Source organism: Pseudomonas gingeri (genome assembly GCF_013385635.1).
Classification (GTDB): Bacteria; Pseudomonadota; Gammaproteobacteria; order Pseudomonadales; family Pseudomonadaceae; genus Aquipseudomonas; species Aquipseudomonas gingeri_A.
The window spans coordinates 150,401-206,553 of sequence record NZ_JACAPR010000007.1; the positions used below are offsets into that span (position 1 = coordinate 150,401).

A 56,153-nucleotide genomic window follows, 5' to 3' on the forward strand; every position below is an offset into this window, starting at 1 on the left:
GAATGCCCTGGTTATCTGGGAAGCCCAGTTCGGCGACTTCGCCAACGGTGCCCAGGTGGTTGTCGACCAGTTCATCACCAGTGGCGAGCACAAGTGGGGTCGTCTGTGCGGCCTGACCATGCTGCTGCCGCACGGTTATGAAGGTCAGGGTCCGGAGCACTCCTCGGCCCGTCTGGAGCGCTACCTGCAGCTGTGCGCCGAGCACAACGTCCAGGTCTGCGTGCCGACCACCCCGGCTCAGATCTACCACCTGCTGCGTCGTCAGGTCATCCGTCCGCTGCGCAAGCCGCTGATCGTGCTGACACCGAAGTCGCTGCTGCGTCACAAGCTGGCAATCTCCACGCTGGAAGATCTGGCCGAAGGTTCGTTCCAGACCGTTATCCCGGAAATCGACGCCCAGGATCCGAAAAAGGTCCAGCGCCTGGTTCTGTGCAGCGGCAAAGTCTACTACGACCTGCTGGAAAAACGCCGTGCCGAAGAGCGTGACGATATCGCCGTCGTGCGTATCGAGCAGTTGTACCCATTCCCTGAGGACGACCTGATCGAAGTCCTGGCTCCGTACAAGAACCTCAAACATATCGTTTGGTGTCAGGAAGAGCCGATGAACCAGGGTGCCTGGTACAGCAGCCAGCATCACATGCGTCGCATCATCAGTGGCCACGACAAGTCGCTCGTACTCGAGTACGCCGGTCGTGACGCTTCTGCTGCTCCAGCTTGTGGTTATGCATCGATGCACGCCGAGCAACAGGAAAAACTGTTGCAAGATGCCTTTACTGTTTAACGCCTCGCGCACCTGAAACCGAATTTAAGGAACCACAGATAATGGCTATCGAGATCAAAGCCCCCCAATTTCCGGAATCGGTTGCCGATGGCACCGTTGCCACCTGGCACAAGCAGCCGGGCGATGCGGTCAAGCGCGACGACCTGATCGTCGACATCGAAACCGACAAGGTTGTACTGGAAGTCCTGGCTGAAGCCGACGGCGTTCTGGGCGCTATCGTTGCGAAGGAAGGCGACACCGTTCTTTCCGCACAAGTGCTGGGCTCCATCGAAGAAGGCGGTGCCGCCGCTCCTGCTCCGGCTGCCGCTCCTGCCGCCGCCGCACAAGCTGCTGCCCCGGCTGCCGCTGGTGGTGAAGACGATCCGGTTGCTGCTCCGGCCGCGCGCAAGCTTGCTGAAGAAAACGGCATCAACATCGCTTCCGTTGCCGGTACCGGCAAAGGCGGTCGTGTGACCAAGGAAGACGTGGTGGCTGCCGTTGCCGCGAAGAAAGCCGCTCCGGCTGCTGCTCCGGCCAAGGCTGCCGCCCCGGCCGCCGCTGCTCCTGTGTTCGCTGCCGGCGATCGCACCGAGAAGCGTGTACCGATGACCCGCGTACGTGCCACCGTGGCCAAGCGTCTGGTTGAAGCCCAGTCGAACATGGCGATGCTGACCACGTTCAACGAAGTCGACATGACCGAAGTCATGGCCCTGCGTTCGAAGTACAAGGATCTGTTCGAGAAGTCCCACAACGGCGTGCGCCTGGGCTTCATGTCGTTCTTCGTGAAAGCGGCCACCGAGGCGCTGAAGCGCTTCCCGGCTGTCAACGCTTCGATCGACGGCGCGGACATCGTCTACCACGGTTTCGCCGACGTGGGTGTTGCCGTTTCCAGCGATCGTGGCCTGGTAGTACCGGTACTGCGTAACGCCGAGCTGATGAGCCTGGCCGAAATCGAAGGCGGCATCGCCACCTTCGGCAAGAAAGCCCGTGACGGCAAGCTGTCCATCGATGAAATGACCGGCGGTACGTTCACCATCACCAACGGTGGTACATTCGGTTCGATGATGTCGACCCCGATCGTCAACCCGCCACAAGCGGCGATCCTGGGTATGCACAACATCATCCAGCGTCCGATGGCAATCAACGGTCAGGTCGTGATCCGCCCGATGATGTACCTGGCTCTGTCCTACGATCACCGTTTGATCGACGGTAAAGAAGCTGTGACCTTCCTGGTTACCATCAAGAACCTGCTGGAAGACCCGGCTCGTTTGCTGCTGGATATCTGATTTTGCCCAAAGGGCAGGGCGCCTGGCGCCTTGCCCGCCGTGTAAATGACCAGCTTCGTCCCACGACGGTCGCCAAAAGCGGTCGTCCGGTTTGATTCGATAAGGAATGACACATGACTCAGAAATTCGACGTGGTAGTGATTGGCGCGGGTCCTGGCGGCTATGTAGCCGCCATCAAGGCCGCGCAACTTGGCCTCAAGACTGCCTGCATCGAGAAGTACCAGGACAAAGAGGGCAAGCTGGCCCTCGGCGGTACTTGCCTGAACGTGGGCTGCATTCCCTCCAAGGCGCTGCTGGACAGCTCCTGGAAGTACCACGAAGCCAAGGATGCTTTCGCCATCCACGGTATCACCACCGGTGACGTGAAGATGGACGTCCCGGCGATGGTCGGTCGCAAGGCCAACATCGTCAAGGGTCTGACCAGCGGTGTTGCCACCCTGTTCAAGGCCAACGGCGTGACTTCGATCCAGGGCCACGGCAAGCTGCTGGCCGGCAAGAAAGTCGAAGTGACCGGTCCCGATGGCGTTGTCCAGATCATCGAAGCCGAGAACGTGATCCTGGCTCCAGGTTCCCGTCCGATCGACATCCCGCCTGCTCCGGTAGACCAGAAGGTGATCGTCGATTCGACCGGCGCCCTGGAATTCCAAGCCGTACCGAAGCGCCTGGGCGTCATCGGTGCCGGTGTGATCGGCCTGGAACTGGGTTCCGTCTGGTCCCGCCTGGGCGCTCAGGTGACCGTCCTGGAAGCCCTGGACACGTTCCTGCTGGCGGCTGACACCGCGGTGTCCAAGGAAGCGCTGAAGACCCTGACCAAACAAGGTCTGGACATCAAGCTGGGCGCTCGCGTGACCGGCTCGAAGGTCAACGGCGAAGAAGTGGTCGTGACCTATACCGACAAGGATGGCGAACAGACCATCACTTTCGACAAGCTGATCGTAGCCGTTGGTCGCCGTCCGGTGACCACCGACCTGCTGGCAGCCGACAGCGGCGTGACCCTCGACGAGCGTGGTTTCATCCACGTTGACGATCACTGCGCAACCACCGTTCCAGGCGTCTACGCCATTGGTGACGTGGTTCGCGGCATGATGCTGGCACACAAGGCTTCGGAAGAAGGCATCATGGTCGTCGAGCGCATCAAGGGCCACAAGGCCCAGATGAACTATGACCTGATCCCATCGGTTATCTACACCCACCCGGAAATCGCATGGGTCGGTAAAACCGAACAGGCCTTGAAAGCTGAAGGCGTTGAAGTTAACGTCGGCACCTTCCCGTTTGCCGCCAGCGGCCGTGCCATGGCAGCCAACGATACCGGTGGTTTCGTCAAGGTCATCGCTGATGCCAAGACCGACCGCGTCCTGGGTGTCCACGTGATTGGCCCAAGCGCTGCCGAGCTGGTACAGCAAGGCGCAATCGGTATGGAATTCGGCACCAGCGCCGAAGACCTGGGCATGATGGTCTTCTCCCATCCGACCCTGTCCGAAGCGTTGCACGAAGCGGCATTGGCAGTGAATGGCGGCGCCATCCACATTGCCAACAAGAAAAAACGCTAAGCGAATAATAAGAAACCACGGCGGATCGCCCGTCGTGAGCCTTGTGCGCAAGACTCACCGCGGAACATCCGCTGGACGCAGTCTTGCGTTGTTTCGCCGGGCGACCGGATAGCGACGCAAGCAGCAGTCACAGGTGGTGCGGCACTGCAATCAGTGCAGCACCGAACGCGCAGTACCTAACGAAGACGGTAAAAAGCATGAATCTTCACGAGTATCAGGGTAAGCAGCTGTTCGCTGAATACGGCCTGCCAGTATCCACCGGTTACGCGGTAGACACCCCGGAAGCAGCAGCAGAAGCTTGCGACAAAATCGGCGGCAGCGAGTGGGTTGTCAAAGCCCAGGTTCACGCCGGTGGTCGCGGTAAAGCGGGCGGCGTCAAGCTGGTTCGCAGCAAAGAAGACGCTAAAGCCTTCGCACAGCAGTGGCTGGGCAAGCGTCTGGTGACCTATCAGACTGATGCCAATGGCCAGCCTGTCACCAAGATCCTGGTTGAATCGTGCACTGATATCGCTAAAGAGCTGTACCTGGGCGCTGTCGTTGACCGTTCGAGCCGTCGCATCGTGTTCATGGCTTCCACCGAAGGTGGCGTGGACATCGAGAAAATCGCACATGACACCCCTGAGAAAATCCTCAAGGCCACTATCGATCCACTGGTTGGCGCCCAGCCATTCCAGGGTCGCGAGCTGGCATTCCAGCTGGGTCTGGAAGGCAAGCAGGTTGCCCAGTTCGCCAAGATCTTCGTAGGTCTGGCCAAGCTGTTCAAGGATCACGACCTGGCCCTGCTGGAAGTGAACCCGCTGGTGATCAAGGCTGACGGCGATCTGCATTGCCTCGATGCCAAGATCAACATCGACGCCAACGCCATGTACCGTCAGCCCAAGCTGAAAACCTTCCACGATCCGTCCCAGGACGATCCGCGCGAAGCGCACGCTGCCAAGTTCGAACTGAACTACGTAGCCCTGGAAGGCAACATCGGCTGCATGGTCAACGGTGCCGGCCTGGCCATGGGTACCATGGACATCGTCAACCTGCATGGCGGCAAGCCAGCCAACTTCCTCGACGTGGGCGGTGGTGCTACCAAGGAACGCGTAACCGAAGCGTTCAAGATCATCCTGTCCGACACCAACGTCGCTGCAGTACTGGTCAACATCTTCGGCGGCATCGTTCGTTGCGACATGATTGCCGAAGGCATCATCGGTGCAGTGAAAGAAGTCGGCGTGAAAATCCCGGTTGTTGTGCGCCTTGAAGGCAACAACGCTGAACTGGGCGCTAAAGTACTGGCAGAAAGCGGCTTGAACATCATCGCTGCTACCAGCCTGACCGACGCTGCTCAACAAGTTGTCAAAGCTGCGGAGGGCAAGTAATGAGCGTCCTGATCAATAAAGACACCAAAGTTATCTGCCAGGGTATTACCGGTTCGCAAGGTAGTTTCCACACCCAGCAAGCCATCGAATACGGCACCAAGATGGTCGGTGGCGTAACTCCGGGCAAAGGCGGCACCGAGCACCTGGGCCTGCCAGTGTTCAACACCGTGAAAGACGCTGTAGCAGCCACTGGCGCCACCGCCAGCGTGATCTACGTTCCAGCTCCTTTCTGCAAGGACTCGATCCTGGAAGCGGCATTCGGCGGCATCAAGCTGATCGTCTGCATCACCGAAGGCATTCCTACCCTGGACATGCTGGACGCCAAAGTTAAGTGCGACGAACTGGGTATCACCCTGATCGGCCCTAACTGCCCAGGCGTGATCACTCCAGGCGAATGCAAGATCGGCATCATGCCAGGTCACATTCACTTGCCAGGCAAGGTCGGTATCGTTTCCCGTTCCGGCACCCTGACCTACGAAGCTGTGAAGCAGACCACTGACGCCGGTTTCGGTCAGTCGACCTGCGTCGGCATCGGCGGTGACCCGATCCCGGGTTCGAACTTCATCGACATCCTGAAGCTGTTCCAGGAAGACCCGAAGACCGAAGCGATCGTCATGATCGGTGAGATCGGCGGTTCGGCTGAAGAAGAAGCGGCTGCCTACATCAAGGCTCACGTGACCAAGCCGGTTGTTTCCTACATCGCTGGTGTGACTGCTCCTCCGGGCAAGCGCATGGGCCATGCTGGCGCAATCATCTCTGGCGGCAAAGGCACTGCAGACGAGAAGTTCGCTGCTCTGCAAGACGCAGGCGTGAAAACCGTGCGTTCGCTGGCAGACATCGGCAAGGCCCTGGCCGAGCTGACCGGTTGGGCTGTCAAGTAAGCCTCGCGCTTAGCTGACGCTCCACCAGCAAAGGCCACCTTCGGGTGGCCTTTGTGCTTTGTGGGTAGGGGAAAGGCCTGTGTCGTTTGTGCTGGCCTCTTCGCGGGCAAGCCCGCTCCCACAGATTTTATGTGTACGACGCGGACACTGTGTGTGCGGGCTTGCCCGCGAAGGTATCACTACAGGCTGCACCAATTTCATACGAAAACGCGACAGGGAAGTGTCGCTTATCGGACAACGCGCCCTCTAACAGTGCGTTTTCCGCGCAAATTCGTTAGTCTGGCAGCCATTTTGCGCTTGCTCCCCAAAAGGGATCGGCGCGCTAAACGGGTCAACCTCAAACGGGTCGACAGCATTTCCCTCACCCCACGGGAAATCCCTCTCTAAATTCCGATTCAGCAGTGTGGTATTTCCTTAAATGAAAGTGTTGAAAGGCCAGGACATCCTGGCACTTGGTTTTATGACGTTTGCCCTGTTCGTCGGGGCCGGCAATATCATCTTCCCCCCTATCGTCGGCCTGCAGTCCGGGCCCCATGTCTGGCTGGCGGCGCTGGGTTTCCTGATTACCGCGGTCGGCCTGCCGGTCATCACCGTGGTTGCCCTGGCCAAGGTCGGCGGCGCCATGGACGCCTTGAGCAGCCCGATCGGCAAGCTCGCTGGCGGTGTGCTGGCGGCGGTCTGCTACCTGGCGGTCGGCCCGTTGTTCGCCACGCCACGGACCGCGACCGTGTCCTTTGAAGTCGGCCTGGCGCCGTTGACCGGCGAAAGTCCGCTGGCGCTGTTCCTCTACAGTTCGGTGTATTTCCTGCTGGTGTTCTTCATCTCCCTGTACCCGGGGCGCCTGCTGGATACCGTCGGGCGCTTTCTCGCCCCGCTGAAGATCATTGCCCTGGCGGTACTGGGTATCGCCGCGTTTGCCTTGCCGGCGGGGGATATCGGTGTCGCCACGCCTGAATACGTGGCGGCGCCGTTTTCCCAGGGCTTTATCAATGGCTACCTGACCATGGATACCCTCGGTGCCCTGGTGTTCGGTATCGTCATCGTCAATGCCATCCGCTCCCGTGGGGTCGAGTCGCCGCGCCTGATCACCCGCTACGCGATCATCGCCGGACTGATCGCCGGTATCGGCCTGGCGCTGGTGTATATCAGCCTGTTCCGCCTGGGCTCGGGCAGCCATGAAGTGGCGGTCGGTGCCACCAACGGTGCGGCGGTACTGCATGCGTATGTGCAACATACCTTCGGTTCACTGGGCAGCGGTTTCCTCGCGGTGCTGATTTCCCTGGCTTGCCTGGTGACGGCGGTCGGCCTGACCTGTGCCTGCGCCGAGTACTTCAGCCGTGTGTTGCCGCTGTCGTACAAGAGCCTGGTGATCATCCTGGCGGCGTTTTCGCTGCTGGTGTCGAACCTGGGGCTGACCAAGCTGATCGCGTTCTCGATTCCGGTGCTGACGGCGATCTATCCGCCCTGCATCGCCCTGGTGGCGTTGAGCTTCTGCCAGTCGTTCTGGCACTCCCAGGGGCGTATCGTCGGGCCGGTGATGCTGGTGGCGTTCCTGTTCGGGATGGTCGATGCGCTCAAGGGCGCCGGTCTGGCGGACTGGATGCCTGCGCAGCTGTCCCATTTGCCGCTGAGCGAGCAGGGACTGGCCTGGCTGGTGCCTTCGGTGATCATGCTGGCGGTGGTCGTGGTGATCGACCGTATGCTCGGCAAACGCAGCGAAGCGCTCGCCTGACATGGACGCTCTGCGTCCGCTTCTGTGACGCAGAGCGTCACGGGCTGCATTCCCACGCTGGAGCGTGGGAACGATCAATACAGGCACCAGGCAAAATAAAACCCGCACAAAGCGGGTTTTATTTTGCGTGAAGGTTTTTGCCGGTGAGTCCTTGCAAGAACCTCCGGGGCAATCAGGAGCCGGTGGCTTCCTTGGATTGCTCTTCGGCAGCCGCTTTGCTGGATTCAGCCTGAGCTTTGGCGGCTTCGGCGTTTTCCTTCGCAGCATCGTTCACCTTATCCTGAGCTTCGTTCATTTTTTGCTGAGCTTGCTCGGCGTGTTGATTTGCGTCTTGAGCTTTGTCCTCTGATTTTTTATCGCAGGCAGCGAGACCCAGAGAAGCGGTCAGCATCAAGGCAATAGCTAAAGTCTTACGCATGGGGTATTGCTCCTTTGTGGAAATAGTTACTACTGGCCGTTCGAACTCGCCCGTAAGGGTTAAGTTCCTTGATTTGCAAAGATATATAACTATTTCGGGTGCGGAACTTTTGCCAATTGTGCCGATTCTATCGTCGCCGCTATTCATATGAGATGTGTCATTACATGAGCCAAAACCCCGTTTTTGAGCGCGCCACGCGCTTTCTCGGTGCACTCAGGCATTGCCAGGTTCTCGGGCTTTCCCTGCACAGCGCCGATGCTCGGGGATTGACCCTGATCCTGCCCTACAGCCCGCATATCGTCGGCGACCCGCAGACCGGCGTGATCCATGGCGGCGCCCTTGCATCGCTGATGGACACCGCCTGCGGCATGGCCACCTTGTGCGTCCTGCCCGAGTTCGAAGTCTGTCCGACCCTCGACCTGCGGATCGACTACATGCACCCCGCGCAACCCCAGCAGGACGTCTACGGCTTCGCCGAATGCTATCGGGTCACCCGCGACATCATCTTTGCCCGTGGTTTTGCCTATCAGGACGATCCCGCCAACCCCATCGCCCATGTGGTCGGCACCTTCATGCGCATGGGCAAGGGCATCAAGGGCACCCAGCGCTTCGCTGGCTCGATCGGCGTAGGGGCGGCATGAGCAGCGACTTCAAGGACCTGCTCCAGCAGGCGCACCAGCAAGGCGACTACGGCCAGCTCCTGCAACGGATTCCCTATGCCAAGCTGATCGGCATCGAATGCTCCCGGCTGGGGGACGAGTTGCTGTTCCGCCTGCCGGCGAGCAAGGACAATATTGGTAACCCTTTGTTGCCGGCGATCCATGGCGGTGTCATCGCCGGCTTCATGGAACTGGCAGCGGCGCTGCACCTGCTGGTCTTCACCGGCTCGCCCGGAGTGCCCAAGGTCATCGACTTCTCCCTCGACTACCTGCGCGCCGGGCAGTTTCGCGATACCTATGCCAAATGCCAGGTCTGTCGCCAGGGCCGACGGGTGGCGAATGTCGCCATTACCGCCTGGCAGAGCACCGAGGCGGAGCCGATTGCCACCGCGCGAGCCCACTTCAAGATCGAGGAAACGTTGCCGGGCACTTGAAATCCCCACCATAGCCCCCAACTTTGATGACAACCCGCCGCCAACCCTCCGGGAGCGGCCACTGCCATCCAATTGGAGTTTGATGACCATGAGTGTGGAAACTCAAAAGGAAACCCTGGGCTTCCAGACCGAGGTGAAGCAATTGCTGCACCTCATGATCCATTCGCTGTATTCCAACAAGGAAATCTTCCTTCGCGAATTGATCTCCAACGCCTCCGACGCTGTCGACAAATTACGTTTCGAAGCCCTGTCCAAGCCTGAGTTGCTGGAAGGTGGCGCCGAACTGAAAATCCGTGTGAGCTTCGACAAGGACGCCAAGACCGTCACCCTCGAAGACAACGGTATCGGCATGAGCCGCGACGATGTGATCACCCACCTGGGGACCATCGCCAAGTCGGGCACCGCCGATTTCATGAAGAACCTCTCGGGCGACCAGAAAAAGGATTCGCACCTGATCGGCCAGTTCGGCGTGGGCTTCTACTCGGCCTTTATCGTCGCCGACCAGGTTGAAGTGTTCAGCCGCCGTGCCGGCCTGTCGGCCAGCGAAGGCGTGCACTGGTCTTCCAGGGGCGAGGGCGAGTTCGAAGTCGCCACCGTCGAGAAGGCTGATCGTGGTACCCGCATCGTCCTGCACCTGAAGTCCGCTGAAGACGAGTTCGCCGATGGCTGGCGCCTGCGCAACATCATCAAGAAGTACTCTGACCATATCGCCCTGCCGATCGAGCTGCCGAAAGAAGCCGCGGCCGCCGAAGGGGAAGAGAAGCTGGCGCTGGAGTGGGAGACCGTCAACCGCGCCAGTGCCCTGTGGACCCGTCCGCGCACCGAGGTTGCGGATGCGGAATACCAGGAGTTCTACAAGCACATCGCCCATGACTACGAGAACCCGCTGAGCTGGAGCCACAACAAGGTCGAAGGCAAGCTGGAATACAGCTCGCTGCTCTACGTGCCGGCCCGTGCACCGTTCGACCTGTACCAGCGCGAAGCGCCGAAAGGCCTCAAGCTGTATGTCCAGCGTGTCTTCGTCATGGACCAGGCCGAGTCCTTCCTGCCGCTGTACCTGCGTTTCATCAAGGGTGTGGTCGACTCCAACGACCTGTCCCTGAACGTTTCGCGGGAAATCCTGCAGAAAGACCCGATCATCGACTCGATGAAGTCGGCGTTGACCAAGCGTGTCCTCGACATGCTGGAAAAACTGGCGAAGAACGAGCCCGAGCAATACAAGGGCTTCTGGAAGAACTTCGGCCAGGTCATGAAAGAAGGCCCGGCCGAGGATTTCGCCAACAAGGAAAAAATCGCCGGTCTGCTGCGTTTCGCCTCCACCCAGGGCGAAGAAGGCGAGCAGGTGGTGTCCCTGGCCGAGTACCTGGCACGCGCCAAGGAAGGCCAGGACAAGATCTACTTCCTGACTGGCGAAACCTACGCCCAGGTCAAGAACAGCCCGCACCTGGAAGTCTTCCGCAAGAAAGGCATCGAAGTGCTGCTGCTGACCGATCGCATCGACGAGTGGCTGATGAGCTACCTCAACGAATTCGACGGCAAGAGCTTTGTCGACGTGGCACGGGGTGACCTGGACCTGGGCAACCTGGACTCGGAAGAGGACAAGAAGGCTGCCGAGGAGGTCGCCAAGACCAAGGAAGGCCTGGTGGAGCGCCTCAAGACCGCCCTGGGCGATGCCGTCAGCGAAGTGCGGGTTTCCCACCGCCTGACCGACTCGCCGGCGATCCTGGCCATCGGTGAGCAGGACCTGGGCCTGCAGATGCGCCAGATCCTCGAAGCCAGCGGGCAGAAGGTTCCGGATTCCAAGCCGATCTTCGAATTCAACCCGACCCACCCATTGATCGAGAAGCTCGATGCCGAGCCGGACGAGGACCGCTTCGGCGACCTGTCCCATATCCTGCTCGACCAGGCGGCCCTGGCGGCCGGTGACAGCTTGAAGGACCCGGCGGCCTATGTGCGTCGACTGAACAAGCTGCTGGTTGAACTGTCGGTTTGATCACGCTGTAGAAAAACCCGCTTCGGCGGGTTTTTTAATTTCCAGATGTCCTTGCGGAGTGTGCAATGAGCCAAATCACTGTGAGTTCTGTGGTCTATCAGATTGATGGCCAGTCCTATGAGGGCCGCCTGGCTTTCGACGCCAGTCACCAGGGCACGCGCCCGGGGCTGTTGATGGCACCCAACTGGATGGGTGTCAGCGCTGGTGCGGAAAAGATTGCCGAGGCCGTGGCTGGCAAAGGCTATGTGGTGCTGATCGCCGACCTCTATGGCCAGTCGGTTCGCCCACAGAACGGCGACGAGGCGGGTGCGGCGATGATGCCGTTGAAGAACGACCGGGCCGAGCTGCGCAAGCGCATGCAGGCCGCGTTCGAAGCGCTGCAGGGGCAGGGCCTGGCGGCGGTGGATACCTCGAAGCTGGCGACCTTCGGTTTCTGCTTCGGCGGTTGCTGCTCGCTGGAGCTGGCCCGTACCGGCGCGCCGCTGAAAGCGGCGGTTTCGTTCCATGGCACACTGGATACGCCGAACCCGGCGGATGCGCGCAACATCAAGGGCTCGGTCCTGGTGCTGCACGGCGCTTCCGACCCGTTGGTGGCGAAGGAACAACTGCCGGCATTCGAAGACGAGATGAACGCCGCCGGTGTCGATTGGCAATTGTTGAGCTACGGCGGCGCGGTGCACTCGTTCACTGATCCGCATGCCAACGTGCCGGGCAAGATGATGTACGACGCGAAGACCGCCAGCCGCGCCTTCGTATCGATGCATAACCTGCTGGAAGAAGTGTTCAAGGGCTGAGCCTTGTTGCGGCCATGAGGGCCTCTTCGCGGGCAAGCCGACTCCTACAGGTTGTTGATCGTTCCCACGCTCCGCGTGGGAACGCCTCTCTGGACGCTCTGCGTCCGCTGTTGTGACGCGGAGCGTCACGGGCTGCATGCCCACGCGGAGCGTGGGAACGATCTATAAATTCACCGCCGCCATCGCCGGCAAGCCGGCTCCCACAGGTTTTGCGGCGCCCGCTAGAGGCGGGTCGGCAATTCGATCCGCTCGCTTTCCCCCGGCACCGTCGGCCAGTCCCCGGCCGCCCAGCGTGTCCGGGCCTGATCGATCAATGTCGGATCGCTGGCGACGAAGTTCCAGTTCATCCGCCGTGGCCCATCCAGCGGCGCCCCGCCAATCACCACCAGGTGACACTCACCCGCGGCGAACAACGTGGGGCTTTCCCCGCCTGCCAGCACCACCAGGCTGCGCGCTTCCAAGGGCTCACCGTCCAGCTCGGCTTCACCTTCCAGCACATACAGCGCCCGTTCCTCATGTTCATCGGGGATCAACAGGGTGGTCGCCGTGTCCATCCACACCTCGGCATATACCGTGGGCGACAACACCGGCACCGGTGACGTCAGGCAAAAGCCGCTGCCGGCGATCAGGCGGATCCTGACCCCCAGGTTGTCGCTGGTGGGCAGGCTGGCCGCGGGGTGATGGCTGTAGTGCCCCAGCCCCTGTTCATGCGTCCTCGGCGATGCCAGCCAGACCTGCAGGCCATGCAGGGTGGAACCACTGGCCGTCAGTTCGGCCGGTGTACGTTCGACATGGGCAATGGCGCTGCCGGCGGTCATCCAGCTCACTGCGCCGGGGCCTACCCGCTGGTCGGAACCGAGGCTGTCCTTGTGCAGCAGTTCGCCTTCGAAGAGGTAGGTCAGGGTCGACAGGCCGATATGCGGATGCTGCCGGATATTCATGCCGCTGCCCGGTGGGTAGCGGGTTTCCAGCATATGGTCGAAAAACACGAAGGGTCCGACGCTGCGGCACTGGGCCGAGGGCAGGGGGCGCAGGATCGGTTGGCCTTCGACATCCTCGGCGCGAGGGCGGATCACCAGCGGTGTGTTCATGGGGGCTTCCAGGCTCGGCGGGCAATGCGCAGAGCATAACCCGCTTTTTCGCCGTTGCCCTTACTGGCTGAAGGCGCCTTCGGAGAGCAGGGTTTCGATGCTGACTTCGCTGGTAGTCATCAATTTGTGGATCGGGCAGCGATCGGCGACCTTATGCAACTCGTCGCGCTGGGCGTCGCTCAGCACGCCCTTGAGGGTGAGCTTGACCAGCAGGCCATATTTGCCCTTCTGTTCCTGGCTGTTGTCGCGCTTGACCTCCACCGTGACGCCGGTCAGCGGGATGCCTTTCTTCTGGGCGTAGAGCTTCAGGGTCAGGGCCTTGCACGCCCCCAGCGCGGCATCGAAGTAGTCGTGGGGTTCCGGTGCGGAGCCTTCGCCTCCGGCGGTCCTGGGCACATCGGCGAACAACTGATGATCATCGATCTGCACGCTGTGACGAAAACCTTCGCTCGATTCGGTGTTGATGGTGATGGTCATGACAAGCCTCATGGAGAGTGTGACGGGAAAAGACCCTGAACCTTATAGAACACTCCCTCGGGACGGTGTTCAGCTTTTTTAGCGTGCGCGCCCCATTGCGCAACGCACATCGGACTTCCTGGGCGTTTTGATATCACGCTTTCGTCTAACGCAAATACGGCAAATGCCTCTACCGTTGAAGGGCGGCGTGCTGCATGACCAATGCAGCGTTTTTTGGATGAAGTGCTGGGAAGGGAAGCGAATCGATGAGCAGTATCCGGAGTCTGAACATAGCGCCAAGGGCGGGATTGGGATTTGGCCTGCTGGCGTTGATGGTGTGCCTGTTGGGTGGTTTTGCCCTGTTGCAGATGGGCAATATGCGCCAGCAATCCGAAGCGGTGGAAGTCAATTGGTTGCCCAGTGTGATGACGGTCGGCGAGATCAGCCAGGATCTGCTGCGGATCCGCGCGCTGACCCTGCGTCTGTTGATCAACCGCGATCCCCAGGCCCTGACGGAGAACGAAGCCAAGCTCAATGACCTGAAAAATGGCCTGGGCAAGGCGCAGGGGCGCTACGAGGCGTTGATGTCGTTGCCCCGGGAACATGAACTGTTCGAGCGTTTCAAGAGCGTCGAACAGCAATACCTCCAGCGCCAGCAGCAGGTCGTGGCCCTGTCCGGAGAAGGTCGGCTCGAAGACGCGGTGCGTATCGTCAACGGCGAGATGAACCAGTTGGCCGATGAAATGGCCGCGACCCTGCATGATCTGGTGGAACTCAACAAGCACAGCGCCACCCAGGCCACGAACCTGGCCGAGGCGGTATTCAGTCGTTCGCGGATCTGGGTTGCCGGGATGATTGCCCTGACCGCGCTGATCACTGTCGGCCTGGCGCTGCTGCTGACCCGCAGTATCGTCCTGCCGCTGGCGCAGTCGCTGGGGGTGGCCGAAGTGGTGGCCTCCGGCGACCTGACCGCGGTGATCGACGTCGACGGCCACGACGAGCCGGCACGTCTGCAGGCGGCGCTCAGGGACATGCAGCAGCACCTGCGGGAGACGATCCGACAGATTTCCGATTCTTCCAGCCAGTTGGCCTCCGCCTCCGAGGAACTCAGTTGTGTCACCGAGGATGCCACCCGTGGCTTGCACCAGCAGAGCCTGGAGATCGAACAGGCGGCCACCGCGGTCAACCAGATGACGGCGGCGGTGGAAGAGGTGGCGAGCAATGCGGTGGCGACGTCCGAGGCCTCGCGCGAGTCCGACCGGATCGCCCAGCATGGCCGCGAGCAGGTGCGCCAGGCGGTGGCATCCATCGAGTCCCTGGCCGATGACGTCAGCGGTAATGTGCTGCAGGTCGAGGACCTGGCGCAGAAGATCCATGGCATCAGCAAGGTGCTGGAGGTGATCCGTTCGGTGGCCGAGCAGACCAACCTGCTGGCGCTGAACGCAGCCATCGAGGCGGCCCGGGCGGGGGAGGCGGGGCGTGGCTTCGCCGTGGTGGCCGATGAGGTGCGCGGGCTGGCCCACCGGACCCAGCAGTCGACCCAGGAAATCGAGCAGATGATCGGAGCGATCCAGCATGGCACCGAGCAGGCGGTCGGCGCCATGCAGAAAAGCAATGGCCGGGCCCGTTCGACTCTGGAAGTGGCCAAGGCCGCGGGCGATGCCCTGGACGAGATCGCCGCGGCGATCACCCTGATCAACGAACGCAACCTGGTGATTGCCAGCGCCTCGGAGGAACAGGCGGCTGTGGCGCGGGAAGTGGACCGCAACCTGATGAATATCCGTGACCTGGCCTTGCAGACCTCGGCCGGGGCCAACCAGACCAGCGCGGCGAGCCAGGAGCTGTCACGGCTGGCAGTGGACCTCAATGCCCTGGTGGCGCGCTTTTCGGTCTAAGGAACACTCTGCTCTGTGGCGGAGCCATTGTGGGAGGGGGCTTGCCCCCGAAGTTTTCAGTACTCCACTGACCTCTTCGTGGGCAAGCCCACTCCCACACAAGCCCGCTCGCCACTGGGAGTTGTTGTTCCGATGCACAAAAAAACGCCCCGAACCAGTCGGGGCGTTTTTCATCGTGCGATCAGGCTGGGCCTACTTGCCCTGCCAGCGCTTCAGGACCAGGGTGGCGTTGGTGCCACCGAAGCCGAAGCTGTTGCTCATCACGTTGTTCAACTCGACGTTTTCGCGCGTCTTGGTCAGCACCGGCAGGTCGGCGACTTCCGGGTCCAGCTCGTCGATATTGGCGGAACCGGCAATGAACTTGCCTTCCATCATCAGCAGGCAGTAGATGGCTTCGTGAACGCCGGCGGCGCCCAGGGAGTGACCCGACAGGCTCTTGGTCGAACTGATGGCCGGGGCCTTGTCGCCGAAGACTTCACGCACACCCTTCATTTCCGCGACGTCGCCGACCGGCGTCGAGGTACCGTGGGTGTTCAGGTAGTCGATCGGGCCGTCAACGGTGGCCATGGCCATCTGCATGCAGCGCACGGCGCCTTCGCCGCTTGGCGCAACCATGTCGTAGCCGTCGGACGTCGCACCGTAGCCGACGATTTCGGCGTAGATCTTCGCGCCGCGGGCCAGGGCGTGTTCCAGCTCCTCGACCACGACCATGCCGCCGCCGCCGGCGATGACAAAACCGTCACGCTTGGCGTCGTAGGCGCGGGAGGCCTTTTCCGGGGTTTCGTTGTACTGGGTGGACAGGGCGCCCATGGCGTCGAACAGGAACGACTGGCTCCAGTGCTCTTCTTCACCGCCACCGGCGAAGACGATGTCCTGCTTGCCCATCTGGATCTGCTCCAGCGCGGTACCGATGCAGTGGGCACTGGTGGCGCAGGCGGAGGAGATCGAGTAGTTCAGGCCCTTGATCTTGAACGGCGTGGCCAGGCACGCGGAAACGGTGCTGCCCATGGTGCGGGTCACGCGGTAGGGACCGACGCGCTTCACGCCTTTTTCGCGCAGGATATCCAGCGCTTCCATCTGGTTCAGGGTCGATGCGCCGCCGGAGCCGGCTACCAGGCCGGTACGCGGGTTGGAAACCTGCTCGTCGGTCAGGCCGGAGTCGGCGATCGCGTCCTTCATGGCCAGGTAGGCGTAAGCCGCCGCGTGGCCGACGAAGCGATAGATCTTGCGATCGATCAGTTCTTCGAGGTTGAGGTCGATGGAGCCGGAAACCTGGCTACGCAGACCCATTTCGGCATATTCCGGGTTGAAGCGGATGCCAGGGCGGCTTGCACGCAGGTTAGCGGAGACGGTCTCTTTGTCATTGCCCAGGCACGAAACGATGCCCAGACCAGTGATAACGACGCGGCGCATGCGGATAACCCTTAGAAGTTGTCAGTGGAGGTGAAAACGCCGACCCGGAGGCCTTCGGCGGTGTAGATCTCGCGACCGTCGACCGTCACCGAACCGTCGGCGATGGCCAGGTTCAGCTTGCCCTTGAGGACGCGCTTGATCTGAATGTTATAGGTGACTTTCTTGGCGGTCGGCAGGACCTGGCCGAAGAATTTCACTTCGCCCGAACCCAGCGCACGGCCGCGGCCCGGCAGGCCTTGCCAGCCGAGGAAGAAACCGACCAGTTGCCACATGGCATCGAGGCCCAGGCAGCCCGGCATCACCGGATCGCCTTCGAAATGGCAGGCGAAGAACCACAGGTCCGGGGTGATATCCAGCTCGGCGACCAATTCACCTTTGCCGTACTTGCCACCCTCTTCGCTGATATGGGTGATGCGATCCACCATCAGCATGTTCGGGGCGGGCAGTTGCGCGTTACCTGGGCCGAACAGCTCACCGCGACTGCAGCGAAGCAGATCTTCCCGGGTAAAGGCGTTTTGTTTGGTCATGCGAGCTCCTCAATAATCCCATGCGGCAGGGTGGGGCAAATCTTCCCGGCCGATCGAAGCCTTCATGCCTCGAATCGACAGCCTACTCATAGACTATTGCGTTGTAGTGAAAGTCACAGCACAAGGGACATGAATGTACACTTGTGCACTGAAATTATTATTCAAGCCGGTTTCATGGCTCGTTTGGGTGCCTAAGACTGCCGCACTTTCGTCTTTCACGCCAGTCACACGTGGTATTCAGGGTACCCAACGCCGGAGAATCTGCTGTAGATCCGTGCGTTTGAAGGGCTTGGCCAGGTAATCGTCCATGCCGGCCTGCAAGCACTGCTGGCGGTCGCCTTGCAAGGCATTGGCGGTCAGGGCGATGATCGGCAGTTGTGCGCCGTCGGGCAGTTGACGGATCTGCCGGGTGGCTTCGTAGCCATCGACGAGCGGCAGCCGGCAGTCCATCAGGATCGCCGCGAAGTCGCCGCCTTTCGCCTGCTCGACGGCCTCGATGCCGTCATGGGCCAGGCTGACCTCGAAGCCCAGGCTGCGCAACATGGCTTCGATCACGGTCTGGTTCACCGGGTTGTCTTCCACCAGCAGGACCTTGCGCCCTTCACCGTGGCCGGCGAGCAGCTGCGGCAAGGCCTCCGGCTCGACCTGGCGGTACAGCGCCAGGGGGATTTCCAGGGTGAACACCGAGCCCTGGCCCTCTTCGCTGCGGGCGTGCAGGGTGCCGCCCATGCGCTCGGCCAGGGTCCGGGCAATCGGCAGGCCTAGGCCGGTGCCGCCATAACGCCGGGAGATCGAGCTGTCGGCCTGCTGGAAGGCATCGAACATCAGTTCCAGCCGTTCGGCGGAAATCCCGATGCCGCTGTCGCGCACCGTGCAACTGAACCAGATCACCTCGTCATCCAGGCCCTGCCAGGCCGGCTCGATACTGACGCTGCCGTGCTCGGTGAATTTCAGCGCATTGCCGATCAGGTTGACGAGGATCTGCCGGATCCGTGTCGGGTCGCCCTTGACCTGCAGGTGGTGCAGGTCCGCCGGGAGCTGCAGGTTCAGTTGCAGCCCGCGTTGCACGGCGCTGTGCTGGAAGGCCTGGGCACAGCTGCTGATCAGCTCGCCGAGGCCGAACGGGATATGTTCCAGTTCCAGGGCCGAACGCTCTATCCGCGAGAAATCGAGGATGTCATTGATGACCTTGAGCAAGTGCTCGGTGGACTCCGAGGCGAGGGTCGCGTACTCGGCCTGTTCCTCAGTCATTTCCGTGGTTTCGAGCAGTTGCAGCATGCCCAGCACGCCGTTCATCGGGGTGCGCAGTTCATGGCTCATCATGGCCAGGAAGTCGGACTTGGCATTGTTCGCCCGTTCCGCCTCCTCGCGGGTCTGGATCAACTGCGCGATGGCCTGGTGCTGTTCGCGGCTGGCTTGTTCGAGGCCGGTGGCGAGGTTGTTGATATGCCGCGCCAGATCGCCGAGCTCGGTGTCATCCGGCACCGGCAGCGGGGTCTTGTAGTCGCCCTGCTGGATGGCCTTGACCGCGTGGCCCATGGCACTGATCGGCTGCGACAGGTTCCCCGCCAGGCGGCGGGCGAGGAGGAAGGTGAAGAGCAGGGCGAACAGCGCCAGGATCCCGGCCTTGAGCAGGATCTCCTGCTGGCGCTGGTTGAAGGCGTCGTTGGACATGCCGACGATCACCCGCCCCAGGTAATCCTCGCCCGCCGGCATGGCGGTGCCGCTGGTCCCTTGCAGGAAATCGCTGTCGAGCTGGATGCGTTGCAGGCGCACCGGGGCCTGGAATACTTCGACCTGCTGGGCCCGGCTATGGCTTTCCGTGGGTTGCTCGACATACACCAGGATGTTGTTGCTGCGGTCCTGGACTTCGAGGAAACGCACGTGCGGCGTGGTCAGGCTGGCCTTCATCAGGCTTTCGAGCACTTCATTGTTACCGGATATGACGCCGTACTCGGTAGCGGGCGCCAACTGGTTGGCGATCAACTGGCCGGTGTGATTGAGTTCCTGGCGCAGGTCCTGGATCCGCACAAAGGTGAAGAAGCTGATCAGCAACAGGGTCAGCAGCAGGGCCGGGCCGAGGCTGATCATCTGGGTACGGGCGTTGATGCCCCAATGCCGGCGCAGGGTCATGGACGGGATTCTCCTTCGGCCAGCCGGGTGGCGATCGAGACTTCGTCGATCGGCTCAAGGCTCAGCGAGCGGGCAACCTGCGGATTGCTCAGTATTTTGAAACGCGACGGGTAGAGCGTACGTGGCCAACTGGCGGGGGGCTGGTCGAGCAGCTTGTCGAGGATCGCCAGCCAGTCGTTCTGGTCGCTGTAGCTGCTGGCCAGGCTGCCGGCCTTGACGAAACCGGCGTTCGGCCCGATCAGCGCCAGTTGTCGGGCATAGCTGCTGAGCAACAGGTTTTTTGCGGTCTTCGGGTTGTACAGCGTCGGATCGTCGATGCCCAGCAATACGTCGCTGCCGCGCAACAGGTTTTGCAGGGGCCGGCTGTCGGCGGTGTCGTCCCAGCGCTGTGGCACGATTTCCAGTCCCAGCGGCCGGGCGGCCTGGCGCAGTTCCGCCAGGAGGAATTCGCTGTCATCGTCATACAGCACCCCGACCCGCCGTGCCTGCGGCAACACCGCGTTGATCAGGTGCAGTTGCCGCGAGGGCGGTGGGTCGCTCCAGAGCAGGCTGAGCTGGTTCGGCAGTTGTTCCCCGAGGCGTTGGCGGGCTTGCTGGCGGCTGATGCGCAAGACCAGGGTGGCCGGGCCCTGGCGGTCGCCCAGGCGCCAGTCGAGGCTGGGCGGGTCGAGCAGGATCAGGCGCGTACCTGGCGGTAGCTGGCTCGGCGGCGGCAGTTGCGTGAAGGGCACGAAACGTATCCGATCCTCGGGGCGCTGTTGCGCCAGGGCACCGGTAAAGGCCTGCACGCCGGAACTGTCTTCGGCGCCGGTGAGCAATACGTCGGCGGCCCTGGCCTGGGCCATCACCATCAGCAGCGCCATCAACAGTACCAGCAGGCCGCTTGCGAGCTTGCCGAGCCAGGCGCCGCAGGCCGATGTCATCCTTGACTGACGGTCGTCCATGCTCAGAATTCCAGCTCGGCGCTGAAGTAGAACACATGGCGCTGGTCGTAGTTGTTGTCGGGCCAGGTGACGGGCTGGTCATCCAGGCGCTGCTGCATGACCCCGGACAGTTCCAGGCTGGCCTTGCGCAAGGGAATGCGCTTGGCGACCCGCAGGTCGACCCGTTGGAAGCTGTACTGATTGATCGCGTCATCACCGTAATAGAACAACGCGCTCGACCAGCCCGCGCCCCAGTCGCGCATCCAGCCGGCGGAGCCGCTGTTGCGGGCGGTGAACTGTTCGTCGGTGGGGTTGCTGGCCTGGGTATCGACATAGGCATAGGTCAGGCGCAGCCGGTCGGCGGCGCTCAGGTGCCAGTCGAGCTGGGTTTCGCTGCCGCTGAAGCGGGCGCTGTTGGCGTTGCTGGCGATGTACTGGTTGTTGCGCAGCGGTGAGCTGACCATCGAAGTGATTTCGTCGTAGAACAGTTTCACGTCGACGCTCAGTCCGATATCCGTGAAGAAGCCGTTGTAGCCCAGTTCCCGCGAGCGCATCCGCTCCTTGTCGAGGTTGCCCGGGCCACGGGTCTTGACGAAATACTGGCCGCTGGTCTGGCCATAGGTCGGCGAGTCGAGATTGGTGACCCGGTAGCTCCAGTTGACGTTGTTCTCGAACATGTCCGGCGAACGGATCGCCTCGGAATACACGGCACGCAGGCCATGACGCGGATTGATCAGGTAATTGACGGCAAACCGCGGGGTCAGCGAGTCGCCGGTCAGTTGCGCGTTTTCGTACATGGCGCCGCCCTGGAGCAACCAGTGTTCACTGGCGCGCCATTCGAGCTGGCCGAACAGGCGCCAGGTGTTGTCGTCGACGGTGCCATTGAAGTAGGTCTCGGAGTCTGCCCGGTCATAACGATAGTTCATGCCGCTGACCAGGCGCAGGCTGTCCGACAGGCTCAGGGTGTCCTGCAGCTCCAGGTCGTAGCGGGTTTCGCGGGTGCTCTGGTCGATATCGCCGCAGACGGTGTCCTTGCCGCCCTGGTTGTACCACTGGTCGAGGACCTGGTTGGCCAAGGCCTGCTCCGAAGAGCTCCCTGCCGGCGGGCTGCCCACGTTGTAGTTGGTCATGCCGCGCGCCAGCTTCTCCGCGTAATTGGGATTGAGCTGCCACAACTGCGTCAACTGTGGGCTGAACGACACCTTCGCATCACACGCGCGCCAGACCTGCTGGCGATCCCAGTGCTGGGCCGAGCCCTGGATGTAGAGGCTGTGCTGCGGGCTGATATCCAGGTTCCAGCGCAGGGAGCCGGCATAGTCCTTGGCCACCACATCGGAGTTGTCGCCGGCCTCCTGGATACCGGGGAACACCGCCTGGTAGGTATACGGCCGCTGGTTGGTGCCTTCCTTGGCATTCAACTGCCAGTCGATACTCTGGCTCTCGTTGAGCATCTGGCTGACCGACAGGTTGAAGCGATTCAGGCGCCGGCTGTCGCGGTAGTCGGCGCCGACACGATCGCTGTCGAAGCCGTCGTCCTGCTGGCCGGACATCGACAGGCGCAGGTCGCCGGTTTCCCAGCCGGTGCCCTCGCTCGCGTACCAGTCATTGATGCCGCGTTCGCCGCGAGTGACCTTGATGCGCGAGCCGTGGGTGCTGCCGGGCGACTTGGTGAGGATGTTGACCACCGCCATCAGCGCGTTGGCACCGTAGCTGACGGTGTTCGGACCCCGGAAGACTTCGATGCGCTCGATATCCTCTATGGCCACCGGGATATCGCTCCAGTCCACCGTCGCCAGTCCGGCCCGATAGACCGAGCGACCGTCGATCAGCACCTGCATGCGCCGGGCGTTGGCGGCGTCGGTGCCGTGGTAGTTGATCGCCGCCTGGTTGCCGTTGGTGTAGCCGACCATCATGCCCGGCACCAGGCGCAGCAGTTCGGCAATATCCCGGGCACCGCTGGCCTTGATCAGTTCGTTGTCGATCACGGTCATGCTGCCGGGTACCGAGGCCGGGGATTGTTTCAGGCGCGTGGCGGTCAATACCTCGGGCAGCGGCTGGTTTTCCAGGAACAGGTCGTCGGCCAGCACCGGGCTGCTGAACAACAGCGCCAGGAGCACGGAGGAGCGGGTGGTGGGAGGGCCAAAGTACACGGCTCAGCCTTGATAACAGATAATAGCCGCGCATGTTAACCGAGCCGCGCGGGTTTGCCATGGCACGGGGCCTGCATTCTGTCTGCAAAATCGGACAAATCCTTGTGTCAGAGCCCTTTGCGTCGAATGCGTTTGGGACTGGCTGCCGCCGGGCGGCTCCGTATAATGCGGCCATCGCCATTGGTATAAACGGATTGCATATGACTGAACAGCACCCTATCGCGGTCCTGGGAGGCGGGAGTTTTGGAACCGCCGTGGCCAATCTGCTGGCCGAGAACGGGCATCGGGTACGCCAATGGATGCGCGACCCTGAACAGGCCGAGGCCATTCGTGTCAATCGTGAGAATCCGCGTTACCTCAAGGGCATCAAGATTCACCCGGCGGTCGAGCCGGTCACCGACCTGGCCGCCACCCTCGAAAGCTGCGAGCTGTTCTTTGTCGCCCTGCCATCCAGCGCCTTGCGCAGTGTGTTGGCGCCCCATGCCGGGCAATTGAGCGGCAAGTTGCTGGTGAGCCTGACCAAGGGGATCGAGGCGCAGACCTTCAAGCTGATGAGCGAAATCCTTGAAGACATTGCCCCGCAAGCACGGATCGGCGTGTTGTCGGGGCCGAACTTGGCCCGCGAAGTGGCCGAGCATGCGTTGACCGCCACCGTGGTCGCCAGCGAAGACGAAGAACTCTGCACCCGGGTCCAGGCCGCGCTGCACGGGCGGACTTTCCGCGTCTATGCCAGCGCCGACCGCTTTGGCGTCGAACTGGGCGGGGCGCTGAAGAACGTCTACGCGATCATCGCCGGCATGGCGGTGGCGCTGGGCATGGGCGAGAACACCAAGAGCATGCTGATTACCCGCGCCTTGGCGGAAATGACCCGCTTTGCCGTGAGCCAGGGCGCCAACCCGATGACCTTCCTCGGCCTGGCCGGAGTCGGTGACCTGATCGTCACCTGCTCCTCGCCCAAGAGCCGCAACTACCAGGTCGGCTTCGCCCTGGGCCAGGGCTTGAGCCTGGAAGACGCGGTGACCCGCCTGGGAGAAGTGGCCGAAGGGGTCAATACCCTCAAGGTGCTCAAGGCCAAGGCCCAGGAACTGGGGGTCTATATGCCGCTGGTGGCCGGGTTGCATGCGATCCTGTTCGAAGGGCGTACCCTCGACCAGGTGATCGCCCTGCTGATGCGCGGCGAACCGAAGACCGACGTCGATTTCATTTCCACCAGCGGTTTCAACTGATCCACCGGACAGGAGCAAGACATGAACGAAGCCAAGTACGAATCCATTGTGTTGCGCGTGGTGTGGATGCTGCTGTTCCTGCTGGTCTGGCAGGTCGCGCAATTCATCCTCGGCGCCCTGGTGCTGGTGCAACTGATCTACCGGCTGGTCTACGGCGCGCCCAGCGGCAACCTGATGAATTTCGGTGACAGCCTGAGCCAGTACCTTGCCCAGATCGGGCGTTTCGGCAGCTTCCACAGCGACCAGAAACCCTGGCCGTTCGCCGACTGGCCGACACCCCGCGCGCCCGAAGGGGAAGCTCCCCACAGCGTGCCGCCGGCCCCGCACCCGGCTCGTGACGAGGAACCCAAGCTATGAAGTTATGGGTACTGCGTCATGGTGAAGCAGAGCCTCAGGTGCGTAGCGACGCCGAGCGCAACCTGACCGCCCATGGCCGCCAGGAAGTGCTGCGCAGCGCCGCGCACCTGATCGGCCAGCCGTTGACGGCGATCTATGCCAGTCCCTATGTCCGTGCCCAACAGACCGCGCAGTTGGTGCGCGATGCCCTGGGTTTCGAACCGGAGATCATCACGGTGCCCTGGCTGACCCCCGAGAGCCATCCTTCGAGAGTGCTGGAGCAGTTGGATACAGCCGACAACCTGCTGCTGGTCAGCCATCAACCGCTGGTGGGCAGCCTGATCGGCTTGCTCGAAGACGGCCATCTGCGCACCGCGCAGCCTATGAGCACCGCCAGCCTGGCGGAATTGGAAGGCGATTGGCCGCTGGCCGGCGCCATGACCCTCAACAGCGTTCGCCATCCGTAGAGGACTCGCGGGCGACGCCGTGCCTCACGGCGTCAGCACCGCCCCGATCAGTTCGGTCCTCGCCTGTTTCAAGGTCATCGTGTTGACCTTGGCGCCTTTGAAAGTGCAGCGCTCGAAGTAGCCCGAGAACATCGCGTGGCGCAGGTCGCAATGATTGAAGTTGTTGCCCTTGAAGCCACTCGACAACAGGGCACCCTTGAGATTGGCGGCCGTGAAGTCCGCCCCGTGGTACTGGCCGAAAAACCGCACCCCCGCCAGGTCGCCGCCACTCAGGTCGACCCCGGTCATATTGACGTTGGTCACTTGCAGTGTGCGTAGCGCCTGACAGATGGCGTCCTTGCGCCAGTGCCTGAACGGCAGCCGGGCATCGATGTCGTGGAAGGGCAGCGAGTCCGCCGTGTATCGACCGCTTGCCGCGATATTCAGGGCACACAACTTCATTGCCCGGGTCAGTGACGGCGACAGCGTGGACGGTACCCGCAGGTCGAACAGCTTCTTTTCCACATGCAGCGACACCCGTCCGCCACCTGCCAGCGGCACGCCATCCCAGCTTTGCAGGATGCCGGGAAAACGGCAGGTGCAGGCCACCATCAACTTGAGCAGCTCACCCAGGGGATAGCGGCGCAGATCGGGGATGGTGCCGAGGAAGGCCTGCGCCGACGCCAGGTTGTCCTTGAGTCCCAGGGCGGCCATATGCTGTTCGAGGGTTGAAAAAACCGGTGCCGCAAAGGCGCCTGGCAAGGACGGCCGGTGCGTGCTCGCCGGCGGTGCGGGCGATACCGGTGTCTGTGCCGGCGGTGTTCGGGGGCTGCGGACAGGGATCAAGCTTCGAAAAAGGCTGCCTATCGTTGACATGAACGTCTCGTAGAGGGGCTGGGAAACCGGAAATTCGACGCGATCCCTCGCCGCCCGGCTATCAGATTCCACCCGTTTTTCCTTGTGGCGGACACCGTCGCCGAGCTTGCGGTGCCGCCGTCCCCGTGAAATAGTCAGCCAAGCAAGTGCTTGGTTGGTCGCTGTGCGAACGTTGTTCTCCGGAATAAGAACAAGGGAGGGAGTCTTATGTCTGCCGCTTTTCGTTTGCCCCTGGAAGTCTTCTACGAGCGCGAAGCTCGCCATCCCCGCCAGCCGTACCTGGTCCAGCCGCTGGGTGGTGGCGAGGTGCAGACCCTGAGCTGGTCCGAGGTCGGTCACCAGGCGCGTTGCGCGGCCCACTGGCTGCGTGCCCGCGAGCTGCCCCAGGGCAGCCATGTGGCGATCATTTCGAAGAACTGTGCCCACTGGATCATTGCCGATCTGGCGATCTGGATGGCCGGTCATGTGTCGGTGCCGCTGTACCCCAACCTCACGGCTGACTCGGTCGCCCAGGTGCTCGAACACTCCGGGGCGGCGCTGGCGTTTATCGGCAAGCTCGATGACTGGCCGGGCATGAAGACGGGTGTTCCTCGCGACCTGCCGACCATCGGCCTGCCACTGTGCCCGGCGGGGGACTTCGATTTCCGCTGGGTCGACCTGCAGGCTTGCTCGCCGATCCAGGACGATCCGCTGCCCGCCGCGCAGCAATTGGCGACGGTGATCTATACCTCCGGCACCACCGGCCAGCCCAAAGGCGTGATGCACAGTTTCGCGACCCTGTCGTTTGCCGCCAATCATGCGATAGGGCTGTTCGGCCTGGGAGAACACGACCGGCTGCTGTCCTATCTGCCGCTGTGCCATGTGGCCGAGCGGATGTTTGTCGAACTGGCATCGTTGTTTACCGGGCAGACGGTGTTTTTCGCCGAAAGCCTGGAAACCTTCCTGGTCGACCTCAAGCGTGCGCGGCCGACGGCGATGTTCGGCGTACCGCGGATCTGGAGCAAATTCCAGATGGGTGTCCATGAACGGATCGCACCGGCACGCCTGGATCTGCTCCTGCGCCTGCCGTTACTCGGACGATATATCGGCCGCAAGGTGCTCGCCGGACTGGGGCTGGATGCCTTGCGTATTGCCCTGTCCGGCGCGGCGCCGCTGGGCCTCTGCGTGCTCTCGGCCAGTGCCGCCGAGGCACCCCGGGCGACCTTGCAGGCGGGGCTGCAAGCCTTGCTGGAGGAGGTCAACCACGCCCTCGACAAACATCAGCGCTTGCGTGCGCTGGTGGTGGTGAAAGATAGTTGGGCGGTTGAAAACGGCTTTCTGACGCCGACCCTGAAGCTCAAGCGCGCGGTGATCGAACAGTGCTACGGCGCACGGTTCCAGGCGTGGAGCGAGCACGGGCAGCCCGTGTTGTGGCAGCAATGACCAATAAAAACTGAGGATTGCAAGATGGCCTTGTGGCGTACCGTTCCGAATATCGATCAACTCAATGCCTCGGCGAAGAACACCATCAGCGAAGTGCTGGATATTCGCTTTGAAGCCTTTGACGAGGGATCGCTGACCGCCAGCATGGTGGTCGACCATCGTACCCACCAGCCGTTCGGCCTGCTGCATGGCGGCGCCTCGGTGGTGCTGGCGGAAACCGTTGGTTCCATGGCCAGCTACCTGTGTGTCGATACCAGCCAGTACTACTGCGTCGGCCTGGAAATCAATGCCAACCATCTGCGCGGCGTGCGCAGCGGGCGGGTGACGGCGGTGGCGACGCCGATCCATATCGGCCGCACCACCCATGTCTGGGATATCCGCCTGAGCAGCGACGAGGGCAAGACCAACTGCGTCTCGCGCCTGACCATGGCGGTGGTGCCGTTGGGACAGACGCCACCGAATCGCTGACAGGCGCCATAGCCATGGCCGGACTGTCATCATTCCTGGCAGTTACGGTCATTGCTGGCGACGGTAGTCCTGCCGACAATGAACACCTGTTTTCCATGAAGTGGTTCCGGTATGTCGCAGCACGTGTTCTTCGCCCACGCCAACGGTTTTCCCTCGGGTACCTATGGCAAGTTGTTCGCCGCCCTGTCGCCGGAGTATGAGGTTGCCCACCTGCAGCAGCATGCCCATGACCCGCGTTTCCCGGTGGACGACAACTGGCGCAACCTGGTCGACGAACTGATCCATCACCTCGAACAACAGCCCGAACCGGTGTGGGGCGTCGGGCACTCCCTGGGCGGTGTCCTGCACCTGCACGCGGCCCTGCGTTGTCCGCAACTCTACAAGGGCCTGGTGATGCTCGATTCACCGGTGCTGACCCGCGCCGACCAGTGGGTGATCCGCGCGGCCAAGCGCCTGGGCTTCATCGACCGCCTGACCCCGGCCGGACGTACCCTCGGGCGGCGCGAGGAGTTCGCCGACCTCGAAGCGGCCCGCCAGTATTTTGCCGGCAAGACCCTGTTTCGCGGCTTCGACCCGGAATGCTTCGATGCCTACCTGCAACATGGCCTGCGCGCCGAGGGCGACCGCCTGCGGCTGAGCTTCGACCCGGCCACCGAAATCAGCATCTATCGTGGCGTGCCCCACACCAGCCCGGGCCTGGCCCGGCACCTGAAGGTGCCGTTGGCGGTGGTGCGCGGCCGGTCGAGTCGGGTGGTGATGCGTCATCACAGCCGAGCCGTGGGGCGCCTGCCCCATGGCGAATCCCTGAGCATGCCCGGAGGTCACATGTTTCCACTGGAACGCCCGCAGGACACCGCCCAATTGCTCAAGGACATCTTCACCCGCTGGCAGCGGCGTGCCGCCGAAGGACGCCGGGCATGAGCACGGCGGTCGAGGAGGTGCGCCTGAGCCTGCCGCATATCGAACTGGCGGCCCATCTGTTCGGGCCGGAAGACGGCCTGCCGGTGATTGCCCTGCACGGCTGGCTGGACAACGCCAACAGCTTCGCGCGCCTGGCGCCGAAGCTCAGGGGGCTGCGCATCGTCGCCCTGGACATGGCCGGCCATGGGCATTCCGGACACCGTCCGCCGGGTGCCGGCTATGCCCTCTGGGACTACGTCCATGATGTCCTGCAGGTGGCGGAGCAACTGGGTTGGCAGCGTTTCGGCCTGCTCGGGCATTCGCTCGGGGCGATTGTCTCGGTGGTGCTGGCCGGCGCATTGCCCGAGCGGGTCACGCACCTAGCGCTGATCGATGGGGTGATCCCGCCGACCGCCAAAGGCGAGAATGCCGCCGAGCGCCTGGGCATGGCCCTGCAGGCGCAACTGAAACTGCAGGACAAGCGCAAGTCGCTGCACAAGACCCTCGACCTGGCCGTCGAGGCGCGCATGAAAGGCCTGGTGGCGGTCAGTCGCGAAGCCGCCGAACTGCTGGCCCAGCGCGGGCTGATGCCGGTGCCCGGTGGCTACACCTGGCGCAGCGACAATCGCCTGACCCTGGCTTCGCCGCTGCGTCTGACCGAAGAGCAGGCCATGGCCTTTGTCCACCGAGTGGCCTGCCCGGCACAATTGGTCGTGGCCGAGCAAGGCATGCTGGCCCAGCACCGGAGTCTGCTGGAGCAGCTACCCTTCAACCGGCAAGTGCTGCCCGGCGGGCATCATCTGCACCTGAACGACGAGGCCGGAGCGGTCCTTGTTGCAGACTGTTTCAATCGCTTCTTCGCCATTCCTTGACTTGCGCCCGGCAACTGTCGAGGCTTGGCGGGTTGAAAGGGAGACAACCATGCCAGATCTCGACACCCCCGTGACCTCGGGTCACCACGCCCCGGCATCAGTGCCCAGCATTCAGGCGCCGCCGATTTGATAAAGTTATCCACAGCCCTTGCCAGCGCCCTGGGCCTGGCATGTTTCAGTTGCGTGCTGCTGGCCGCCGACGTGCCGGGCAGCCATGACCTGTCACCCGTGCCGCGCCTGCCCGACGCGCAGATCGTCGACTATCGCGCGCCGACTGAACTGGAGCGGATTTATCCACAGAGCTCGATCCGCAAGATCAGCAACCGCTTGCGCAGCGACGGCCAGGTCAACGCCCGTGGGCAGATGACCTCGGTGACCTACGAGCTGCCGCCCGAGCGTACCGCCAACGAGGCTTTCACCGCGGCCCGCGAAGCCTTGCAGAAAGAGGGCGCGCAGTTGCTGTTCTGGTGCCAGGCCCGCGATTGCGGGGAAAACAGCCTGTGGGCCAACGAGGTCTTCGGCAATCCGGTGCTGTCCGGGGCGGACGATCAACAGGCCTATCTGCTGTTGCGCCTGGCCGCGCCGCAGGACAATTCGCTGGTGGCGCTGTACAGCATTACCCGGGGCAATCGCCGGGCCTATCTGCACGTCGAGCAATTTGCCGCGGGCGCCCCCCTGGGTGAACTGCTGCCGACCTCGGCGACCTTGTTGCGCGAGTTGCGGGACACCGGCAAGCTCGACCTGCCGAAACTCACCGGCGAGCCGCAAGACACCTGGGTCACCCTGATCTCCCGTGGCCTGAACCTCGATACCACCTCGCGGGTCAGCCTGTCCGGGGCATCCGCCGAAGCCTGGCGCCAGGCGTTGGTGGCCAGGGGCGTCAGGGCCGCGCGCCTGGAACTGGGCGCCAGCGACACCGCTGGCCTGCACCTAGAACTGTTGCGCTAGCGGCAGGAACGGCGGACACACGCCCGTGTGTTCGCCTAGACTTTCTTTTCTGATCTCTTTCGTGGAATCCCCATGCTCAATAATGATCGGCTGTTGGTGCAGATACTGCTCCTGGTGCTGTTCGGCGCCAGCCTGTGGGTGATGGCGCCGTTCTGGTCGGCGCTGTTCTGGGGCGCGGTGCTGGCCTTTGCCAGTTGGCCGTTGATGCGCCTGCTGACACGCCTGCTCGGTGGCCGCGAGTCGCTGGCCGCGGGCCTGCTGACCCTGGGCTGGATGTTGCTGGTGGCCGCGCCTCTGGTGTGGCTGGGTCTCAACCTGGCGGACCATGTGCGCGATGCAGTGGCCTTTATCAAGGATGTCCAGGTCGACGGCCTGCCGGAAGCGCCGGCCTGGCTGGTGTCGGTGCCGATTGTCGGCGAGCGGCTGGTGGGCGCCTGGAACACCATCGACCAGCAGGGCGCGGCGCTGATGCTGGCGATCAAGCCTTACCTGGGGCAGGTCGGCAACTGGCTGCTGGCCCGCAGCGCGCAGATCGGTGGAGGGATTCTCGAACTGACCCTGAGCATTCTCTTCGTGTTCTTCTTTTACCGCGATGGCCCGCGCCTGGCGGCGTTTGTCCATGGCCTGCTGGAACGGCTGATCGGCGAGCGGGCCGATTATTACCAGGAGCTGGTGGCCGGTACGGTACAGCGGGTGGTCAACGGCGTGATCGGTACGGCGGCGGCCCAGGCCGTGTTGGCGCTGATCGGCTTCCTCATCGCCGGTGTACCCGGGGCGCTGGTACTGGGGATCGCGACCTTCCTGCTCAGCCTGATTCCCATGGGTCCACCGCTGGTATGGATTCCGGCCACGGCCTGGCTGGCCTGGAAAGGCGAGTACGGCATGGCGATCTTCCTGGGTATCTGGGGCACGTTCATCATCAGTGGCGTGGACAACGTGCTTAAGCCTTACCTGATCAGCCGCGGCGGCAACCTGCCGCTGGTGATCGTACTGCTGGGGGTATTCGGCGGGTTGATCGCCTTCGGCTTTATCGGCTTGTTTATCGGCCCGACCCTGCTGGCGGTGGCCTACAGCCTGCTGCTTGACTGGAGTGCGAGCCAGGGACGGCGGGAAGAAAAACCCTGATTTGTGGGGGTGGACCACGATCAAACCCTTGTAGGAGCCGGCTGACGATCGTTCCCACGCTCTGCGTGGGAATGCTTAACTGGACGCTCCGCGTCCGCTCTGGATCTGTGACGCGGAGCGTCACGGGCGGCATTCCCACGCGGAGCGTGGGAACGATCAGCCAAGGGAGATGATCAGGCCGCGGCAGCGGTGCTGCCAGTCGCCGTCACGCTACGGTTCTGATACTGGGTATTGAGACCGACCATCAGGCGACTGAGGGCTTCGGCGATATTGTCCTGGGCCGTCTGGCTGGTGCTGGTCGAACCGTTGGTATTGGCCAGGGCCTTGAGCAGCAGCGCGCTGGTGGTTTCGCCGGTGCTGGCGGTCGTGGTGCTGCTGTCGGTGCCCTGTAGCGCACTGGTCAATTCGGCCTGGCTGATGCTGCCATCGCCGTTGCTGTCCAGTTGAGTGAACAGATCGCTGCTGGACAGCTGTTGCGGCGGTGGCGGCGGTGGTGCCAGCGCGGCGGCCAGTTCGTCGGTGCTGATGCTGCCGCTGGAGTCCTTGTCCAGGGCCGAGAACAACGAAGCGCTGTCCGCGGTGCTGCCCGCGTTGGTCAGGCCGGCCGCCAGCTCGTCGCTGCTGACGGAACCGTCGCCGTTGCTGTCGAGGGACTTGAGCAGGGCATCGGCCAGTTGGGTGTCGGGAGCGTGGTGCCCATGTCCCGAATGCTTCATCGCCGACAGTTCATCAGTACTGATGCTGCCGTTGCCATCGGTATCCAGCGAGGCGAAGTTCTGGCTCAGGTTATTCAGCAGCTTGCTGTCGGGCTTGTTCGCCAGGGCGGTTTTCAGCTCATCCTGACTGATGGCGCCGTCGCCGTTGGTATCGAGCTTGGCGAGCAGTTGCTTCTGGAATTGTTGCTGGCGTTGGGTGGCCGTCGTCGTGCTGCTGGAGCCGACGTAGCTCAATAAACTACTGACGCTACCGATCATGGTGCTCACTCCCTAAGTGTTGGCAAAGCCGGTGGCGGTGCACCGGCTTGTGCAGGCTCCCAACGGCAGGTGTCGAGGGTATGTGGGCTTTGTACCGGCGGGTACACACAAGGATCAGGCGCGGGGCAGGGTGACCACGGCGGTCAGGCCGCCGCCCGGGGTTTCTTCCAGGATCAGCTCGCCGCCCAGGCGCTGGGCGGCTTCCCGGGCGATGGTCATACCCAGGCCGACCCCCCCCGAGTTGCGGTTGCGCGAACCTTCCAGGCGATAGAAGGGTTCGAACACCGCCTCGCGTTTTTCAGCGGCGATGCCGGGGCCGTGATCGATGACCCGGATGATCAACTGCCGCCGGCTGTCTTCGAGGGTGATCAGCGCATCGCCGGCATAACGCAGGGCATTGTCCATCAGGTTGTTCAGGCAGGAACGCAGTGCCATGGGCTGCACCAGCAGCGGTGCGCAATGGCCGCTGGCGCGGACCCGGGCACCCTGGTCCTGGGCATTTTCGCAGATCGACTCCACCAGGGCCTGCACATCCATCCATTGCATGGCTTCGCTGGTGCGTTGCTCATGCAGGTAGCTCAGGGTCGCGTCGAGCATGCCGATCATGTCGTTCAAATCCTGGCGCATCTGGCCCTGGAGCCTGGCATCGTCGATCTGTTCCAGGCGCAGCTTGAGCCGCGACAGAGGCGTGCGCAGGTCATGGGACACCGCTCCGAGCATCCGTCCGCGCTGCTGTACCTGTTCGCGGATGCGTTGTTGCATCAGGTTGAACGTCGCGGCGGCCTGCCGGGCCTCCTGCGGGCCGGTTTCGTCAAGCGGCGGGCTGTTGAGGTCTTCGCTCAGGCGCTCGGCCGCATCGCTCAGGCGCTGGATCGGCCGGGCGAGCAGCTTGGCCCCGTACCAGGCGGCGATGATCAGGGCGATCAGTTGGAAGGTCAGTGGCACTACCGGCCCGCCAAACCAGGGGCGTGGTGGACGATGACCGCGCATATGCGGCGGCGGGAAGCGTGGGTCGAAGTTTTCCGACATGCCCGAAGAGGGCGGCGGAGGCGGTGGCGGAGGGCCGCCACCGTAATGACGGAACCAGAGAAAGGCCAGCAGGTGGGCCAGGACAATGGCCAGCAACAACACGCCGAACAAACGACCGAACAGCGTGTTGAAGCGTGGGCGCATCAGCCGATATCTCTCGCGTCGAACAGATAGCCTTCGCCGCGCACGGTCTTGATCAACTGCGGCGATTTCGGATCGTCGCCGAGTTTTTGCCGCAGGCGCGAGACCAACAGGTCGATGCTGCGGTCGAAGGCTTCGATCGAGCGGCCCCGGGCGGCGTCGAGCAACTGCTCGCGGCTGAGCACCCGGCGCGGGCGTTCGATAAAGACCCAGAGCAGGCGGAACTCGGCATTCGACAGCGGCACCACCAGGCCATCGTCGGCGATCAACTGGCGCAGCACACTGTTCAGGCGCCAGTTGTCGAAGCGGATATTGGCCCGTTGTTCGGTGCGGTCGTCGCGCACCCGACGCAGTATGGTCTGGATCCGTGCCACCAGTTCGCGCGGTTCGAAGGGCTTGGCCATGTAGTCGTCGGCGCCCAGTTCCAGGCCGATGATCCGGTCGGTGGGTTCGCAACGGGCGGTCAGCATCAGGATCGGGATATCCGATTCGGCGCGCAGCCAGCGGCACAGCGAGAGGCCGTCTTCGCCCGGAAGCATCAGGTCGAGGACCACCACGTCGAAGGTTTCCAGTTGCAGCGCCTGGCGCATCGCGGCACCGTCGGTGACGCCGATGGCCTGGATACTGAAGCGGGCCAGGTAGTCGATCAGCAGTTCACGGATCGGGATATCGTCGTCGACGATCAGCGCGCGGACATTCCAGCGCTTGTCATCGCCCGGTGAGAGCGGCTTGTTGACATCAGCCAGAGGAGCGGGAGTGTTCTGCATGCGTGTGATTATCTGCCGGTAAAGCCGCGAAGTGCAAAAGCCCCCGCGAGATTGTTGCACGATAGAGGTCCGGGCCCGCAGGCGCAGAGTCCATTTCAAGTGTAGCTGCGCCAGAAGCTACAGGCGCCGGGTGTTGGCGGGTTGTCGGCTGTGTATCAGGCTCGATACAAAGTCGGGGCGCCAGAACCCTCGCCGATACCGGGGTTCGGTCAACGTCCTGCGGATTCTAGGGCGTAACGCCTACGTAAACTCACTCTTTACGCCTTCTTTACGCATCGCCCCGGGCGTCGCTCTCGTTCCTTTACAGCCTTCCTTCCGACAATGACTCCACACGCGGCAATCGCCGTACCACGGAGAAATCCCATGAGCATTCTGGACGGGGTGTCACTGCTGCTGGCAGTGGCGCTGTTCATTTATCTACTGGTTGCGCTGTTGCGCGCAGATCGGAACTAGGAGCGGCGGTTATGCACAGTTATGACTATTTGCTGATCCTGGCCTTCCTGGCGCTGGTATTGGTTCCGGCGCCTTTCCTGGGGCGCTTCTACTACAAGGTGATGGAAGGCCAGCGCACCTGGCTGAGTCCGCTGCTGGGGCCGGTGGAGCGGGCCTGCTATCGCCTGTCCGGGGTCGATGAAAAGGCCGAGCAGAGCTGGCAGAAGTACGCCCTGGCCTTGCTCGCCTTCAACCTCGCGGGTTTTCTCCTGCTGTTCGCGATCCTGCTGTTCCAGCAATACCTGCCGCTCAACCCGCAGAACCTGCCGGGCCAGGAGTGGACGCTGGCATTCAACACCGCCATCAGTTTCATGACCAACACCAACTGGCAGAACTACAGCGGCGAAGCGTCCCTGAGCTACCTGAGCCAGATGGCCGGCCTGACCGTGCAGAACTTCGTCAGCGCCGCCACCGGCCTGGCCGTGCTGGTCGCCTTGTGCCGTGGTATCGGTCGGCGTTCGGCTGCGACCCTGGGCAACTTCTGGGTCGACATGACCCGCGCCACCCTCTATGGCCTGCTGCCACTGTGTCTGGTGCTGGCGCTGTTCCTGGTCTGGCAGGGCGTGCCGCAGACCTTTGCCCATTACGTCAATGCCGTGACCATGCAGGGTGTCGACCAGGTGATTCCGCTTGGCCCGGCGGCCAGCCAGATCGCGATCAAGCAACTGGGCACCAACGGCGGCGGCTTCTTCGGGGTCAACTCGGCGCATCCGTTCGAGAACCCGACGGCCTGGAGCGACCTGTTCGAACTGGTCTCGATCATCCTGATCCCGGCGGCGCTGGTGTTCACCTTCGGCCACTATGTCAAGGACCTGCGCCAGAGCCGCGCGATCATGGCCTGCATGATGGCCCTGCTGTTGATCGGTGGCGCGGTGTCGCTGTACGCCGAATACCAGCCGAACCCGACCCTGAACAACCCGGCGGTCGAGCAGACCGCGCCGATGGAAGGCAAGGAAGCCCGTTTCGGCACCACCGGCAGCGTGCTCTGGGCGGTGACCACCACGGCGGCCTCCAACGGTTCGGTCAACGCCATGCATGACAGCCTCAACCCGCTGAGCGGGATGGTCGCGCTGGTCAACATGATGGTCGGCGAAGTGATCTTCGGCGGTGTCGGCGCGGGCCTCTACGGCATGCTGCTGAACGTGCTGATCGCGGTGTTCCTCGCGGGCCTGATGATCGGACGCACCCCGGAATACCTGGGCAAGAAGCTCCAGGCCAAGGAAGTGCAACTGCTGGTGGTGACCTTGCTGGTGATGCCGGTCGGCACCCTGGTGCTCGGGGCGATTGCCGCGACGCTGCCAGGGCCTGCCGGTGCGATCAGCAACCCCGGTCCCCATGGCTTCAGCCAGCTGCTGTACGCCTACACCTCGGCCAGTGCCAACAACGGTTCGGCGTTCGGCGGCTTCAGTGGCAACACGTCGTTCCACAACCTGATGCTGAGCCTGAGCATGTTGCTCGGTCGCTTCGGCTACATCCTCCCGGTCCTGGCCCTGGCAGGCAGCCTGGCGATGAAGAAGACCGCACCGATCGGCCAGAACAGCTTCCCGACCCATGGCCCGTTGTTTGTCACCCTGTTGACCGTGACCATCCTGCTGGTGGGCGGCCTTACGTTCCTGCCGACCCTGGCGCTCGGGCCGATTGCAGAACACTTGAGCATGGGCTTCTGAGGAGTTAGATGATGAATATGCCTCTTCCCGCAACAAAACCCGCTGTGGTCGAACAGCCCAAGACCGCGATCGCCGATCTGTGGCGGCCGGCGCTGGTGCAAGCCTTCGTCAAGCTCGACCCGCGCCAGTTGCAACGTGCGCCGGTCATGCTGGTGGTGGAACTGACCGCGATCCTGACCACGATCCTCTGCGTAGTACCCGATACCGCCGTACCGGCCTACGTGTCCGCGCAGATCGCCCTCTGGTTGTGGTTCACCGTGCTCTTCGCCAACTTCGCCGAGGCCCTTGCCGAAGGTCGTGGCAAGGCCCGCGCCGACAGCCTCAAGGCCGGCAGCGAAGGCCTCAGCGCCCGGCGCAAGAAGGCCGACGGCAGCTTCCAGGTGGTGCCCGCCGCCAGCCTGCGCAAAGGCGACGTGGTGCGTGTCGAAGCCGGGGAGATGATTCCCGGTGACGGCGAGGTGATCGAAGGTATCGCGGCGGTCAATGAGGCGGCGATCACCGGTGAATCGGCTCCCGTGATCCGCGAGTCCGGTGGGGACCGTTCGGCGGTGACCGGCAACACCCGGCTGGTGTCCGACTGGTTGCTGGTGCGTATCACCGCCAACCCCGGTGAATCGACCCTGGACCGCATGATCGCCCTGGTGGAAGGCGCCAAGCGCCAGAAGACCCCCAACGAAGTCGCGCTGGACATCCTGCTGATCGGCCTGACGCTGATCTTCCTGCTGGTGGTGGTGACCCTGCAGCCGTTCGCCCACTTCGCCGGCGGCAATCTGCCGCTGGTGTTCCTGGTGGCGCTGCTGGTGACCCTGATCCCGACCACCATCGGCGGCCTGCTGTCGGCCATCGGTATCGCCGGGATGGATCGCCTGGTCCGCCTGAACGTGATCGCCAAGTCCGGCCGTGCGGTGGAAGCCGCCGGTGACGTGCATGTGCTGCTGCTGGACAAGACCGGCACCATCACCTTCGGCAACCGTCGTTGCACCGCGATCCACCCGGCACCGGGCGTGCATGTCCGCGAGTTGGCCGAGGGCGCCTTGCTGGCCTCGCTGGCCGACGACACCGCCGAAGGCAAGTCGATCGTCGAATACCTGCGCGACCTTTATCCACAGCAGGAACCGGCCGCGACGGAACTGACCGCCGTGCCGTTCAGCGCCGAGACCCGGCTGTCGGGTGTCGACCATCAGGGCCGCGTCTATCGCAAGGGCGCGGTGGATTCGCTGTTGAGCTTCGTCGGCCAGAAACGCGGCGACCTGCAACCGGCGCTGTCCCGCGAGATCGACAAGATCGCCCAGAGCGGCGGTACCCCGTTGCTGGTCTGTGCCAATGGCAAGCTGCTCGGTGCCATCCACCTCAAGGACGTGGTCAAGCCGGGGATCCGCGATCGGTTTGCCGAGCTGCGCAAGCTGGGCATCCGCACCGTCATGGTGACCGGCGACAACCCGCTGACGGCGGCGGCGATTGCCGCGGAAGCCGGGGTTGACGACGTGCTGGCCGAAGCGACACCGGAGAAGAAACTGGCGCGCATCCGCCTGGAGCAGAACGACGGTCGCCTGGTGGCCATGTGTGGTGACGGCGCCAACGACGCCCCGGCGCTGGCCCAGGCCGACGTCGGCATGGCGATGAACGACGGCACCCAGGCCGCGCGGGAAGCGGCGAACATGGTCGACCTCGACAGCGACCCGACCAAGTTGCTGGACGTGGTGCAGATCGGCAAGGAACTGTTGGTGACCCGTGGTGCGCTGACCACCTTCTCGATTGCCAACGACGTAGCCAAGTACTTCGCGATCCTGCCGGCGTTGTTCGCGGCGATTTATCCACAGCTCGGCGTGCTCAACATCATGCACCTGGCCAGTCCGCAGAGCGCGATTCTCTCGGCGATCGTGTTCAACGCCCTGATCATCGTCGTGCTGATCCCGCTGGCGCTGCGCGGTGTGCGGGTGCAGGCGGCGAGTGCCGCGCACCTGCTGCGGCGCAACCTGCTGATCTACGGCCTGGGCGGGATCCTGGTGCCATTCGTGGGCATCAAGGCCATCGACCTGCTGCTGACGGCGCTGCATCTGGTGTGAGGTTGCGGGTTTGTGCAGGAGCCGGCTTGCCGGCGATGCGGCGCCCGACGAGCACCGCTCCTACACAAGCCAGTTCCTACAGTCGATCGTTCCCACGCTCTGCGTGGGCATGCATCCCGCGACGCTCTGCGTCGCAAAGGCTGGACGCGGAGCGTCCGGTGCGGCGTTCCCACGCAGAGCGTGGGAACGATGATCTCCCTGAATTCGAGGAATTGAACATGTCTACTGTATGGCGTCCGGCCTTGAGCCTGTTGGTGTTGATGACCCTGATTACCGGTGTCGCCTATCCCCTGGTGGTGACGGGCGTGGCCCAGGCGGTGTTTCCAGGCCAGGCCAATGGCAGCCTGGTGCGCGATGCCGATGGCAAGGTGCGCGGCTCGGCCCTGATCGCCCAGGATTTCACCGGCGACGGCTGGTTTCACCCGCGTCCTTCGGCGGGGGCCTTTGCCACCGTGTCCAGCGGTGCGAGTAACCTGTCACCGAGCAACCCGGCGCTGGCCACGCGGATTTTCGATGACGCGGCCAAGCAGGCCGTACCCGGCCAGGGCCCGGTGCCGCTGGCCTCGCTGACCACTTCCGGCAGCGGCCTCGATCCGCACTTGCCACCGGCTGCGGTTCGCTATCAACTGGCGCGGGTGGCGCAGGCGCGCAACCTGCCGGCGGCGACCGTCGAGAAACTGCTGCAAGCGTATATCGAACAACCGCTGATTGGCCCACCAGTGGTCAATGTGCTTGCATTGAATGCGGCGTTGGCCGATATCGCGAAATAAACGCTGTGTTGATCGTTCCCACGCTCTGCGTGGGAATGTCGCACCGGACGCTCCGCGTCCAGCCTTTGCGACGCAGAGCGTCGCGGGATGCATGCCCACGCGGAGCGTGGTAACGATGAAGACAGCTCCATAACTGAGAAGACGAAATGAGTGATTCCGGTCGCGCCGACGCGCTGTTAGCAGAACTGCCCCGCGACGGTCGTGGCCGGCTCAAGGTGTTCCTCGGTGCCGCTCCGGGCGTGGGCAAGACCTACGCGATGTTGCAGGCCGCCCACACCCAGTTGCGCCAGGGTGTGAAGCTGATCGCCGGGGTGGTCGAAACCCACGGTCGGGCCGAGACCGAGGCCTTGCTCGGCGGTTTGCCGCAACAGCCCTTGCTGCGTTCCGAATACCGTGGCGTGGTGCTTGAGGAAATGGACCTCGACGGCCTGCTCAAGGCCAGGCCGAAACTGGTGCTGGTCGATGAACTGGCCCACAGCAACGCCCCCGACAGTCGTCACCTCAAACGCTGGCAGGATGTCCAGGAACTGTTGGCGGCCGGTATCGACGTCTTCACCACGGTCAATGTCCAGCACCTGGAAAGTCTTAATGACCAGGTGCGCGGCATCACCGGGGTGCAGGTGCGCGAGACGCTGCCCGACTGGGTTTTGCAGGAAGCCGATGAACTGCTGCTGATCGACCTGCCGCCACGGGAACTGCTGGAGCGCCTGCGCGACGGCAAGGTCTATGTGCCGGAACAGGCGCGGGCGGCGATCGATGCGTTCTTCACCCAGACCAACCTCACCGCCCTGCGTGAACTGGCCATGCAGACCGCCGCGGCTCAGGTCGACAACGATCTGGCCCAGGGCTACCGGACCCTCGGCCAGGCCGCGCCGGCCATCCGTGGGCGCTTGCTGGTGGGGGTCGACGGCGATGCCCAGGCCGAACGCCTGGTGCGTCATGCCAGTCGGGTCGCGCAGCGCCGGCATTTGCCCTGGAGCCTGGTGCATGTGGATAACGGCAGCGCGCGTGACGAACAATCGCGGCTGCGCCTGCAGGGTGCCCAACAGTTGGCGGAGCGGCTGGGGGGCGAAGTGGTGCTGCTGCGGGCCGGGGAAGTGGCCAAGACCCTGATCCAGCATGCCGCTGAACGCCGTGCCAGCCTGGTGTTGGTCGGCCAGTCGCGCCAGCGCCTGCGTCGCCGGTTGTTCGGCGGCGGCCTGGCGGCGCGGCTGTTGCGCAATGCCCGGGGCCTGGAAATCAACGTCCTCGACAGCCAGGAGGAGCAACGTCAGCCGCGCGTACGCGAGCCACAGAACGTGGTCTGGCTCGACTATCTGCTGGCGCTGCTGGCGACGGTCCTGGCCAGTGCCCTGGCCTGGGGCGTGGCCAGCGTGCTGCCGTTGCCGAACATCTCGCTGGTGTTTCTCGCCGCGGTGCTGCTGGTGGCGGTGCGCAGCAGCCTCGGCCCGTCCCTGGCCTGCGCGGTATTGTCTTTCCTGACCTATGACTTCCTGTTCATCCCGCCGAATTTTTCCTTCGCGATCCAGCGTGAAGAAGATGTGCTGACCCTGCTGTTCTTCCTGATGATGGCGGCGCTCACCGGCAACCTGGCGGCGCGCCAGCGCAGGCAGTTGCAGGCGCTGCGCGATACCCAGGAAGAAACCACCGAGCTGCTCGACCTGTCGCGCAAGCTGACCGCCGCCACCGATCGCCAGGCGGTGATCAGTGCCGCATCGCAGCACCTCAGCGGCTGGGAAGAGCTGGAACTGTGCCTGCTCAACCGCGATGGCCAGGGTGGCTGGAAAGTCGAGACCGGCGGGCCGTTGCAGTTTTCCGAGTTCGAGCGCGCGGCGGCCGACTGGGCCTGGCAGCACGATCAGCCGGCCGGGATGGGCACCGGTACCTTGCCCTCCGGCAGTTGGTGGTGGTGGCCGTTGTCGGTGGAAGAGGGGCCTCTGGCGTTGCTCGGCGTGCGTCCGCGGGAGGGCCAGCAACTCACCGGCCAGCGCCGTCGCCTGCTGACCGCCCTCAGCCAGCCGCTGGCCCAGGCCCTGGCCCGGGCACAACTGGCCGACGACCTGGAGGCTGCGCGCCTGCATGGCGAAACCGAGCAATTGCGCAGCGCCTTGCTCGCTTCGGTGTCCCACGACTTGCGTACCCCGCTGACTTCGATGCGCGGCAGTATCGACAGCCTGCTGGCACTGGGCGAAGCGATTCCGCTGGCTGATCGCCAGGAACTGTTGGAAGGCACCCGCGACGAGGCCGAGCGACTGGATCGTTATATCCAGAATCTGCTGGACATGACCCGCCTGGGCCACGGCGCACTCAAGCTGGCGCGGGATTGGGTATCGCCGGCGGACATCGTCGGCAGCGCGCTGAACCGTTTGCGTGCGGTGCTCGCGCCGTTGCAGGTGAGCACCGAGGTGCCGGCCGAATTGCCGTTGCTCTACGTGCATGCGGCGTTGATCGAACAGGCGCTGATCAATGTCATGGAAAACGCCGCGCGCTTTTCCGCGCAACATGGTCGCCTGCAGGTGCGTGCCGGGGCCACCGACAGCGAGCTGTTCTTTGCCGTCAGCGATGAGGGTCCGGGCATCCCGGAAGAAGAGCGGGCGAAGATCTTCGACATGTTCTACACCGCCGCCCGTGGCGATCGCGGCGGCCAGGGCACGGGCCTGGGCCTGGCGATCTGCCAGGGCATGGTCGGGGCCCACGGCGGGCATATCGGCGTGGCTGACGGTATCGATGGCCGTGGCACCTGTATTACCTTATTCCTTCCCCTGCAGGAGCAACCGGGATTTGAAAGTGAAGCCTGATATGCTTTGGCGACCCCTCGCCACGATGTTGCAACCATGAGCCAGACCGCGACCATCCTCGTCATCGACGATGAACCGCAGATTCGCAAGTTCCTGCGCATCAGCCTCGCCTCCCAGGGCTACAAGGTGCTGGAGGCGGGGACCGGGACCGAAGGCCTGGCCCATGCGGCGTTGAACAAGCCCGACCTGCTGGTGCTCGATCTCGGCCTGCCGGACATGGACGGCCAGCAGGTGCTGCGCGAGTTTCGCGAATGGTCCACGGCGCCGGTGCTGGTGCTGTCGGTGCGCGCCAGCGAAGGGCAGAAGGTGCAGGCCCTGGACGGCGGCGCCAATGACTATGTGACCAAGCCCTTCGGTATCCAGGAGTTTCTGGCACGGATCCGTGCCTTGTTGCGCCAGGCGCCCGGCGGGGAAACCCAGGAGGCCGCTCTGAAGTTCGGCCCGTTGACCGTTGACCTGGCCTATCGGCGGGTGTTGCTGGAGGGCACGGAGGTGGCGTTGACGCGCAAGGAGTACGCGGTACTCGCCCAGCTGGCGCGGCATCCGGGGCGGGTGATCACCCAGCAGCAACTGCTCAAGGACATCTGGGGGCCGACCCATACCGAGGACAGTCACTACCTGCGGATCGTGGTCGGTCACCTGCGCCAGAAGCTGGCGGACGATCCGACCCAGCCGCGTTTTATCGTCACCGAGGCCGGCGTCGGCTATCGTCTGCTCGATAGCCAGGGTTGAACGGCGCTTTCCTGCCGGGAATGGGCTTGTGTGGGCGCGGGCTTGCCCGCGAAGCTTTTGGCGATCTCAAGGGCCTCTTCGCGGGCGCTTTTTTTGTGGGAGCGGGCTTGCCCGCGAAGAGGCCAGATGGAGCGCCAAAAGCTTCGGGGGCAAGCCCCCTCCCACATAATAAAGCACCATAGAGGGGGCAGCCTGTTCGTCGCTTCAGCGCCGGTCTTCCTCGTAACGGTCCATGGTGTCCCGGGCGATCTCGCGGCCCAGGGCGATCAGTTCCGGCGCCTTGTAGAACTCGAAGAACCGGCACACGCGCTTGGGCACGTTGATCAGGATATCCGGCGGATAGCCGGCGATCTTGTATTGCGCCAGCGAGGTCTGCATCACCTCGAAACTCTGGTTGATCAGGTCCAGCAGCGAGGCCGGGCCGACGTTATCGATGATGAACGAACCGGTGGCGGACTTCGGCGCGCCGGCGGCCTGTGGTGCCGCCGCCGGTTGCTGGGCCTCGGGTTCCGCCGATTCCAGCCAGGGGTTGGCGATAGCCGCGGCGTCGGCGGCCAGGGTCTGTTGTTCGAGGCGCAACAGCTCTTCGGCCTGCTTGCGCCGGAAGGGCAGGCGCGAACCCATGGAACTGAGCAGGCTGTTGAAGCGGCTCTTGAAGGCCGGCGGGCGCTGGATCACCGGCAGTTGATAGTGCTTCTGGTTGGTCGAGTTGAGGTTGACGGCGATGATCAGGTCGCAGTGGCTGGACACCACCGGCACGATGGGCAGCGGGTTGAGGATGCCGCCGTCGACCAGCATGCGATTGCCCTGCATGACCGGCGTGAACAGGCTCGGGATCGCCGCCGAAGCGCGCATCGCCTGGTGCAGGCAGCCTTCCTGGAACCAGATTTCCTGCTGGTTGGTCAGGTCGGTGGCGACGGCGGTGTAGGGAATGCGCAGGTCTTCGATATTGATCTCGCCAACGATCTTGCGGATCTGGCCGAAGACCTTTTCGCCACGGATCGCTCCCAGTCGGAAGCTCACATCCACCAGGCGCAGGACGTCGAGGTAGTCCAGGCTTTCGATCCAGTTGCGGTATTCGTCGAGCTTACCGGCGGCATAGATGCCACCGACCACCGCGCCCATGGAACAACCGGCGATGCAGGCGATTTCATAACCGCGCCGTTCGATTTCCTCGATCACCCCGATATGGGCATAACCCCGGGCCCCGCCCGAGCCCAACACCAATGCGACACGCTTCTTCATCATGGATTCCTTGAACGGCCGGTTGCTAACAATGCGCCCATAGACGGCTGCGGTACAATCGCCGCTCGTTTCCGTCTGCTCGAACGTTCCCGTTGTTCATATTGATTAGCTAAGCTTGTAGGGCAGGGCAAGGCACTTTTTGCCCGGCGCACCGTCATAACCTGCACGACTGTTTTTTTTCTTGAGGTGTCATCGATGAAAGCCTGGATCTGTGTGCCATTGATTGCGTTGGCTTTGGCGGGTTGCGCGGGCAAGACTGCCTATCGCGAGAGCTGCGGTACCCAGCTGGATGCCGCCTGGCGTGAGCTTGACCTGGCCAAGGCCGAAGGCTTTGCCGGCACCGTGAGTTACTCCAAGGCCCTGTCGCTGCTGACCGGCGCCAAGACCCAGCAACAGTTCGAAGCCTACGAGGGCTGTTCGGCCAAGGCCGAGAAGGCACGCTTCTACATCCGCGAGTCGCGCGCCGGGCGTTGAACAAAAAATGCCAGGCCGAGCACGGTCACTGTAGGAGCCGGGCTTGTCGGAGCGCCGAACCGCCGCGAATAGGCCCCTGAGATTGCTAAAAGCTTCGCGAGCAAGCTCTGCTCCCACAGGTTTTGTGTCGTTGCAGAAAGAGGGGGACTCATCTACCTGCGTCGCGTTGGAAAGGATGTAATATCCCCGGCGTCTCCCCACGTTTGGATGTCTGCCTATGCGCAGTAAACTGGAAGCCTGCCTGCAGGCTGTCAACCAGGTGGTATTGGGCAAGGATGCCCAGGTTCGCCTGGGCCTCACCTGTCTCCTGGCCGACGGCCATTTGCTTATCGAAGACCTGCCCGGCATGGGCAAGACCACCCTCAGTCACACCCTGGCCAAGGTTCTCGGCCTGAGTTTCCAGCGTATCCAGTTCACTTCCGACCTGCTCCCCAGCGATATCCTCGGCACCTCGGTGTTCGACAAGGACAGCGGGCGTTTCGTCTTCCACCCGGGGCCGATCTTCGCCGAACTGGTGCTGGCCGATGAAATCAACCGGGCCACGCCCAAGAGCCAGAGCGCGTTGCTCGAAGCCATGGAAGAAGGTCAGGTGACCATCGAAGGCGCCACCCGCCCGCTGCCTTCGCCGTTCTTTGTGATTGCCACGCAGAATCCCACCAGCCAGGGCGGCACCTTTGCCTTGCCCGAGTCGCAGCTGGACCGCTTCCTGATGCGGGTGTCCCTCGGCTACCCGGCCCGGGCGGCGGAAAAGGCCCTGTTGCTCGGGGTCTCGCGACGGGACCTGCTGCCGCAATTGCAGCCGATCCTCAGTCATCACGAACTGGCGGCGTTGCAGCAGGAGGTCAAGCAGGTCCGGGCCAGCGATGCCCTGGTGGACTATGTATTGCGCCTGGTCGGCGCGACCCGCAGCGAAGCGCAGTTCGCCTGGGGCCTGTCACCGCGGGCGAGCCTGGCGATCCTCGCCGCGGCCCGGGCCTGGGCGTTGCTGGCCGGACGTGATTATGTGATTCCCGAAGATGTCCAGGCGGTGCTGCCGTCGGTGGTCAGCCATCGCCTGCGCGAGCGCGCCGATCCGGCCGGGCTGGGCGGCGGCGCGCTGGTGCAGTGGTTGTTGCGCGAGGTGCCAGCACTTTGACCGGTCGGCTGCGGGCTTCATGGCAGGCCTGGCTGAGCCGGCGCCTGCCGCCCTCGGCGCGGATCGAGCTGACCCAGCGGCGCATCTTCATCATGCCCAACCGTGCCGGCGGTGTCTTTGCGGCGTTGCTGCTGCTGATCCTGCTGGTGGCGATCAACTACCAGAACAGCCTTGCCTACGCTTTGTGTTTCCTGTTGTTGTCGGTGTTCGTCGTAGCGATCCTGCATACCTACCGCAACCTCAGTGGTCTGGTGCTGAGCGCCGGGGTCGGGCCGGCGGTGTTTGTCGGTGAAGAGGCACGTTTTGTCGTGCGCCTGGAAAGTGCAGGGAAAAGCCACCAGGCAATCCAGCTGGGTTGGTCGACGCCGCCGACACAGGTAGTGGATGTGCCGCTGGCGGGATTCTGCGAACTGGAACTGACGCGCGCGACCCTGGTCCGCGGCTGGTTGTCGGCACCGCGCATCGGTGTGCGCAGCAGCTTTCCCCTGGGTATCCTGCGGACCTGGAGCTGGGTCGACCTGGGCCAGCAGGTGCTGGTTTATCCACAGCCCCTGGAAGGCGAACTGCCGACCCTGGCCAGTATGCCCACTGATGAACAGGATGAAGGCGTGCGGGCCCACGGGCAGGGTGTCGACGATTACCAGGGCTTGAAGTCCTACCAGCCCGGCGATTCGTGGCGACGCTTGCACTGGAAGGCTTACTCCCGTGGGCAGGGGCTGCTGATCAAGGACTTCGCCCGCCTCGAGGGGCGCGAGCGCTGCCTGGATTTCCTCGCCCTGGGCGGCGATGTCGAGCAACGCCTGTCGCGCCTGTGCTACTGGGTGCTGGAGTTATCCAGGCGGCAGGAGCCGTTCGCCCTGCAGTTGCCCGGTCAACGCCTGGTCACGGACTCCGGCGCCGCCCATTGCGAGGCGTGCCTGCGGGCCCTCGCATTGTTCGGGAAAAGTTCATGAGCAGTGCACCGCTGATTTCCCGGGCCAGCCTGGTCTGGCTGCTGGTGGCCCAGGCCCTGGTGATGCTGCCGTTCTGGTTGCATGTGCCGCCGTGGATGGTCGTGTTCTGGCTCGGTTGCACGATCTGGCGCATCCAGGTCTACCGCATGCGGGCGCGGTTTCCCGGCAAGGTCCTGGAAGTCCTGTTGCTGGTGGCGACCATCGTCGGCATCTGGCTTTCGCGCAAGAGCCTGATCGGCCTGGATGCCGGTGCCGTGCTGCTGGTGGCGATGTTTATCCTCAAGCTGGTGGAGACCCGCACCCGCCGCGATGCCCTGGTGCTGATCTTCCTCGGGCTGTTTTGCGTGGCGGTGGCCTACCTGTTCGAGGACAGCCTGCCCTGGGCTGCCTATAGCCTGTTGCCGGTCGGCGCCTTGCTGGCGGCCCTGATCGGTTTGCAGCAGGGGCCCGGCACCCGGCCGCCGGTCACCCTGAAGCTGGCCGCGACCCTGCTGGCGCAGGCCTTGCCGCTGATGCTCCTGCTGTTCCTGTTCTTCCCGCGCATTGCGCCGTTGTGGTCCTTGCCCCTGCCGAGCGACAAGGGCATGACCGGGCTTTCCGAGAGCATGTCGCCCGGTGAAGTGGCCGAGCTCGGGCGTTCCGCCGAACTGGCGTTCCGTGCCAGTTTCGACGGGCCGCTGCCGCCGCGACGGGAGCTGTACTGGCGGGCCTTGACCCTGGAGCAGTTCGATGGCCAGCGCTGGAGCCAGGCGCCGGGCGTGCCTTTCAGTCCGGCGCCGAAATGGCAGGCCAGCGGCGAGTCCTGGCGCTACAGCGTGATCCTGCAACCCAGCGGTAAGCCCTGGCTGCCGACGCTGGATGTCGCCAGCAGCGACCAGGGCGATGTACGCCAACTGGCGGACTATCGCTTGCAGCGCCAGCGCCCGGTGCAACAGGTGTTGATGTACCGGGCCAGTTCCTGGCCGCAGGTCGCGCGCGATCCCCAGCTCAACGAGCGGGCCCGCCGCCAGGATCTGCAATTGCCTGCCCAGGGTGACCCGCGGACCCGCCAGTGGGCCGCCGAGCTGCGACAACGTTATCCACAGCCCGCGGCACTGGTGGCGGCGCTGCTCCAGCATTTCCACGACGAGCCCTATCACTACACCCTCAAGCCGCCGACCCTGGGCGCGGACAGCGTCGATGCCTTCCTGTTCGACAGCCGCCAGGGTTTCTGCGCGCACTTTGCCGGCGCCATGACCTATGTGCTGCGGGCGGCGGGTATCCCGGCGCGGGTGGTGGCCGGTTATCAGGGCGGCGAGTTGAACCCGGCGGGCAATTTCCTCACGGTGCGCCAGTACGATGCCCATGCCTGGGTCGAGTACTGGCAGGTCGGGCAGGGCTGGCGCAGTGTCGATCCGACCTATGCCGTGGCGCCGGAGCGGATCGATCAGGGCCTGGAGCAGGCTTTGGCGGCGGATGAAGGTGCGCCGGGAGCCTCGGTATTTTCGCCGCTGCGTTACCGCCATCTGACCTGGCTCAATGAGTTGCGCCTGGGCTGGGATAATCTCAATTATGGCTGGCAGCGCTGGGTCCTGGGGTATCAGGGCGAGCAGCAGTTCAAACTCATGGGGCGCTGGTTCGGCGACCTGGCCGGACTGATGCTGCCGATCGGCCTGGTACTGATCCTCGCGCTGTTGTCGTTGTGGCTGCTGCGTCCCTGGCGGACCAGGGCCGATCCGCAGCTACGGTTGTTCGCCGTCTTTGAAAAGCTGCTGGCGCGCCGTGGCCTGGTACGCGAACCGGGCGAAGGGCCTGCGGCGTTCGCCGAACGCGCGGTCCGGCAGTTGCCGCGCCAGGCCGAGCTGATCCGCGAGTTCACGCAACTGTTCATCAGGCAGCGCTATGCTGAACAGATCCCGTCGATGGATGCATTGCAACAGGTGTTGCGGTCATTGCGTCGCAGTCTTGGAAGTTCGATTTGGGAGTGAGTGTCGATGTCGGTCCTGGTAGATCTCTTGGTGGCTCAGGTGCTGAGCCTGGAAGTACGCTTGTTGGCCTGTCATGCTCGAGTGGATGCGCTGACCGACGACGAGGGACTGCATGATCTGCGCACCACCGTACGCCGTCTGCGTAGCTTGTTGCGGCCATTGCGCGGGTTGCCGGGTGTCGCGCAACTGGAACAGGCGGCGGCCGAGGTGGGGCAACTGACCACGCCGATTCGCGACCGTGAGGTACTGGCGGCCTACCTGCACCGGCAGGGTCATCATGTCGCGGCCGCACGGCGCACCGCGCAGTTGTCCGAGGACTACTGGAAAGTGGCCGGCAGTGATGAACTGAAGAACCTCTTCGGCATGCTCGATGCCTTCCCGCGTTTCTTGCGTGCCTCCCAGTACCAGGGGCTGCTCAAGGGCTTGCAGAAACGCATTGAAAAGCGCCTGGCGAAACAGTGGGATGCCCTCGACGAAGCGCTGCATGACCCGATGCACGATCGCCATCGTCTGCGCCTGCTGATCAAGCGGGTGCGTTACGCCGCCGAGGCCTACCCGGAGCTGGATCGCCTGCCGGCGCCGGCGTTGAAGCAGCTCAAGGCAGCCCAGGAGGCGTTGGGCGACTGGCATGATTGCTGGCAGTGGCTGTTGCAGGCCGAGCAGCAGCCAGACCTGCAGCCTTGCGTGAGTGGCTGGCGCAGCGCCATGACGCGGGCCGAAAGCAAGGCCGACCGGGTGCTCGATCGCCTGAGCGAGACCTGTTTCAAGTGACCTGCCACCGCTGACCCGCTGCCACTGACCTGTTTGACAGGCTGTTTGGCCGGTATGAGCGCTGTATCCCAGGGGCGTGCTGGTTAAGATTCAGCGCTGTCCTGGTTTCGAGCCGCAGGGCTCGCGCCAGGACTCCAGGGATTATTTCGCCAGCCGAGGTGTGCATGCGCTTTTCAGATTTGCTCGATGAGGTCCGTCGCGACCCGCAGGGTTTGACCATTCCGGCCGAATGGGGGCAGGGGCGTGCCACGTTCGGTGGCCTGGTGGTGGCCTTGCAGTACGAAGCCCTGCGCGCCCGTGTGCCGGCCGAGCGGCCTTTGCGTTCGCTGGCCGTGACCTTTGTCGGCCCGGTCGAACCGGAGGTCCCGGTAACGTTTGAAGTCGAGGTGCTGCGTGAAGGCAAGGCGGTCAGCCAGGTGCTAGGGAGGGCGGTGCAGAAGGGCCAGGTGGTGACCCTGGTCCAGGGAAGTTTTGGCGCGTCGCGTGAATCGGCGGTAGAGGTGAGCGCCGAAGCGGCACCGGAAATGAAGCACTGGGACAAATGCCAGGAGCTACCCTACGTCAAGGGCGTGACGCCGGAGTTCATGCGCCACCTGGCCATGCGTTGGGGAGTGGGCGGCTTTCCGTTTACCGGCAACACGTCGCGGGAGATGGGTGGCTGGGTCCGCCTGCGTGGCGACGTCAAGGAAGAGCCCCTCACCGAAGCCCACCTGCTGGCCCTGGTGGACGCCTGGCCGCCGGCACTGCTGCCGCACCTGAACAAGCTGGCGGCGGGCAGCACCTTGACCTGGACCGTGGAGTTCGTCCAGCCGTTGCTGGAACTCAATACCCTGGACTGGTGCAAGTACCTGGCGGTGATCGAACATGCCCGTGATGGCTACGGGCATGTGGCGGCATCGCTGTGGAGCCCGGACGATCGGCTGATTGCCCTGAGCCGGCAGACCGTGACCGTTTTCGGCTGACCATACCGCCTGAATGTGGGAGCGGGCTTGCCCGCGAAGGCGATGTTCGTGCCACGGGAAATGTGGCGGATGTACCGGCCTCTTCGTGGGCAAGCCCACTCCCACAGGGATCTACTTTCCCAGAGGCCCACTCCCACAGAGGTCCACTGAAGGGGAGCCCGCTTCAAAGAAAGGTTCAGGCTTCGAGCGTATGCCCTTTGCGCCTGAGGCTGTAGGCCGCCACCAGGCCGATCACGCCGATGGCCACATTGGTCAGGTCTTCGCTGAACACGCCCGAGGCGACCAGCAGGAAGGCCAGGGCAAACAGGATCACCGAGAGTAGTTGCATGCCTTCGCGGGTGCCGTCGTTCGAAGTGTTCGGCGCAACGCGCCATTGCCAGGCAGGAAGGTTGGGGTGACGTTTGCCCATGGTTATGCTCCTTGGTTCATGTTTTCGATGAACCAAGGATAGGCCGGGCGAACGTCGGCGGCGAATCAACTCTTGCTATCGATTCTATAGCTTGAGCTGGCCAATGGCTTTGCTCAACTCACCGGCCAGGGTCGCCAGTTCATTGCTGGTGGTGGCCGAGTCCACCGTCTGTTGCACGGTGTTTTCGGTGACATCGCGGATGCTCACCACCGCCCGGTTCATTTCCTCCGCGACCTGGCTCTGCTGCTCGGCGGCCACGGCGATCTGGGTGTTGCTTTCACGCATCTGCGCCACCGCGCCAGTGATCTCGGCCAGGGCCGCGCCGGCTTCCTGGGCCTGTTGCACGCAGTCATCGGCCTTGTACGAGCTCTCCTGCATGAAGTCCACGGCATCGCGGGTACCGGATTGCAGGGCCGAAACCATGGTGGTGATTTCGTCGGTGGAGGTCTGCACGCGCTTGGCCAGGTTGCGCACTTCATCGGCGACCACCGCGAAGCCACGGCCCATTTCCCCGGCCCGGGCCGCTTCGATGGCAGCATTCAGGGCCAGCAGGTTGGTCTGTTCGGCGATGCTGTGGATCACGCTGACCACGCTGTTGATCTTCTGGCTGTCCTCGGCCAGGCGCTGGATCATTTCGGCGGTCTGCTGCACGCCGCTGGACAGCCCGGCGATCGACTGCTGCACCCGGCTGACCACCGCCTGGCCGCTGCCGGCCAGGGTGTCGGCGGTCTGCGAGAGGTCGCGGGTGGCGCCGGCGTGCTGGGCAATGTGGTAGACCGTCGCCGACATCTCGTTGATCGCGGTGGCGGCCTGGTCGGTCTCGCTCTGCTGGCCGAGCATGCCGTGGCGGACATCATTCATGCTCGAGGCCAGCCGTGCCGCGCCGACATCCAGTTGCGCGGCGGTGCGGGCGACGGTACCGACCACCCGCTGGTAGCCGGCCTGCATGGCATTGAAGGCACTGGCCATCTGTCCGACTTCATCCTTGCACGCCAGCGGCACGCGGGCCGACAGGTCGCCGGTTTTCTCCACATGCAGCATCACGTCCTTGAGGGTATTGAGCTGGCTGAGCAGGAAACGGATCAGCAACTGCGAGGCGCCGAGCATCGCCAGCATCAGGACGAACACGGCGACGGCGTAGTTGGCGAAACGCTCGCTGAACACCTGCGCGAGGCTCGGGGCGTAGGCGAGCACGGCCACCCGCTGGCTGCCATGACTGACGACCTCGGCACCGAGCAGCGGGTTCTCGCCGAACAGCGGCATATAGTCGTAGGCGATCCAGCCCTGGGCGTCGCTGAGGCGCGGCAGCATCTGGCCGTTCAGGGTCGGGGTCTGATCGCCCTGGAACACCAGCAGGTTGTCGCCCTCGGGCAAGGCCTGGGCGGCGGGCCAGGCGGCCAGCAGGCGTGCCTGGGCCTGCGCGGCGCTACGGGAGGCATCGGTGCGGGCTTGCTGTTCGAGCTGTACCGCATACAGCACCAGTAGCAGTGTGGTGACGAAGGCCACCGCGTTGACGGCCCAGAATTTGTATTTCAGTGAGATGTTGCTGAGCCAGGCACCCATGGAAGGTCTTCTCTGATTGAGCGGAAACAATTTTGGCAAGGTGCCATTATTGTGCCGCTACGCAGCAGGAGGCTTCTTGATATGGATCAAGCAATCGACGGCAAGCCGAAGAATGCCCGGGCGCACGCGGTGCTATGGGCGGCCAGGTCGGCTTCGTTTTCATCGCGATGCAGGGCGACTTCCCGCAGGACTTCGGTCAGGTAGGCCGGTTCGTTGCGGCCGTTTTTCGGTTTCGGTCGCAGGCTGCGGGGCAACAGGTATGGCGCGTCGCTTTCGAGCATCAGGCGCCCACGGGGAATTTCCCTGACCAGCGGATGCAGGTGGGTGCCACGGCGCTCGTCGCAGATCCAGCCGGTAATGCCGATATGCAGGTCGAGGTCGAGGTAGCTGAACAAGGCCCGTTGTTCGCCGGTGAAACAGTGCACCACGGCGGCGGGGAGGCGGTCGCGGTAGTCACGCAGGATTTCCAGCAGGCGCGTATTGGCATCGCGCTCATGGAGAAACACCGGCAACTGCAGTTCCACCGCCAGGGCCAGGTGTTCCTCAAGGACTTTTTCCTGCTGCGGGCGCGGGGAAAAATCCCGGTTGAAATCCAGCCCGCACTCACCGACCGCACAGACGTTCGGCTCCCTGAGCAGGGCTTGCAGACGAGCGGCGCTGTCGGCGCTCCAGTCACTGGCGCAGTGGGGGTGGATACCGGCGGTGGCAAACAGTTGGCGGCCGCTTTCGTCCAATGTCCGGCACAGCTCCAGGGCTTGCTCGCTGCCCTCGATGCTGGTGCCGGTGAGGACCAGCTGGCAGACCCCGGCGGCATGGGCGCGGTCCAGTATTTCCTGGTGCTTTCCGGCAAAACTGGGGTTGGTCAGGTTGACGCCGATATCGATGAGTTGCATGGTGCTACCTCAGGCCACAGGCCGGAAAGCATATCAGAGCTGTAGATTTATAATAAAAGCCAAGAACTACAACGAGTTATGACTGTCTTTTAAAGCCGGAAGAAAGCATCGGTTGGCACCACCGCCGTTGCTGTGCCAGTCTTCCGCACTTTTTTGCGTTCAAAGACGCTCGATTTTTGTCGCTCCCTATCAAGCAATGACGTCAAGTCATGACGCTTGAGACGGGACAGTATTCTTTCCGGAGAACGGATGAAGCGACCCTCGCTGTTGCTCCTGCTGTGCCTGTCCTTGCTGCTGCCGCTGCCGGCGTTCGCACGCCTGGCCGGCCCCCTGGAAATCGGCCAGCCGGGCAAGGTCCGCGACCTGGCGGAAATCCGCGGCAGCCGGGTCCTGCGTGTGCTGGTCAACCAGAGCCGCAACAGCTCGGGTGAAGTCCAGGGCGAGTCGATCGGGGTCGAATACCACCGGCTGCGCGCCTTCGAGCTCTACCTCAACGGGCATGCCCGCGATAATCAGGAAATCACCCTCAAGATCATTCCCAAGGCCAAGGACCAGTTGCTCGGTGCGTTGCAGCGTGGGGAAGGCGATCTGGTCGCTCCCGGTGAGTTGCTCGAAGCGCAGCCCGGGCATGCGGTGAGTGCCAGCGAGCCGATCGGCAGTCCGGTGCCCTTGTTGCTGGTGGGGCTCAAGGGTGAAAAGCGCTTTACCCATCTCGAACAGCTTTCCGGCCGGACCCTGGCCCTGACCACCGGCAGCGCCGCCGGTGACGCGGTGAACCAGATCAACCAGAAGCTGGCGTTGCGCAAGCTACCACCGGTAAAGATCGAATGGGTCGATCCGAGCCTTGCCGTGGAAGATGTTCTGGAGATGGTCCAGGGCGGCATCTTCCACCTGACCGTCGTCGAGCAGCCGATTGCCGAACGCTGGGCCAAGATCATGCCCAAGTTGCGCTTCGACAAGCAGGTGCTGGTCAGCGAGCCGGGGGAGATGCATTGGTTCGTGCGGCGTGACGCCTCGATGCTGCTGGCCAGTGTCGATCGCTTCTTCAAGACCTACAAAGCGCCTTCCGACCAGGATGTGGCGTTCCTGCGGATCTATCGGCGCCTGTACCAGGTGCATTATCCCCTGGCCAAGTCCGATCGGCAGAAGCTCGAGAAGCTACGCCCGGTGTTGCAGCGCCATGCCCAGGCCCAGGGCATCGACTGGCTGAACCTGGCGGCGCTGGCGTTCAAGGAATCGACCCTGGACCCCAATGCCCGTGGCGCGAGTGGTGCCACCGGGCTGTTGCAGATCACCCCGTCGGCGGCGCAGCGGGTCGGCGTCGGCAATATCCAGAATGTCGATAACAATGTGCAGGCCGGGGCCAAGTACCTGGCGATGATTCGTCGCAAGTTCTTCTCCAGTCCCAAACTCAACGAACGCGAGCGCATGGCCTTTGTCCTGGCGGCCTACAACATGGGGCCGGAACGGGTCCAGGGCATGCGTGCCGAAGCCCGGCGACGTGGCCTGAACCCCAACCAGTGGTTCTTCCAGGTCGAACGGGTAGCGATGGAGCAGGTGGGAATGGCTTCGGTCAACTATGTTAACAGTGTGAACAAGTACTACCTGGCGTTTGACCGGGAGCGCGGTTCCCTGGAAGGGCATGCTCTGGACAGCAACGGGCGAAAAATTGCCTCACGGAAGTAATCGATAAATTCGATTGTTATGCAGCGGTTTTTGCGCTTTTGTCATTTTATAAACTGATTAATATGACGCCCATCAACCCGACATTTGAATAAGGATTCACCCCCATGAGCACACTGACCCAACGCGTTCTGAGCACCCGTGCCGGCTACGGCCTGACTGTCCTGCGGATTTTTGTCGGCATCGTCTTCGCCGCCCACGGTTCGCAGAAGCTCTTCGGCCTGTTCGGCGGCTACGGCCTGGAAGGCACCGCGCAATGGATGGAAAGCATCGGCCTGGCTCCAGGTCACCTGATGGCGCTGCTGGCCGGCGGTACAGAATTCTTTGGCGGCCTGGCCCTGATCATCGGCCTGCTGGCACGCCCGGCGGCCCTGGGCCTGGCGTTTCTCTCGCTGGTGGCGATCTTCTCGGTGCATATCCATAACGGCCTGTTCATGGCCAACAACGGCTACGAGTTTGCCCTGGCCTTGCTGGGCGGGACGATTGCGGTGTTGTTCGAAGGCGCCGGCAAGCTCTCGGTCGACGGTTCCATCGCCAGATAAGCACGAAGATTGTTCGAAGGGGCCCGCAGCAGCGGGCCCTTTTCGTTGGGCACGATTCTTGACAGCGGCCCGCGCGGTTCTCTAGGATATTGATTATGCGCCGATTTAAACAGCTACTTGCGGGGCGCCAGGGGAGTCGAACGATCTCCGACAGAAGCCTGATCCAGGCTTCGAAATACCGCTAAAGCGCTGGTTCGGTGTTGCCTCACACCTGCCCGGCAGATCGTTGAGGCGGAGACACGCACTTTGAACAACCCACGCCCCGCTGTACGTCTTGCGCCGATCACGGCCAGCCTTCCCGATCGCAATCCGAAAATCCTCCTGGGCGGCAAACACCAGCCGACGCTGCTGCGTTATCTCGATGGCTGGCCACGGCGCAAGGGCCGAGCCTCGGCGTTCCTGATCCAGTTCGTCGAAGACGGTGATTCGCTGGAGCGGTTTGCCGACAACAGTTTCGACCTGGCGGTGATCCAGTCGCCGACGGCCGAGCAGGCCGAGGCGGTCATCCGGCAGTTGACCCGGGTGGCGCGCCAGGGCCTGATTACCCGGCGCTGAACAAAGACCAGGTGATGATCGTTCCCACGCTCCGCGTGGGAATGCCTCTCTGGACGCTCTGCGTCCGCTGTAGATCTGTGACGCGGAGCGTCACGGGTTGCATTCCCAAACGGAGCGTGGGAAAGATCGACAGTTTCGGGGGGATCGCTCAGTGTGTCTTCAGGGATAGTCGATGGCGGTGATGTACACCCACTGTTCGCCAGTCGGTGTCATGACCCGGACTTCGGCATCCAGCGCCTTGCCGATCAGGGCGCGGGCCAGGGGCGAGTCGATGCTGATCAGGTTCAGCTTGAGATCCAACTCGTCGGGGCCGACGATGCGGTAGCGCGATTCCTTGCCGTCTTCATTCTCGATGGTTACCCAGGCACCGAAGTACACCTTGTTCGGGTCGCTCGGATGCTCGCCGACCACCTTGAGGTTTTCCAGGCGTTTGGTCAGGAAGCGCACACGGCTGTCGATCTCGCGCAGCATCTTCTTGCCATAGGTG

52 protein-coding genes (2 of these 52 running past the window's edge) are annotated in these 56,153 nt (G+C 63.3%); 35 read left to right on the forward strand and 17 right to left on the reverse strand.

Annotated elements, in window-relative coordinates; all coding sequences use genetic code 11:
- The 6 genes from HX851_RS34295 to brnQ form a co-directional block, all read left to right on the forward strand.
- A protein-coding gene (locus HX851_RS34295) for a 2-oxoglutarate dehydrogenase E1 component (RefSeq protein ID WP_177057647.1) crosses the window boundary here: on the forward strand, positions 1–781 show its 3' portion. Its footprint begins 2,051 nt before the window's first position; the window shows 781 of its 2,832 coding nt (coding positions 2,052–2,832); its start codon lies beyond the left edge, outside the window; it ends in the stop codon at positions 779–781.
- A 41-nt stretch (positions 782–822) separates the two neighbouring features.
- A complete protein-coding gene (gene odhB / locus HX851_RS34300; RefSeq protein WP_177057646.1) occupies positions 823–2,046 on the forward strand; it encodes a 2-oxoglutarate dehydrogenase complex dihydrolipoyllysine-residue succinyltransferase in 1,224 nt (407 codons plus the stop codon).
- Between the two features lie 113 nt (positions 2,047–2,159).
- Entirely contained in the window at positions 2,160–3,596 is a 1,437-nt protein-coding gene (lpdA, locus tag HX851_RS34305; protein WP_177057645.1) for a dihydrolipoyl dehydrogenase, read from the forward strand.
- A 197-nt stretch (positions 3,597–3,793) separates the two neighbouring features.
- The gene (gene sucC / locus HX851_RS34310; RefSeq protein WP_007919879.1) at positions 3,794–4,960 is read left to right on the forward strand and encodes an ADP-forming succinate--CoA ligase subunit beta; all 1,167 of its coding nucleotides are present in this window, start codon (positions 3,794–3,796) and stop codon (positions 4,958–4,960) included.
- Positions 4,960–5,841, forward strand: coding sequence for a succinate--CoA ligase subunit alpha (gene sucD / locus HX851_RS34315; protein WP_008032672.1), 882 nt, complete (start codon positions 4,960–4,962; stop codon positions 5,839–5,841). Before sucC ends, sucD begins: the two co-directional genes overlap by 1 nt.
- A gap of 418 nt (positions 5,842–6,259) precedes the next feature.
- On the forward strand, positions 6,260–7,573 hold the full coding sequence (gene brnQ, locus HX851_RS34320) for a branched-chain amino acid transport system II carrier protein (RefSeq protein ID WP_177064226.1): 1,314 nt from the start codon (positions 6,260–6,262) through the stop codon (positions 7,571–7,573).
- A 172-nt stretch (positions 7,574–7,745) separates the two neighbouring features.
- Here the strand turns inward: brnQ and HX851_RS34325 are convergent, their stop codons facing one another.
- Positions 7,746–7,991 (reverse strand): hypothetical protein, encoded by a 246-nt coding sequence (locus tag HX851_RS34325; RefSeq protein WP_177057643.1) that lies wholly within the window; start codon positions 7,989–7,991, stop codon positions 7,746–7,748.
- A 164-nt stretch (positions 7,992–8,155) separates the two neighbouring features.
- Between HX851_RS34325 and HX851_RS34330 the strand changes: the two genes are divergently transcribed.
- The 4 genes from HX851_RS34330 (at position 8,156) to HX851_RS34345 (ending at position 11,871) form a co-directional block, all read left to right on the forward strand.
- Positions 8,156–8,632, forward strand: a complete 477-nt coding sequence (locus tag HX851_RS34330; protein WP_177057642.1) for a PaaI family thioesterase — start codon at positions 8,156–8,158, stop codon at positions 8,630–8,632.
- The gene (locus HX851_RS34335; protein ID WP_177057641.1) at positions 8,629–9,084 is read left to right on the forward strand and encodes a PaaI family thioesterase; all 456 of its coding nucleotides are present in this window, start codon (positions 8,629–8,631) and stop codon (positions 9,082–9,084) included. Before HX851_RS34330 ends, HX851_RS34335 begins: the two co-directional genes overlap by 4 nt.
- Positions 9,085–9,172: 88 nt before the next feature.
- On the forward strand, positions 9,173–11,077 hold the full coding sequence (gene htpG / locus HX851_RS34340; RefSeq protein ID WP_177064227.1) for a molecular chaperone HtpG: 1,905 nt from the start codon (positions 9,173–9,175) through the stop codon (positions 11,075–11,077).
- Between the two features lie 65 nt (positions 11,078–11,142).
- Positions 11,143–11,871 (forward strand): dienelactone hydrolase family protein, encoded by a 729-nt coding sequence (locus HX851_RS34345; protein WP_177057639.1) that lies wholly within the window; start codon positions 11,143–11,145, stop codon positions 11,869–11,871.
- 221 nt (positions 11,872–12,092) lie between these two features.
- Here the strand turns inward: HX851_RS34345 and HX851_RS34350 are convergent, their stop codons facing one another.
- The gene (locus tag HX851_RS34350; RefSeq protein ID WP_177057638.1) at positions 12,093–12,962 is read right to left on the reverse strand and encodes a pirin family protein; all 870 of its coding nucleotides are present in this window, start codon (positions 12,960–12,962) and stop codon (positions 12,093–12,095) included.
- Positions 12,963–13,022: 60 nt separating this feature from the next.
- Positions 13,023–13,439 carry an OsmC family protein gene (locus tag HX851_RS34355; protein WP_177057637.1) on the reverse strand — a complete coding sequence of 139 codons (417 nt, stop codon included), beginning with the start codon at positions 13,437–13,439 and terminating at the stop codon, positions 13,023–13,025.
- A 245-nt stretch (positions 13,440–13,684) separates the two neighbouring features.
- Between HX851_RS34355 and HX851_RS34360 the strand changes: the two genes are divergently transcribed.
- The gene (locus HX851_RS34360; protein WP_177057636.1) at positions 13,685–15,313 is read left to right on the forward strand and encodes a methyl-accepting chemotaxis protein; all 1,629 of its coding nucleotides are present in this window, start codon (positions 13,685–13,687) and stop codon (positions 15,311–15,313) included.
- 192 nt (positions 15,314–15,505) lie between these two features.
- On the opposite strand, the gene fabB is transcribed toward HX851_RS34360, so the two are convergent.
- The 5 genes from fabB to HX851_RS34385 all read right to left on the reverse strand — a co-directional run bounded on the left by fabB (position 15,506) and on the right by HX851_RS34385 (position 22,459).
- A complete protein-coding gene (gene fabB / locus HX851_RS34365) occupies positions 15,506–16,726 on the reverse strand; it encodes a beta-ketoacyl-ACP synthase I (RefSeq protein ID WP_177057635.1) in 1,221 nt (406 codons plus the stop codon).
- An 11-nt stretch (positions 16,727–16,737) separates the two neighbouring features.
- Complete coding sequence (fabA, locus tag HX851_RS34370) at positions 16,738–17,253, reverse strand: 3-hydroxyacyl-[acyl-carrier-protein] dehydratase FabA (RefSeq protein ID WP_017127984.1); 516 nt, start codon at positions 17,251–17,253, stop codon at positions 16,738–16,740.
- 237 nt (positions 17,254–17,490) lie between these two features.
- Positions 17,491–19,386 carry an ATP-binding protein gene (locus tag HX851_RS34375; RefSeq protein ID WP_177057634.1) on the reverse strand — a complete coding sequence of 632 codons (1,896 nt, stop codon included), beginning with the start codon at positions 19,384–19,386 and terminating at the stop codon, positions 17,491–17,493.
- Positions 19,383–20,309, reverse strand: a complete 927-nt coding sequence (locus tag HX851_RS34380; RefSeq protein WP_177057705.1) for an ABC transporter substrate-binding protein — start codon at positions 20,307–20,309, stop codon at positions 19,383–19,385. Before HX851_RS34380 ends, HX851_RS34375 begins: the two co-directional genes overlap by 4 nt.
- A 23-nt stretch (positions 20,310–20,332) precedes the next feature.
- The gene (locus tag HX851_RS34385) at positions 20,333–22,459 is read right to left on the reverse strand and encodes a TonB-dependent receptor plug domain-containing protein (RefSeq protein WP_177064228.1); all 2,127 of its coding nucleotides are present in this window, start codon (positions 22,457–22,459) and stop codon (positions 20,333–20,335) included.
- Between the two features lie 200 nt (positions 22,460–22,659).
- Between HX851_RS34385 and HX851_RS34390 the strand changes: the two genes are divergently transcribed.
- Genes HX851_RS34390 through sixA form a run of 3 tightly spaced genes read left to right on the forward strand, consistent with a single transcriptional unit; the run spans position 22,660 to position 24,488 of the window.
- Positions 22,660–23,685 (forward strand): NAD(P)H-dependent glycerol-3-phosphate dehydrogenase, encoded by a 1,026-nt coding sequence (locus HX851_RS34390; protein WP_017127988.1) that lies wholly within the window; start codon positions 22,660–22,662, stop codon positions 23,683–23,685.
- Positions 23,686–23,706: 21 nt separating this feature from the next.
- Positions 23,707–24,042: a DUF4389 domain-containing protein gene (locus tag HX851_RS34395; protein WP_177057632.1), complete on the forward strand. Its 336-nt coding sequence runs from the start codon at positions 23,707–23,709 to the stop codon at positions 24,040–24,042.
- Entirely contained in the window at positions 24,039–24,488 is a 450-nt protein-coding gene (gene sixA / locus HX851_RS34400; protein ID WP_177057631.1) for a phosphohistidine phosphatase SixA, read from the forward strand. The genes HX851_RS34395 and sixA overlap by 4 nt, the downstream gene beginning before the upstream one ends.
- Before the next feature lie 24 nt (positions 24,489–24,512).
- On the opposite strand, the gene HX851_RS34405 is transcribed toward sixA, so the two are convergent.
- Positions 24,513–25,181: a pentapeptide repeat-containing protein gene (locus tag HX851_RS34405; protein ID WP_177064229.1), complete on the reverse strand. Its 669-nt coding sequence runs from the start codon at positions 25,179–25,181 to the stop codon at positions 24,513–24,515.
- Between the two features lie 369 nt (positions 25,182–25,550).
- Here HX851_RS34405 and HX851_RS34410 point away from each other — a divergent pair, with 369 nt between their 5' ends.
- From HX851_RS34410 to HX851_RS34435, 6 genes are all read left to right on the forward strand, one after another.
- Positions 25,551–26,765: an AMP-binding protein gene (locus HX851_RS34410; protein ID WP_177064230.1), complete on the forward strand. Its 1,215-nt coding sequence runs from the start codon at positions 25,551–25,553 to the stop codon at positions 26,763–26,765.
- Positions 26,766–26,789: 24 nt separating this feature from the next.
- Positions 26,790–27,233, forward strand: a complete 444-nt coding sequence (locus tag HX851_RS34415) for a hotdog fold thioesterase (RefSeq protein WP_177057629.1) — start codon at positions 26,790–26,792, stop codon at positions 27,231–27,233.
- Positions 27,234–27,344: 111 nt separating this feature from the next.
- Complete coding sequence (locus HX851_RS34420) at positions 27,345–28,154, forward strand: alpha/beta fold hydrolase (RefSeq protein WP_177057628.1); 810 nt, start codon at positions 27,345–27,347, stop codon at positions 28,152–28,154.
- Positions 28,151–29,005, forward strand: a complete 855-nt coding sequence (locus tag HX851_RS34425) for an alpha/beta hydrolase (protein ID WP_177057627.1) — start codon at positions 28,151–28,153, stop codon at positions 29,003–29,005. Before HX851_RS34420 ends, HX851_RS34425 begins: the two co-directional genes overlap by 4 nt.
- A gap of 129 nt (positions 29,006–29,134) precedes the next feature.
- Positions 29,135–29,953, forward strand: a complete 819-nt coding sequence (locus HX851_RS34430) for a DUF4892 domain-containing protein (protein WP_177057704.1) — start codon at positions 29,135–29,137, stop codon at positions 29,951–29,953.
- Positions 29,954–30,025: 72 nt separating this feature from the next.
- Positions 30,026–31,078 (forward strand): AI-2E family transporter, encoded by a 1,053-nt coding sequence (locus tag HX851_RS34435; protein ID WP_177057626.1) that lies wholly within the window; start codon positions 30,026–30,028, stop codon positions 31,076–31,078.
- Positions 31,079–31,251: 173 nt separating this feature from the next.
- On the opposite strand, the gene xopAW is transcribed toward HX851_RS34435, so the two are convergent.
- The 3 genes from xopAW to HX851_RS34450 form a co-directional block, all read right to left on the reverse strand.
- Positions 31,252–32,052, reverse strand: a complete 801-nt coding sequence (xopAW, locus tag HX851_RS34440) for a XopAW family type III secretion system calcium-binding effector (protein WP_177057625.1) — start codon at positions 32,050–32,052, stop codon at positions 31,252–31,254.
- Positions 32,053–32,166: 114 nt separating this feature from the next.
- Positions 32,167–33,225, reverse strand: a complete 1,059-nt coding sequence (locus HX851_RS34445; protein ID WP_177057624.1) for a sensor histidine kinase — start codon at positions 33,223–33,225, stop codon at positions 32,167–32,169.
- Complete coding sequence (locus HX851_RS34450) at positions 33,225–33,989, reverse strand: response regulator (protein WP_177057623.1); 765 nt, start codon at positions 33,987–33,989, stop codon at positions 33,225–33,227. Before HX851_RS34450 ends, HX851_RS34445 begins: the two co-directional genes overlap by 1 nt.
- Before the next feature lie 363 nt (positions 33,990–34,352).
- Between HX851_RS34450 and kdpF the strand changes: the two genes are divergently transcribed.
- The 6 genes from kdpF (at position 34,353) to HX851_RS34480 (ending at position 42,514) form a co-directional block, all read left to right on the forward strand.
- The gene (gene kdpF / locus HX851_RS34455; protein WP_017128001.1) at positions 34,353–34,442 is read left to right on the forward strand and encodes a K(+)-transporting ATPase subunit F; all 90 of its coding nucleotides are present in this window, start codon (positions 34,353–34,355) and stop codon (positions 34,440–34,442) included.
- Positions 34,443–34,453: 11 nt separating this feature from the next.
- Positions 34,454–36,148: a potassium-transporting ATPase subunit KdpA gene (gene kdpA, locus HX851_RS34460; protein WP_177057622.1), complete on the forward strand. Its 1,695-nt coding sequence runs from the start codon at positions 34,454–34,456 to the stop codon at positions 36,146–36,148.
- An 11-nt stretch (positions 36,149–36,159) separates the two neighbouring features.
- Positions 36,160–38,214, forward strand: a complete 2,055-nt coding sequence (gene kdpB, locus HX851_RS34465; protein ID WP_177057621.1) for a potassium-transporting ATPase subunit KdpB — start codon at positions 36,160–36,162, stop codon at positions 38,212–38,214.
- Positions 38,215–38,432: 218 nt separating this feature from the next.
- Positions 38,433–38,984, forward strand: coding sequence for a potassium-transporting ATPase subunit KdpC (kdpC, locus tag HX851_RS34470; RefSeq protein WP_177057620.1), 552 nt, complete (start codon positions 38,433–38,435; stop codon positions 38,982–38,984).
- Positions 38,985–39,130: 146 nt separating this feature from the next.
- A complete protein-coding gene (locus HX851_RS34475) occupies positions 39,131–41,782 on the forward strand; it encodes a DUF4118 domain-containing protein (RefSeq protein ID WP_177057619.1) in 2,652 nt (883 codons plus the stop codon).
- Between the two features lie 36 nt (positions 41,783–41,818).
- On the forward strand, positions 41,819–42,514 hold the full coding sequence (locus tag HX851_RS34480) for a response regulator (RefSeq protein WP_177057618.1): 696 nt from the start codon (positions 41,819–41,821) through the stop codon (positions 42,512–42,514).
- Between the two features lie 204 nt (positions 42,515–42,718).
- Here the strand turns inward: HX851_RS34480 and HX851_RS34485 are convergent, their stop codons facing one another.
- Positions 42,719–43,759: a patatin-like phospholipase family protein gene (locus tag HX851_RS34485; protein ID WP_177057617.1), complete on the reverse strand. Its 1,041-nt coding sequence runs from the start codon at positions 43,757–43,759 to the stop codon at positions 42,719–42,721.
- Positions 43,760–43,954: 195 nt separating this feature from the next.
- Between HX851_RS34485 and HX851_RS34490 the strand changes: the two genes are divergently transcribed.
- From HX851_RS34490 to HX851_RS34515, 6 genes are all read left to right on the forward strand, one after another.
- Positions 43,955–44,233: a hypothetical protein gene (locus tag HX851_RS34490; protein ID WP_017128009.1), complete on the forward strand. Its 279-nt coding sequence runs from the start codon at positions 43,955–43,957 to the stop codon at positions 44,231–44,233.
- A gap of 217 nt (positions 44,234–44,450) precedes the next feature.
- Positions 44,451–45,368 carry an AAA family ATPase gene (locus HX851_RS34495; protein WP_177064231.1) on the forward strand — a complete coding sequence of 306 codons (918 nt, stop codon included), beginning with the start codon at positions 44,451–44,453 and terminating at the stop codon, positions 45,366–45,368.
- Positions 45,338–46,321, forward strand: coding sequence for a DUF58 domain-containing protein (locus tag HX851_RS34500; RefSeq protein ID WP_177064232.1), 984 nt, complete (start codon positions 45,338–45,340; stop codon positions 46,319–46,321). Before HX851_RS34495 ends, HX851_RS34500 begins: the two co-directional genes overlap by 31 nt.
- Positions 46,318–48,288: a transglutaminase TgpA family protein gene (locus tag HX851_RS34505; protein WP_177064233.1), complete on the forward strand. Its 1,971-nt coding sequence runs from the start codon at positions 46,318–46,320 to the stop codon at positions 48,286–48,288. Before HX851_RS34500 ends, HX851_RS34505 begins: the two co-directional genes overlap by 4 nt.
- Before the next feature lie 6 nt (positions 48,289–48,294).
- Entirely contained in the window at positions 48,295–49,059 is a 765-nt protein-coding gene (locus HX851_RS34510; RefSeq protein ID WP_177064234.1) for a CHAD domain-containing protein, read from the forward strand.
- A 164-nt stretch (positions 49,060–49,223) separates the two neighbouring features.
- Entirely contained in the window at positions 49,224–50,021 is a 798-nt protein-coding gene (locus HX851_RS34515) for an acyl-CoA thioesterase (RefSeq protein WP_177057612.1), read from the forward strand.
- Positions 50,022–50,196: 175 nt separating this feature from the next.
- On the opposite strand, the gene HX851_RS34520 is transcribed toward HX851_RS34515, so the two are convergent.
- The 3 genes from HX851_RS34520 to HX851_RS34530 all read right to left on the reverse strand — a co-directional run bounded on the left by HX851_RS34520 (position 50,197) and on the right by HX851_RS34530 (position 52,886).
- Positions 50,197–50,430: a terminase gene (locus tag HX851_RS34520; RefSeq protein WP_177057611.1), complete on the reverse strand. Its 234-nt coding sequence runs from the start codon at positions 50,428–50,430 to the stop codon at positions 50,197–50,199.
- An 84-nt stretch (positions 50,431–50,514) separates the two neighbouring features.
- Entirely contained in the window at positions 50,515–51,993 is a 1,479-nt protein-coding gene (locus tag HX851_RS34525; protein WP_177064235.1) for a methyl-accepting chemotaxis protein, read from the reverse strand.
- A gap of 86 nt (positions 51,994–52,079) precedes the next feature.
- Positions 52,080–52,886 (reverse strand): TatD family hydrolase, encoded by an 807-nt coding sequence (locus tag HX851_RS34530; protein ID WP_177057609.1) that lies wholly within the window; start codon positions 52,884–52,886, stop codon positions 52,080–52,082.
- A gap of 249 nt (positions 52,887–53,135) precedes the next feature.
- Here HX851_RS34530 and HX851_RS34535 point away from each other — a divergent pair, with 249 nt between their 5' ends.
- The 3 genes from HX851_RS34535 to HX851_RS34545 all read left to right on the forward strand — a co-directional run bounded on the left by HX851_RS34535 (position 53,136) and on the right by HX851_RS34545 (position 55,666).
- Complete coding sequence (locus HX851_RS34535; RefSeq protein WP_177057608.1) at positions 53,136–54,572, forward strand: MltF family protein; 1,437 nt, start codon at positions 53,136–53,138, stop codon at positions 54,570–54,572.
- A 104-nt stretch (positions 54,573–54,676) separates the two neighbouring features.
- Positions 54,677–55,111 carry a DoxX family protein gene (locus tag HX851_RS34540; protein WP_177057607.1) on the forward strand — a complete coding sequence of 145 codons (435 nt, stop codon included), beginning with the start codon at positions 54,677–54,679 and terminating at the stop codon, positions 55,109–55,111.
- Between the two features lie 246 nt (positions 55,112–55,357).
- Positions 55,358–55,666: a class I SAM-dependent methyltransferase gene (locus HX851_RS34545; RefSeq protein WP_177057606.1), complete on the forward strand. Its 309-nt coding sequence runs from the start codon at positions 55,358–55,360 to the stop codon at positions 55,664–55,666.
- Positions 55,667–55,825: 159 nt separating this feature from the next.
- Here HX851_RS34545 and greB read toward each other — a convergent pair whose 3' ends face one another.
- Positions 55,826–56,153, reverse strand: the 3' portion of a protein-coding gene (gene greB, locus HX851_RS34550) for a transcription elongation factor GreB (RefSeq protein WP_177057605.1). 170 nt of this gene lie beyond the right edge of the window; only the last 328 of its 498 coding nucleotides appear in the window; its start codon lies off the right edge, out of view; the stop codon is at positions 55,826–55,828.

Coding starts and splice junctions, on each gene's coding strand:
- odhB (WP_177057646.1), top strand. CDS start 823: ATGGCTATCGAGATCAAAGCCCCCCAATTTCCGGAATCGGTTGCCGAT.
- lpdA (WP_177057645.1), top strand. CDS start 2,160: ATGACTCAGAAATTCGACGTGGTAGTGATTGGCGCGGGTCCTGGCGGC.
- sucC (WP_007919879.1), top strand. CDS start 3,794: ATGAATCTTCACGAGTATCAGGGTAAGCAGCTGTTCGCTGAATACGGC.
- sucD (WP_008032672.1), top strand. CDS start 4,960: ATGAGCGTCCTGATCAATAAAGACACCAAAGTTATCTGCCAGGGTATT.
- brnQ (WP_177064226.1), top strand. CDS start 6,260: ATGAAAGTGTTGAAAGGCCAGGACATCCTGGCACTTGGTTTTATGACG.
- HX851_RS34325 (WP_177057643.1), bottom strand. CDS start 7,991: ATGCGTAAGACTTTAGCTATTGCCTTGATGCTGACCGCTTCTCTGGGT.
- HX851_RS34330 (WP_177057642.1), top strand. CDS start 8,156: ATGAGCCAAAACCCCGTTTTTGAGCGCGCCACGCGCTTTCTCGGTGCA.
- HX851_RS34335 (WP_177057641.1), top strand. CDS start 8,629: ATGAGCAGCGACTTCAAGGACCTGCTCCAGCAGGCGCACCAGCAAGGC.
- htpG (WP_177064227.1), top strand. CDS start 9,173: ATGAGTGTGGAAACTCAAAAGGAAACCCTGGGCTTCCAGACCGAGGTG.
- HX851_RS34345 (WP_177057639.1), top strand. CDS start 11,143: ATGAGCCAAATCACTGTGAGTTCTGTGGTCTATCAGATTGATGGCCAG.
- HX851_RS34350 (WP_177057638.1), bottom strand. CDS start 12,962: ATGAACACACCGCTGGTGATCCGCCCTCGCGCCGAGGATGTCGAAGGC.
- HX851_RS34355 (WP_177057637.1), bottom strand. CDS start 13,439: ATGACCATCACCATCAACACCGAATCGAGCGAAGGTTTTCGTCACAGC.
- HX851_RS34360 (WP_177057636.1), top strand. CDS start 13,685: ATGAGCAGTATCCGGAGTCTGAACATAGCGCCAAGGGCGGGATTGGGA.
- fabB (WP_177057635.1), bottom strand. CDS start 16,726: ATGCGCCGCGTCGTTATCACTGGTCTGGGCATCGTTTCGTGCCTGGGC.
- fabA (WP_017127984.1), bottom strand. CDS start 17,253: ATGACCAAACAAAACGCCTTTACCCGGGAAGATCTGCTTCGCTGCAGT.
- HX851_RS34375 (WP_177057634.1), bottom strand. CDS start 19,386: ATGACCCTGCGCCGGCATTGGGGCATCAACGCCCGTACCCAGATGATC.
- HX851_RS34380 (WP_177057705.1), bottom strand. CDS start 20,309: ATGACATCGGCCTGCGGCGCCTGGCTCGGCAAGCTCGCAAGCGGCCTG.
- HX851_RS34390 (WP_017127988.1), top strand. CDS start 22,660: ATGACTGAACAGCACCCTATCGCGGTCCTGGGAGGCGGGAGTTTTGGA.
- HX851_RS34395 (WP_177057632.1), top strand. CDS start 23,707: ATGAACGAAGCCAAGTACGAATCCATTGTGTTGCGCGTGGTGTGGATG.
- sixA (WP_177057631.1), top strand. CDS start 24,039: ATGAAGTTATGGGTACTGCGTCATGGTGAAGCAGAGCCTCAGGTGCGT.
- HX851_RS34405 (WP_177064229.1), bottom strand. CDS start 25,181: ATGGCCGCCCTGGGACTCAAGGACAACCTGGCGTCGGCGCAGGCCTTC.
- HX851_RS34410 (WP_177064230.1), top strand. CDS start 25,551: ATGTCTGCCGCTTTTCGTTTGCCCCTGGAAGTCTTCTACGAGCGCGAA.
- HX851_RS34415 (WP_177057629.1), top strand. CDS start 26,790: ATGGCCTTGTGGCGTACCGTTCCGAATATCGATCAACTCAATGCCTCG.
- HX851_RS34420 (WP_177057628.1), top strand. CDS start 27,345: ATGTCGCAGCACGTGTTCTTCGCCCACGCCAACGGTTTTCCCTCGGGT.
- HX851_RS34425 (WP_177057627.1), top strand. CDS start 28,151: ATGAGCACGGCGGTCGAGGAGGTGCGCCTGAGCCTGCCGCATATCGAA.
- HX851_RS34435 (WP_177057626.1), top strand. CDS start 30,026: ATGCTCAATAATGATCGGCTGTTGGTGCAGATACTGCTCCTGGTGCTG.
- xopAW (WP_177057625.1), bottom strand. CDS start 32,052: ATGATCGGTAGCGTCAGTAGTTTATTGAGCTACGTCGGCTCCAGCAGC.
- HX851_RS34445 (WP_177057624.1), bottom strand. CDS start 33,225: ATGCGCCCACGCTTCAACACGCTGTTCGGTCGTTTGTTCGGCGTGTTG.
- HX851_RS34450 (WP_177057623.1), bottom strand. CDS start 33,989: ATGCAGAACACTCCCGCTCCTCTGGCTGATGTCAACAAGCCGCTCTCA.
- kdpF (WP_017128001.1), top strand. CDS start 34,353: ATGAGCATTCTGGACGGGGTGTCACTGCTGCTGGCAGTGGCGCTGTTC.
- kdpA (WP_177057622.1), top strand. CDS start 34,454: ATGCACAGTTATGACTATTTGCTGATCCTGGCCTTCCTGGCGCTGGTA.
- kdpB (WP_177057621.1), top strand. CDS start 36,160: ATGAATATGCCTCTTCCCGCAACAAAACCCGCTGTGGTCGAACAGCCC.
- kdpC (WP_177057620.1), top strand. CDS start 38,433: ATGTCTACTGTATGGCGTCCGGCCTTGAGCCTGTTGGTGTTGATGACC.
- HX851_RS34475 (WP_177057619.1), top strand. CDS start 39,131: ATGAGTGATTCCGGTCGCGCCGACGCGCTGTTAGCAGAACTGCCCCGC.
- HX851_RS34480 (WP_177057618.1), top strand. CDS start 41,819: ATGAGCCAGACCGCGACCATCCTCGTCATCGACGATGAACCGCAGATT.
- HX851_RS34485 (WP_177057617.1), bottom strand. CDS start 43,759: ATGAAGAAGCGTGTCGCATTGGTGTTGGGCTCGGGCGGGGCCCGGGGT.
- HX851_RS34490 (WP_017128009.1), top strand. CDS start 43,955: ATGAAAGCCTGGATCTGTGTGCCATTGATTGCGTTGGCTTTGGCGGGT.
- HX851_RS34495 (WP_177064231.1), top strand. CDS start 44,451: ATGCGCAGTAAACTGGAAGCCTGCCTGCAGGCTGTCAACCAGGTGGTA.
- HX851_RS34505 (WP_177064233.1), top strand. CDS start 46,318: ATGAGCAGTGCACCGCTGATTTCCCGGGCCAGCCTGGTCTGGCTGCTG.
- HX851_RS34510 (WP_177064234.1), top strand. CDS start 48,295: ATGTCGGTCCTGGTAGATCTCTTGGTGGCTCAGGTGCTGAGCCTGGAA.
- HX851_RS34515 (WP_177057612.1), top strand. CDS start 49,224: ATGCGCTTTTCAGATTTGCTCGATGAGGTCCGTCGCGACCCGCAGGGT.
- HX851_RS34520 (WP_177057611.1), bottom strand. CDS start 50,430: ATGGGCAAACGTCACCCCAACCTTCCTGCCTGGCAATGGCGCGTTGCG.
- HX851_RS34525 (WP_177064235.1), bottom strand. CDS start 51,993: ATGGGTGCCTGGCTCAGCAACATCTCACTGAAATACAAATTCTGGGCC.
- HX851_RS34530 (WP_177057609.1), bottom strand. CDS start 52,886: ATGCAACTCATCGATATCGGCGTCAACCTGACCAACCCCAGTTTTGCC.
- HX851_RS34535 (WP_177057608.1), top strand. CDS start 53,136: ATGAAGCGACCCTCGCTGTTGCTCCTGCTGTGCCTGTCCTTGCTGCTG.
- HX851_RS34540 (WP_177057607.1), top strand. CDS start 54,677: ATGAGCACACTGACCCAACGCGTTCTGAGCACCCGTGCCGGCTACGGC.